This is a genomic window from Massilibacillus massiliensis, assembly GCF_900086705.1.
Lineage (GTDB): Bacteria > Bacillota > Negativicutes > FLKF01 > FLKF01 > Massilibacillus > Massilibacillus massiliensis.
The window spans coordinates 923909-981579 of the sequence record NZ_LT575483.1 but is presented as its reverse complement, the minus strand read 5'-3'; the positions used below and the strand labels follow the sequence as shown (position 1 = coordinate 981579).

Annotated in this window: 56 protein-coding genes, 2 tRNA genes and 1 riboswitch (1 of these 59 cut by a window edge); of the genes, 51 read left to right on the top strand and 7 right to left on the bottom strand. The window is 38.7% G+C overall.

Annotated elements, in window-relative coordinates:
- Positions 1-319 precede the first annotated feature (319 nt).
- Positions 320-628, top strand: a complete 309-nt coding sequence (locus BN6559_RS05020) for a hypothetical protein (protein WP_110953719.1) — start codon at positions 320-322, stop codon at positions 626-628.
- Between the two features lie 80 nt (positions 629-708).
- Here the strand turns inward: BN6559_RS05020 and BN6559_RS05015 are convergent, their stop codons facing one another.
- On the bottom strand, positions 709-1950 hold the full coding sequence (locus tag BN6559_RS05015) for an ArsB/NhaD family transporter (RefSeq protein WP_110953718.1): 1242 nt from the start codon (positions 1948-1950) through the stop codon (positions 709-711).
- 257 nt (positions 1951-2207) lie between these two features.
- Here BN6559_RS05015 and BN6559_RS05010 point away from each other — a divergent pair, with 257 nt between their 5' ends.
- The 8 genes from BN6559_RS05010 to BN6559_RS04975 all read left to right on the top strand — a co-directional run bounded on the left by BN6559_RS05010 (position 2208) and on the right by BN6559_RS04975 (position 10382).
- The gene (locus BN6559_RS05010; protein WP_110953717.1) at positions 2208-3032 is read left to right on the top strand and encodes a MetQ/NlpA family ABC transporter substrate-binding protein; all 825 of its coding nucleotides are present in this window, start codon (positions 2208-2210) and stop codon (positions 3030-3032) included.
- A 65-nt stretch (positions 3033-3097) separates the two neighbouring features.
- The gene (gene menC / locus BN6559_RS05005; RefSeq protein ID WP_110953716.1) at positions 3098-4210 is read left to right on the top strand and encodes an o-succinylbenzoate synthase; all 1113 of its coding nucleotides are present in this window, start codon (positions 3098-3100) and stop codon (positions 4208-4210) included.
- Between the two features lie 105 nt (positions 4211-4315).
- Positions 4316-5470, top strand: a complete 1155-nt coding sequence (locus BN6559_RS05000) for a M20 family metallopeptidase (RefSeq protein ID WP_110953715.1) — start codon at positions 4316-4318, stop codon at positions 5468-5470.
- A gap of 266 nt (positions 5471-5736) precedes the next feature.
- Complete coding sequence (locus BN6559_RS04995) at positions 5737-6273, top strand: hotdog family protein (RefSeq protein ID WP_110953714.1); 537 nt, start codon at positions 5737-5739, stop codon at positions 6271-6273.
- Between the two features lie 20 nt (positions 6274-6293).
- The gene (locus BN6559_RS04990) at positions 6294-6827 is read left to right on the top strand and encodes a biotin transporter BioY (RefSeq protein ID WP_110953713.1); all 534 of its coding nucleotides are present in this window, start codon (positions 6294-6296) and stop codon (positions 6825-6827) included.
- A 5-nt stretch (positions 6828-6832) separates the two neighbouring features.
- Entirely contained in the window at positions 6833-7975 is a 1143-nt protein-coding gene (locus tag BN6559_RS04985) for a thiolase family protein (RefSeq protein WP_110953712.1), read from the top strand.
- Positions 7975-9330 (top strand): AMP-binding protein, encoded by a 1356-nt coding sequence (locus BN6559_RS04980; RefSeq protein WP_110953711.1) that lies wholly within the window; start codon positions 7975-7977, stop codon positions 9328-9330. Before BN6559_RS04985 ends, BN6559_RS04980 begins: the two co-directional genes overlap by 1 nt.
- A gap of 254 nt (positions 9331-9584) precedes the next feature.
- Positions 9585-10382 carry a M48 family metallopeptidase gene (locus tag BN6559_RS04975; RefSeq protein ID WP_110953710.1) on the top strand — a complete coding sequence of 266 codons (798 nt, stop codon included), beginning with the start codon at positions 9585-9587 and terminating at the stop codon, positions 10380-10382.
- A 202-nt stretch (positions 10383-10584) separates the two neighbouring features.
- Here BN6559_RS04975 and BN6559_RS04970 read toward each other — a convergent pair whose 3' ends face one another.
- Both BN6559_RS04970 and gltS read right to left on the bottom strand, forming a co-directional pair.
- Positions 10585-10884: a hypothetical protein gene (locus BN6559_RS04970; RefSeq protein WP_110953709.1), complete on the bottom strand. Its 300-nt coding sequence runs from the start codon at positions 10882-10884 to the stop codon at positions 10585-10587.
- Between the two features lie 175 nt (positions 10885-11059).
- Positions 11060-12289, bottom strand: coding sequence for a sodium/glutamate symporter (gltS, locus tag BN6559_RS04965; RefSeq protein WP_110953708.1), 1230 nt, complete (start codon positions 12287-12289; stop codon positions 11060-11062).
- 297 nt (positions 12290-12586) lie between these two features.
- Here gltS and BN6559_RS04960 point away from each other — a divergent pair, with 297 nt between their 5' ends.
- From BN6559_RS04960 to BN6559_RS04865, 20 genes are all read left to right on the top strand, one after another.
- Positions 12587-13522 (top strand): LysR family transcriptional regulator, encoded by a 936-nt coding sequence (locus BN6559_RS04960; protein WP_110953707.1) that lies wholly within the window; start codon positions 12587-12589, stop codon positions 13520-13522.
- A 302-nt stretch (positions 13523-13824) separates the two neighbouring features.
- Positions 13825-14064 (top strand): DUF1858 domain-containing protein, encoded by a 240-nt coding sequence (locus BN6559_RS04955; RefSeq protein WP_110953706.1) that lies wholly within the window; start codon positions 13825-13827, stop codon positions 14062-14064.
- Entirely contained in the window at positions 14061-15260 is a 1200-nt protein-coding gene (locus BN6559_RS04950) for a DUF438 domain-containing protein (RefSeq protein ID WP_110953705.1), read from the top strand. The genes BN6559_RS04955 and BN6559_RS04950 overlap by 4 nt, the downstream gene beginning before the upstream one ends.
- Before the next feature lie 34 nt (positions 15261-15294).
- Complete coding sequence (locus BN6559_RS04945) at positions 15295-15645, top strand: cupin domain-containing protein (protein WP_110953704.1); 351 nt, start codon at positions 15295-15297, stop codon at positions 15643-15645.
- Between the two features lie 189 nt (positions 15646-15834).
- On the top strand, positions 15835-16245 hold the full coding sequence (locus tag BN6559_RS04940; RefSeq protein WP_110953703.1) for a hemerythrin domain-containing protein: 411 nt from the start codon (positions 15835-15837) through the stop codon (positions 16243-16245).
- Positions 16246-16322: 77 nt separating this feature from the next.
- Positions 16323-16637: a nitrous oxide-stimulated promoter family protein gene (locus tag BN6559_RS04935; protein ID WP_199883751.1), complete on the top strand. Its 315-nt coding sequence runs from the start codon at positions 16323-16325 to the stop codon at positions 16635-16637.
- 74 nt (positions 16638-16711) lie between these two features.
- The gene (locus BN6559_RS04930; RefSeq protein ID WP_110953702.1) at positions 16712-17485 is read left to right on the top strand and encodes a transposase; all 774 of its coding nucleotides are present in this window, start codon (positions 16712-16714) and stop codon (positions 17483-17485) included.
- Between the two features lie 11 nt (positions 17486-17496).
- On the top strand, positions 17497-19302 hold the full coding sequence (locus BN6559_RS04925; protein WP_199883750.1) for a MutS family DNA mismatch repair protein: 1806 nt from the start codon (positions 17497-17499) through the stop codon (positions 19300-19302).
- A 12-nt stretch (positions 19303-19314) separates the two neighbouring features.
- Positions 19315-20850, top strand: coding sequence for a bifunctional metallophosphatase/5'-nucleotidase (locus tag BN6559_RS04920; RefSeq protein ID WP_110953701.1), 1536 nt, complete (start codon positions 19315-19317; stop codon positions 20848-20850).
- Positions 20851-20882: 32 nt separating this feature from the next.
- Positions 20883-21275, top strand: coding sequence for an SMU1112c/YaeR family gloxylase I-like metalloprotein (gene gloA2 / locus BN6559_RS04915; protein WP_234407810.1), 393 nt, complete (start codon positions 20883-20885; stop codon positions 21273-21275).
- Positions 21276-21473: 198 nt separating this feature from the next.
- The gene (locus BN6559_RS04910; RefSeq protein WP_110953699.1) at positions 21474-22346 is read left to right on the top strand and encodes a MurR/RpiR family transcriptional regulator; all 873 of its coding nucleotides are present in this window, start codon (positions 21474-21476) and stop codon (positions 22344-22346) included.
- A 338-nt stretch (positions 22347-22684) separates the two neighbouring features.
- On the top strand, positions 22685-24049 hold the full coding sequence (gene dcuC / locus BN6559_RS04905) for a C4-dicarboxylate transporter DcuC (protein WP_110953698.1): 1365 nt from the start codon (positions 22685-22687) through the stop codon (positions 24047-24049).
- A 19-nt stretch (positions 24050-24068) separates the two neighbouring features.
- The gene (locus BN6559_RS04900; protein WP_110953697.1) at positions 24069-25214 is read left to right on the top strand and encodes a M20 family metallopeptidase; all 1146 of its coding nucleotides are present in this window, start codon (positions 24069-24071) and stop codon (positions 25212-25214) included.
- Between the two features lie 323 nt (positions 25215-25537).
- A complete protein-coding gene (locus BN6559_RS04895; protein ID WP_110953696.1) occupies positions 25538-27580 on the top strand; it encodes an OPT family oligopeptide transporter in 2043 nt (680 codons plus the stop codon).
- A 334-nt stretch (positions 27581-27914) separates the two neighbouring features.
- Positions 27915-29714, top strand: coding sequence for a BglG family transcription antiterminator (locus tag BN6559_RS04890; protein ID WP_110953695.1), 1800 nt, complete (start codon positions 27915-27917; stop codon positions 29712-29714).
- Between the two features lie 20 nt (positions 29715-29734).
- Positions 29735-30205, top strand: coding sequence for a PTS sugar transporter subunit IIA (locus tag BN6559_RS04885; protein ID WP_110956272.1), 471 nt, complete (start codon positions 29735-29737; stop codon positions 30203-30205).
- 2 nt (positions 30206-30207) lie between these two features.
- Positions 30208-30519 (top strand): PTS fructose transporter subunit IIB, encoded by a 312-nt coding sequence (locus tag BN6559_RS04880; protein WP_110953694.1) that lies wholly within the window; start codon positions 30208-30210, stop codon positions 30517-30519.
- Positions 30520-30547: 28 nt separating this feature from the next.
- On the top strand, positions 30548-31630 hold the full coding sequence (locus BN6559_RS04875) for a PTS fructose transporter subunit IIC (RefSeq protein WP_110953693.1): 1083 nt from the start codon (positions 30548-30550) through the stop codon (positions 31628-31630).
- 21 nt (positions 31631-31651) lie between these two features.
- Entirely contained in the window at positions 31652-32503 is an 852-nt protein-coding gene (locus tag BN6559_RS04870; RefSeq protein WP_110953692.1) for a class II fructose-bisphosphate aldolase, read from the top strand.
- 17 nt (positions 32504-32520) lie between these two features.
- Positions 32521-33387: a ketose-bisphosphate aldolase gene (locus BN6559_RS04865; RefSeq protein ID WP_110953691.1), complete on the top strand. Its 867-nt coding sequence runs from the start codon at positions 32521-32523 to the stop codon at positions 33385-33387.
- A gap of 125 nt (positions 33388-33512) precedes the next feature.
- On the opposite strand, the gene BN6559_RS04860 is transcribed toward BN6559_RS04865, so the two are convergent.
- The 3 genes from BN6559_RS04860 to BN6559_RS04850 form a co-directional block, all read right to left on the bottom strand.
- A complete protein-coding gene (locus tag BN6559_RS04860) occupies positions 33513-34319 on the bottom strand; it encodes an undecaprenyl-diphosphate phosphatase (protein ID WP_234407894.1) in 807 nt (268 codons plus the stop codon).
- 344 nt (positions 34320-34663) lie between these two features.
- Positions 34664-35263 (bottom strand): nitroreductase family protein, encoded by a 600-nt coding sequence (locus BN6559_RS04855; protein ID WP_110953689.1) that lies wholly within the window; start codon positions 35261-35263, stop codon positions 34664-34666.
- Between the two features lie 42 nt (positions 35264-35305).
- The gene (locus BN6559_RS04850) at positions 35306-35755 is read right to left on the bottom strand and encodes a DoxX family protein (RefSeq protein ID WP_110953688.1); all 450 of its coding nucleotides are present in this window, start codon (positions 35753-35755) and stop codon (positions 35306-35308) included.
- Between the two features lie 182 nt (positions 35756-35937).
- Between BN6559_RS04850 and BN6559_RS04845 the strand changes: the two genes are divergently transcribed.
- The 6 genes from BN6559_RS04845 (at position 35938) to BN6559_RS04820 (ending at position 40405) form a co-directional block, all read left to right on the top strand.
- Positions 35938-36336 carry a winged helix-turn-helix transcriptional regulator gene (locus BN6559_RS04845; protein ID WP_324609400.1) on the top strand — a complete coding sequence of 133 codons (399 nt, stop codon included), beginning with the start codon at positions 35938-35940 and terminating at the stop codon, positions 36334-36336.
- Positions 36337-36498: 162 nt separating this feature from the next.
- On the top strand, positions 36499-37746 hold the full coding sequence (locus BN6559_RS04840; RefSeq protein ID WP_110953686.1) for an ROK family transcriptional regulator: 1248 nt from the start codon (positions 36499-36501) through the stop codon (positions 37744-37746).
- A 270-nt stretch (positions 37747-38016) separates the two neighbouring features.
- The gene (locus BN6559_RS04835; protein ID WP_110953685.1) at positions 38017-39372 is read left to right on the top strand and encodes a glycoside-pentoside-hexuronide (GPH):cation symporter; all 1356 of its coding nucleotides are present in this window, start codon (positions 38017-38019) and stop codon (positions 39370-39372) included.
- Between the two features lie 219 nt (positions 39373-39591).
- Positions 39592-40155, top strand: a complete 564-nt coding sequence (locus tag BN6559_RS04830; protein ID WP_110953684.1) for an HD domain-containing protein — start codon at positions 39592-39594, stop codon at positions 40153-40155.
- A 79-nt stretch (positions 40156-40234) separates the two neighbouring features.
- Positions 40235-40308, top strand: a tRNA-Gly gene (locus BN6559_RS04825).
- An 8-nt stretch (positions 40309-40316) separates the two neighbouring features.
- Positions 40317-40405: transfer RNA gene (locus BN6559_RS04820), tRNA-Leu, on the top strand.
- 202 nt (positions 40406-40607) lie between these two features.
- Here the strand turns inward: BN6559_RS04820 and BN6559_RS04815 are convergent.
- A complete protein-coding gene (locus tag BN6559_RS04815) occupies positions 40608-42002 on the bottom strand; it encodes an FMN-binding glutamate synthase family protein (RefSeq protein WP_110953683.1) in 1395 nt (464 codons plus the stop codon).
- Positions 42003-42393: 391 nt separating this feature from the next.
- On the opposite strand from BN6559_RS04815, the gene BN6559_RS04810 reads away from it, so the two are divergent.
- From BN6559_RS04810 to BN6559_RS04740, 16 genes are all read left to right on the top strand, one after another.
- On the top strand, positions 42394-42741 hold the full coding sequence (locus BN6559_RS04810; protein ID WP_199883748.1) for a GntR family transcriptional regulator: 348 nt from the start codon (positions 42394-42396) through the stop codon (positions 42739-42741).
- A gap of 13 nt (positions 42742-42754) precedes the next feature.
- Positions 42755-43678 (top strand): slipin family protein, encoded by a 924-nt coding sequence (locus tag BN6559_RS04805; protein ID WP_110953681.1) that lies wholly within the window; start codon positions 42755-42757, stop codon positions 43676-43678.
- A gap of 21 nt (positions 43679-43699) precedes the next feature.
- Positions 43700-46000: a thiosulfate reductase PhsA gene (gene phsA / locus BN6559_RS04800; protein WP_199883747.1), complete on the top strand. Its 2301-nt coding sequence runs from the start codon at positions 43700-43702 to the stop codon at positions 45998-46000.
- Between the two features lie 23 nt (positions 46001-46023).
- Positions 46024-46596 (top strand): 4Fe-4S dicluster domain-containing protein, encoded by a 573-nt coding sequence (locus BN6559_RS04795; protein ID WP_110953679.1) that lies wholly within the window; start codon positions 46024-46026, stop codon positions 46594-46596.
- Positions 46596-47573, top strand: a complete 978-nt coding sequence (gene nrfD / locus BN6559_RS04790) for an NrfD/PsrC family molybdoenzyme membrane anchor subunit (protein ID WP_110953678.1) — start codon at positions 46596-46598, stop codon at positions 47571-47573. The genes BN6559_RS04795 and nrfD overlap by 1 nt, the downstream gene beginning before the upstream one ends.
- A gap of 50 nt (positions 47574-47623) precedes the next feature.
- On the top strand, positions 47624-48631 hold the full coding sequence (locus BN6559_RS04785; protein ID WP_110953677.1) for a 4Fe-4S dicluster domain-containing protein: 1008 nt from the start codon (positions 47624-47626) through the stop codon (positions 48629-48631).
- Positions 48632-48742: 111 nt separating this feature from the next.
- Positions 48743-48880, top strand: a riboswitch (molybdenum cofactor riboswitch).
- Positions 48881-48968: 88 nt separating this feature from the next.
- Positions 48969-49994, top strand: coding sequence for a molybdopterin-binding protein (locus tag BN6559_RS04780; protein ID WP_110953676.1), 1026 nt, complete (start codon positions 48969-48971; stop codon positions 49992-49994).
- A gap of 7 nt (positions 49995-50001) precedes the next feature.
- Complete coding sequence (locus BN6559_RS04775; RefSeq protein ID WP_110953675.1) at positions 50002-51207, top strand: molybdopterin molybdotransferase MoeA; 1206 nt, start codon at positions 50002-50004, stop codon at positions 51205-51207.
- Between the two features lie 11 nt (positions 51208-51218).
- Entirely contained in the window at positions 51219-51731 is a 513-nt protein-coding gene (gene moaC, locus BN6559_RS04770; protein WP_110953674.1) for a cyclic pyranopterin monophosphate synthase MoaC, read from the top strand.
- Positions 51724-52701: a GTP 3',8-cyclase MoaA gene (gene moaA / locus BN6559_RS04765; RefSeq protein WP_110953673.1), complete on the top strand. Its 978-nt coding sequence runs from the start codon at positions 51724-51726 to the stop codon at positions 52699-52701. Before moaC ends, moaA begins: the two co-directional genes overlap by 8 nt.
- Before the next feature lie 12 nt (positions 52702-52713).
- Entirely contained in the window at positions 52714-53145 is a 432-nt protein-coding gene (locus tag BN6559_RS19190) for an MOSC domain-containing protein (protein WP_199883746.1), read from the top strand.
- A 12-nt stretch (positions 53146-53157) separates the two neighbouring features.
- Positions 53158-53643, top strand: a complete 486-nt coding sequence (locus tag BN6559_RS19185) for a MogA/MoaB family molybdenum cofactor biosynthesis protein (RefSeq protein ID WP_199883745.1) — start codon at positions 53158-53160, stop codon at positions 53641-53643.
- A 103-nt stretch (positions 53644-53746) separates the two neighbouring features.
- Entirely contained in the window at positions 53747-55786 is a 2040-nt protein-coding gene (locus BN6559_RS19180) for a methyl-accepting chemotaxis protein (RefSeq protein ID WP_199883744.1), read from the top strand.
- A gap of 217 nt (positions 55787-56003) precedes the next feature.
- A complete protein-coding gene (locus BN6559_RS04750; RefSeq protein ID WP_110953672.1) occupies positions 56004-56243 on the top strand; it encodes a hypothetical protein in 240 nt (79 codons plus the stop codon).
- Between the two features lie 197 nt (positions 56244-56440).
- Complete coding sequence (locus BN6559_RS04745; protein WP_199883742.1) at positions 56441-57616, top strand: metallophosphoesterase; 1176 nt, start codon at positions 56441-56443, stop codon at positions 57614-57616.
- Between the two features lie 16 nt (positions 57617-57632).
- Positions 57633-57671, top strand: the start of a protein-coding gene (locus BN6559_RS04740; RefSeq protein ID WP_110953670.1) for a YbaK/EbsC family protein. It continues 438 nt past the right edge of the window; the window shows 39 of its 477 coding nt (coding positions 1-39); its start codon is at positions 57633-57635; its stop codon lies off the right edge, out of view.

Sequence of the window (57671 nt, the reverse complement as noted above, 5' to 3'; positions counted from 1 at the left end):
GAGCTTAACGTCAGCATGCAATAAAAGACGAAGCAGCGCGTGTGTAGGTTGGATAAACCCTCGCATGCGCTTTTTTAATTTCCCCTGAAACAAACTGCATGTTGGTTTCTTCTATCTGCGTGTCAGCAGTTAGAAGAAACCGCCTGCAGAATGAGGATGGGGGAATATAAATTGGGATCAGTAAACGGCAGTCATAAACTGGACCTAAAGATGCACACTGGCATGTGGCGGGACGGCATTCTCGCCGCATGCAACGGAAAAAATCGGCTCTATTCATATGGAATGAAATATAGTTTCCGAAGTTATAGGGAACTTATTAATGTATAAAACCTATAGGACGACGAAAGATACGATTATCGCCGCAGAGATTGAAACGGAAGATAGAACCTTTCAATTGCTGGCAGATTTGGATGGCGGGGAATATTTGCTTGTAAAACGAGAGCAAGAAACTGCAATCTACCATCTTTCGCCTGCCGGCTGTGTCAGAGAAATTGTAGACGATGTTTTATTCGAAGAATATAGAGCGATTACCTATGCAAAATTAGACAAGGAACTATTAGCGCAGGGAATTAAACCGAAAAAGTTTAATTTTTTAAAGAAATACTGGAGTTATGGGAAAGAAAATTAAAAAAATTTAAAAATAAAAAGGCTGATTGTCACAAAGTGAATTGTGGTGATCAGTCTTTTTTTACATGTGAATTGTTTCAATTAAATAAATGAAGCGGCTTGGAGTAGATGAAGCCAGAGTAAGCAGAGAAGCGATAAAAGAAGCGTAAGCGGAAATCCGATACGGAAATATTCTCTCGCATTGATTTGCACATGGTGTTTTTTGGCGATTTCAACAACGATGAGATTGGCGATGGAACCAAAAATGGTAAGGTTGCCAGCGAAGGTCGTAAACAAGGCGAGTGCTTGCCATTTGAGCGAGGCATCCTCCGGTTGGATGTAATATTGGAGTAACAGAACGGCAGGCACATTGCTGACGATATTGGATAGAAAAACGCTAATGAAGGCAAAAAAATTCAGATTCTGCATGAATGCTTCCGGCAGGTATGTATTCAACTTTGTCAGCAAACCGCTGGCTTCAATACCACCGACAATGATAAAGAGTCCGATAAAAATAATCAGCAGGTTGAAATCAATGCTGGTATAAATCTTGTTGGGCTTTACTCGCCGCGTAATCAGTAAAAAGGCTGCCCCTAAACTGGACAGAATCGCAATGTCAAATCCGGCGATATAAAAAAGGAGAACAAGTGCTAAAGTTGCGAGTGTTTTTATGGTCAAATACGGATGAAAGTAAATCTCATTTTGCGTGAAATTCTCCAATGTTCCGGTTAATTCAGATTTATATTTGTGGCAGATTAAGATGTAGATCAGTACTAAACCTACAACAGAAATCAAGCTAGCTGTTTTTAAATACGTAAAAAATGAAAGCTTTGATAGACTGCCGATGAGGATATTTTGCGGATTTCCTAGAAAAGTCAGTGCGCTGCCGACATTGGACGCCATTGCAAGACCCAATAAGTGTGGAATAGGCGGACAGCCTGCTTTGTTGCAAATAAATAACACCACAGGCGTGAAGAGTAAGCAGACAATATCATTAATTGCAAAAGCCGAGACAAATCCGCTGATAAAAATCACCGTACCAAGCAAGGCCTTGCGCGAGTGGACGTTCTGTAAAATAATTTGTCCGGTTTGCTCAAAAAAACCGGCTGTTTTGAGGTTCGCAACAATGACCATCATGGAGAATAAAATCACGATCGTGCGATGATCGATAGCCTTGATTGCCTGATCAAAAGATAAAATGCCAAATCCCATCATGGCAGCTGCACCGATAATCGCAGCTCCAGCACGGTCAACTCGAAATACAGGACTTTTTCCTATTGTAAAAACAATCAGCACAATGCCGAATAGGACGGCATTGATAATTTCAGCGTATAGTTGTGTCAATATCAATCACCTTGTATTCTATAAAATGCAGTATTCATTATTATAACAAAAGTAATTCCGGTGTGCTATACTTCTGGCGGTAAAGAAATGCTGGTGCAATATTTGTTTTAAGTTTGCAAAAAGACGGAATGGTTTACAAACTTACAAAAAAATGAGTCCAACCATAAAAAGATGCTTGACATAAAACAAAATAAATCTTATGATAATAAAACATACAATATATATATGAAATAAAGGTTATAGAGGGAGATCATAGGATGAACACGAGAAAAATTATTTTATCGGCACTTATTTTACTTACGATGGCAGTTGCATTTGTAGGTTGTGGAAATGAAAAACAAGAAACAACTGCACCAAAAGAGAAGGAAGAGATTGTGGTTGGCGTTACGCCGGGCGCTAACGGTGAAATTATGGATTTCTTCCAGAAAGAAGCGGAAAAACAGGGCTTAAAAATCAAGGTAGTTGAATTTAGCGATTATATTACGCCAAATGAAGCTTTAAATAATGGAGAGATTGATATCAATGCGTTTCAGCACAAACCATTTATGGATAATGCAGTGAAGGAAAGAGGCTACAAAATTACCGATATTGGCAAAACAATTATTGCACCGATGGCATTATATTCACACAAAATTAAATCTTTGAATGAAATTCAAGAAGGCGATAAAGTAGCGATTCCAAATGATACGACCAATGGCGGCAGAGCTCTGTTGTTACTGCAAGAGGCAAACCTAATTAAACTAAAAGAAAATTCCGGGATTACCCCATCGATCATCGATATTGTGGAAAATCCGAAAAATTTGCAGATTATCGAACTGGAAGCGGCGCAGATCCCTCGTTCATTGAGCGATATGACTTTTGCCGCAGTGAATATGAATTATGCAGTAAATGCGAAACTCGATCCTAAAAAAGAGGCGATTTTGGTTGAATCGAAAGAATCTGCCTATGTAAACGTATTGGCAGTAAGAGAAGCGGATAAAGACAATCCTCAATTAAAAAAATTCGTTGAGTTATATAAAAGCGAAGCAGTGCACAACTTTATTTTAGAGCATTTCAAAGGTTCGGTTATACCGGTATTTTAATCATACTGTAACGTGATAAGGTATTGCATGAAAACGAAATAAAATAAAAATATCGAGGCTATAGCATGAAGATTAAAAAGATTGTATTACGTAAGATGGAAATGCCATTAAAAACAGCGTTTGAAACGAGTTTTGCAGCGATGAAGACGAAACGATTTCTGGTGATCGAGGTGCATACGAAAGAGCATATTGGGTATGGGGATTGTTCTGCATTGGCGGCTCCGTGGTATAGTGAAGAAACAACAGAATCGGCTTGGCATATCATTGATACCTTTTTGATCCCTGCGCTTTTCAGCACGGATGAAATTTCCCATCCGGAAAACATGCAAGCTGCGTTTGCCTGGATTCGTCGTAATCGTATGGCGAAAGCTGCTGTGGACTGTGCACTGTGGGATTTATATGCGAAGGAACAAAACATTTCACTTGCGAAAGCGTTAGGTGGAACCAGAGAAAAAATTGAAACGGGCGTCAGCTTGGGCATTCAAAAAAATCCTGAAGCACTGCTTCGCGTGGTAGATCAATATATGCATGAGGGCTATCGGCGTATAAAAGTTAAAATTAAGCCGGGCAAAGATCTAGCGTATTTATCAGCTGTTCGCAGAGAGTTTGGCGATATTATGTTAATGGCGGATGCCAATTCCGCTTATACCTTAGAAGATATTGAGATTTTTAAAGAAATCGATAAGCTCAATCTACTCATGATTGAACAGCCGCTGGCAAGCGATGATATCATCGATCATGCAAAATTGCAGCAAGCTTTAAATACAAGGATTTGCTTGGATGAGAGTATCCATTCTGTAGAAGATGCGCGCAAAGCAATTGAGCTTGGCAGTATGAAGACGATTAACATTAAAGTGGCACGTGTTGGCGGCTTGACAGAAGCAAAGAAAATACATGATTTGTGTCAGGCAAATGGAATTCCGGTGTGGTGCGGCGGCATGCTGGACACCGGAATTGGTCGTGCGCATAATATTGCAATCGCTTCATTGCCAAATTACGAGTTCCCGGGCGATGTTCCGGCATCCGATCGTTATTATGAACATGACTTTATGTCGCCATCCGTATGGATTGATCAGCAGGCAATGATCAAAGTACCTGAACAAGCAGGGCTTGGATTTACGCCTGTTGAGGAAGTCGTAGAACGGTTCACTTTAGAGAAAAAAGAATTTGTTCGCTGACAATAATGCAGATGGCGTGAAGAGGCTGTCTGCATTTTGTCTTGCGTATACATGCGGTTTGCTTCAGCGCGATTGGATAAAAATGACACAAAGGGAGCGTGATAGATGATGAAGGAACGAGCTTTTGCTTTTATCGACCAACATAGAGAAGATATGATAACCTTATGGCGCGATTTCGTCAATCATGACAGCGGCAATGGTGACAAAGCAGGGATTGATCTGCTGCAGGCAAAGATCAAAGAATTTTTAGAAGCGTTAGGCGCAGAGGTTAGGATTGTAGAGTTTGCAAAAGCCGGAAACATGCTGATCGCTGAAATAGGAGCCGAAAGAGAAAAAGCGCCGATTCTATTTTTGGGGCATATCGATACTGTGTTTAAACAAGGTGAAGCAAAGAAAAGACCTTTTACCATAAAGGAAGGAAAGGCATATGGGCCGGGTGTACTTGACATGAAGGGCGGTGTAGTTGCTTCTTTATATGCGGCTTGGGCACTGCAATCCGTCGATTTTTCGCATCGTCCGATTAAGATTCTCTTAGCCGGTGATGAAGAAAACGGGCATCAAAACTCCGAGGCTGCGGCAGTGATCGTGCAAGAGGCAGCCGGTGCAAGCGCGGTTTTCAATTGTGAAACCGGTTTTGAGGATGATGCCCTTGTCATAGGGCGAAAAGGGGTTGCGAATTTTACCATGGAAACCTTTGGCGTAGCGGCGCATGTAGGCAATCAGCCCGAGGCTGGGCGCAGTGCGATTGTGGAAATTGCGCATAAACTGCTGGAAATAGAAAAGCTTACGAATCGGCAGACGGGAATCTCCTTTAATGTGGGTGTGATCGAGGGCGGTATGGTTTCCAATGCGACACCGGACTATGCAAAAATAAAGATTGATATACGTTTTACAAAAGAAACGGATATTTCTATATTTCGCGGTCAGTTGCAAGAAATTGCAGGCCGAACTTATGTACAGGGAACGACGACGAAACTTACAGCAGGTGTTTGCTTTAAACCGATGGAAACAACGGCAGGCGTAGAAAAGTTATTTTCTTTGGTGCAAGAAACCGCGCAGGAGAATCACTTGGGCAAACTGTATGCGAAAACGGTTGGCGGTGCGTCGGATTCAGCCTACACTGTACTGAGCGGAGCACCTACTGTTTGTGCAATGGGGGTCAAAGGCGGGCGAAATCACAGCAAAGAAGAATTTGCAATTGTAGATTCTTTATTTGAACGCGCTAAATTACTGATCGCATCGGTGTTAAAATTGGCATGACCATTTGTGAAAGCGTAGGAACAGATTTGGCTTTTACTTGATATTTATTGTATTGATACAGCAAAATAAAATCGGCTGATGATCATGAGAGAAGTGTGATCGTCAGCCGATTTGTAGCTTAAAAGCCGATTTGATGAGAGGAAACGGCTAAATTATTGCGCAGATGGTAAGCGTATGTATTCATCGTTAACTGAATAAATACATATTGGTTGACGAATGTTTTTTGAATAGATATAATGGAAATTGAGTAGGAGAAAGGAAGTTCTATGATACAACTTGCAAAAGCTTTTTCACAATTGAAAGATGAAAAATATCATAATAGTTATATTGCGAAAGTAAACTATCAGCGGTATGCCGAAAATCGGACAACGGTTCCGCAGGTCGCGGTTGAAAAGGAGACGAGTCGTTTTCAGGTGCTTTCAGCTGCAGTATATGATGCGAAGCAGCAATTGATCGCGAAGTTGAGCATGACTCTTTTTCTGCATGTCACAATTCAAAGTTTAGATGAAAAGAGCGGTGTTCCCGACAAGGCAGTGGCGTGGAAGACTTTTCATAAACGAGAGATCTATGACTTTTCTCAAAGGGTTGGTGATATCAATACGATTCATTTGACGGAAAGACCGGTTGTACAGGGTTTATTGATTTTAGAAACGATCGCTCAATATTTCACTGCGTTTCGCGAGATAGAAATTAAATTTATGAAGCCGATCTATGCCGAAGATCCTGTATATCTTGAAAGTACGGAAACCGGCATGATTGGCTATAGCGACAATGCAAAAGTATTTCAAGCGATTATAAAATAAAAAGTAGGAGACGAAGTAGAGTGCATACGAGAGTTTTAACAAAAATAGCGATATGCGTAGCGTTATTAAGTGTTTCTGCGTATATTTCAATACCCTTGCCGTTTACCGCTGCGATGCTTACGGCATTGACAATTGTAGTAAATCTGATTGCCTTTGTTTTATCACCAAAGCAAGCCTTTATTACGCTTGCCGTGTACATATTATTGGGCGTCGTTGGCGTTCCCGTTTTTGTCGGCGGGGTGTCCGGCCCGGGTAAATTATTTGGCCCGACGGGCGGTTTTATTTTTGGCTATCTCGCAGCGGTGCCGTTGATGAGTTTATGTAAGGGGAAAACCAATAGTTTTAAACGATATATGGCAGTTGATGTTTTTATCGGCATGCCTATTATTTATCTTGGTGGAATGCTATCTATGTGCCTTGTACAAGATTTAGATATTTTTTCCACGCTCATCGTTGCAGTGTTCCCTTTTATTGTCGGCGATCTTGTCAAATCTGGAATTGCTGCGTATTTAGGTGTTAAATTAAATAGAGTTTTCTCAACTGAAAAAGGATGAGTCAAATGGAAAATGTTTATATTTTGGGCGGACTCCGCAGTCATATTGGTTTAAAAAATGGCATGTTTAAGCATGTGCTGCCGGAAGATTTAGGCGCATCTTTAGTAAAAGTGCTGATAGAAAAATATCAGTTAGAAAAGATAGATCAAATTATTTGCGGCAATGCTGTTGGGACAGGTGGAAACATCACTCGCTTAATGGCATTGAAAGCAGGCATCAGCGAAGAAGTTCCTGCATTTACGATTGATATGCAATGTTCTTCGGCTGGAATGAGCATAGATGTTGCTTTTGCAAAAATTCGCAGCGGGCAATGTGATGTAGTAATTGCGGGCGGTTTTGAGAGCAGCTCGTTGCAGCCATGCAGAATCTATGCAAAAGATGACGCCCGGTATGTTGCCGAAAATCCCGGCTATATGGTGGCACAATTCTCGCCTGAAGAAAATAACGAACTTGTTATGCTGCATGGTGCGGAGCGCGTGGCACAAAGAGAAAAGATGACGAAAGCGGAATTGGATTTTTGGACTTTGGAAAGTCATCGACGTGCAAATGCAGCGCGGGAAAATGCTAGACTCAGCGACGTCATTGTTCCTTTGTATGGCAGTTGTAAAGATGAAGGAATCCGGCCACGGATGCAGCAAAAATTGCTGGATCGCCTGCCGGCGCTCTTAGGGGCAGGATCACTGACTACAGCAGGAAATTCTTGTTTGACCAATGATGGTGCGGCGTTTGTAATACTTTGTTCCGAGACGTTTTTACACCAGAATGCAAGACAGCCGATGGCCCAAATCGTCCAAAGTTGTGCCATCGGAACGAATCCATTCTATAGTCCGGCAGGCGCAATGCGCGCGGTGGATAAATTGTTGGAGCTTGCTGGATTGACCTATGCTGATATTGCAAATGTTGAGCTCAATGAAGCCTTTGCTGTGATTGATGTTTTGTTTGCACGTAAATATCCGAAGCTTGTTGATTGTTATAATATATTTGGTGGTGCGTTGGCATATGGACATCCGTATGGTGCATCCGGTGCAATTATTGCTTTGCACTTATTAAAAGCGCTCGCGTATACACAGGGACTTTATGGTGTAGCGGCAATTGCAGGCGCAGGTGGGGTAGGTTCGGCAATTTTATTGAAAAGGGTGAAAGCGTAATGCATTATTTTACCTTATTAGAAACCATGGCGCGTAAACATAAAGATAAACTATTTCTGTGTGTGAATCAGCAAAACTATTCTTATGAAATGATATATTCTGCAGCGCGGCGTTTAGGCGAGAACATTGCGGCAAGGCATGCCGTTATTCTGATTTACTCAGATTGTCTGTTATTTCAGCTTGTTGCTTTCTTTGCGGTTCTAAAATCGGGGAATGTACCGATTATTTCACACTATGATTTGCCGCAGACTGCGTTAAAAAAACTTGTCCTGAAAAATCAGATCCGCTATATATTGTCTGACCAAGGACTCGCATTGGACTTCATTGTTGATACGCAAAACGTGCAGGATGCTTTTTTATCGACGACTTCAATTGATAAAGAAATGCAGGTGGCACCTGAAATTTGCATCGGTGTACTAAGTTCGGGATCAACGGATGTTCCTAAAGTGCTATTTCGTACCTATGAAAGTTGGGCGGATTTTTTCCCTGTGCAGAATCGAATTTTCCAATTGAATGCTGCAACTGTTCTATTTCTGCATGGCAGTTTTAGCTTTACGGGAAATCTCAATGCGGTACTTTCCGTTTTATATGAGGGCGGCTTGGTACTTGTAACGAATGTATTTCAGTGTAAAACGTGGCTGAAGACGATACAAGAATATCAGGTAACAGCGATTTATCTTGTGCCGGCAAAATTGAGGACCTTTCAGAAGTGCATTCATGAGCCGATCAAAAGTGTGACTATGATTTTTACAGGTTCACAGCTATTGTTTTCCAAGGTTGCAAAGTCGTTGAAAGAGATCTTTGTCCATGCGAATATCATTTTGTATTATGGAGCCAGTGAACTCAATTATATTACTTATATAGAATATGAAGCGTTATTAAACAATCCCTTGAGTGTTGGTAAACCTTTTCCCGGTGTCACTGTATCCATTCAGGATGGCTGCATTTACGTCGATACACCCTATCATATCTGGGGAATTGAGATGCCATACACAGTTGAGGACAAAGGTTATTTTTCTGAAGATCAGCAGTTGATTTTTTTAGGAAGACAGACGCAGATGATTAATAAGGGCGGTTTTAAGATAAGCTGCGTTAAGGTAGAAGAAGAAATCAAGAAAATACCGGGTATCCATAATGTTGCGGTGATCGCCTATGATGATGCCAAAAAGGGCAGCGAAATGGCGGCATTTGTTGTTTCTGATGCCGATCTAGATAAGGACTACATTCGTTCCGAGATAAAAGCAAATCTTATGAAATTGGAAATTCCTAAGAAATTTATTTTCTTGGATGCAATACCGCTTAATGATTCAGGGAAATTTGATCTGCAAAAATTAAAATCATTCGTAGAAAAGTAAATCATGTAATTTTATGGAGAACAAATTGACAGTACAGTATAAAAGCAATAAAAACAGGCTGATCGCCACGGAGAAATCGTGTTGATCAGCCTGTTTTTATTGTTAAAATAATAGACAAGAGTTTAAGAATGATATTTAAAGCCTTAAAATATTGCATAATATTCGCTTTTTTTACAAAACAATGCAAATTATGGTATAATTCTATTGTTTTGTAAAAAAGGAATTGTTTAAATATTAAACTGGAGGTATTAGGTATGGAGTCTTTAATAAATTCAAAGGAGAAATTTTACTTTATATTATCGTTGGTGATTAGTATTGTACTATATCTTTTGATGGTAGTTTCTATTGTTGGAATCATATATTTATTGATTGGTATTATGATAAGTTTTATTGTACATGGATTATTTATTGGAAATTTAAGAGGGAATGGGATTAAAATATCAGAAACGCAATTTCCGGAAGTTTATCATCTGTCCAAAGAAATTGCAAATAAAATGGGGATGGATGCAGCACCGGATATTTATATTATTCAATCCAATGGTATGTTGAATGCCTTTGCAACGAAGTTTTTAGGTAGATCGTTTGTAGTTTTATATTCAGATATTTTCGAACTGGCTTACAAACAAGGTGAAGCGGAACTCGCTTTTATCATTTGTCATGAGTTTGCGCATCTCAAAAGAAAACATGTAAGCCGGCGAACGATTCTATTACCGTCGATGGTTATTCCGTTCTTATCACAATCTTATTCCAGAGCTTGTGAGTATACTTGCGATAGTTTTGCGGCGCATTACCAGCCAAATGGTGCGGAAAATGGTTTGCTTATTTTGGCAGTTGGCAAGCAATTGTATCAAAAAGTTAACATTCAAGAATACATAAATCAAAGACAAAAAAATAGCGGTTTTTGGGTGAGACTTTCTGAGTTATTGTCTACGCATCCTGATTTGCCAAAACGAATCCAGAATATTCAAAGGCATATTAAAGGGAAAATGACACTAGAGTCTAATTCTGTAGACTCAAATACATCTTCATCTGCCTCGTCTCTAAGTTCATGATGAATTTACACAGGATCTAAGGGAATGTCAAATTTGAGAAGTTTACTTGTATAGCTATTTCTCAAATGAGTGCTTCAGATCAAGAAGATAGTTGGATATGATATTGGAATCCATATAAAAATTTCTCGATAAAATAGAAATACGTAATCAAAATCCAACAGGCTGATCGCCACGGAGAAATCGTGTTGATCAGCCTGTTTTTTTAGTATTCTTTTGTCTCATATGCTGCACTAATCGCCTCTTGCATCATTGGAAGGGTAGCATTTTCTGTCCATAAGTTAAAATAGCATGGATAGACGGTTTTGCAGTGTTCACATTCTAGATATTGTTTAGATTCTTTCTGCGTGCGGTTATCGTACATATAAGGAAGCAGTTCCTTCGTGTTATGAATTCCGGGTGCATTTTCATCGATTTGATAAGAATATTCATAGGTGGCTTGATATTTTAACGTAAAATGACTTCCATTACAAACTGGGCAGATGATCCGGTTTTCTTGCGACATAGTTTCACCTCTATTTTGAGCATTAGCTAGAATCCTTGGCTTTGTAAAAGTATGACTTTTATTATGTCCATAAAATAACAGGTACATGCTTATCATTTGGAAATGTAACTAGTGGTATAGCTGCTACATAAAAATGACGTGAAGTTCATCTTCACGTCATTTTTACTCTATATTATTACCGGAACATGGATGCCATGCCGGTAATAATTAATGCGTTGGCAAAGTCAATCAGAAAGGCACCTACCAAGGAGACAATCATGATTGCTCTAGGTGCGGACCCGTATTTTTCTCCTAAAGATGCCATATTTACTAAGGCATTTGGTGTAGCACCTAACCCGAAGCCAACCATCCCTACAGATACTTGTGCAGCGAAGTAGTTGCGTCCCATGATGAAGAAAACAACGAACCAGCAGAATAACGCCATTAAAATAATTTGACCAATTAAGATAATGAGCAAAGGAATTGCCAGATGAATGAGTTCCCATAATTTAAGCCCGTTAATTGCCATTGTCAAATATACAGCCAATGAAATATCTGAAATGATTTCAAGAGCGCCGACATTGATTTGATAAGTCTTTGAGATATCACCGAAATTTCGGAATGCAGCTGCGACGAGCATGGCACCAATATAACTTGGCAGTGTAATACCTGCTTTCGTTAAATAGAAACTTAAGATGGAGCCTAGACCCATTGCAACGAGTACGAATCCCAATGTTTTTAATAAACCATCTCCATTGGTTCTGACTTCTTCGCCCTCTATATGCACATGATCGGTTGCTAAATCTGTGACACCCGTTTGTGCAGGTGTAGAGATCTTATATTTTTTGATTAACGATTCTCCTAATGGACCACCCATCAGACTACCTGCGACCATACCAAAGGTTGCGCATGCGATTGCAGCGGTGGTAGCACCAGTCACGCCCCACTCTTCAAAAAGAGGACCAAAAGCACCGCCGGTTCCGAGACCACCCATCAACGTTACAGCACCACTGATGATACCGAAGAGTGGATCTATGCCAGTTGCTTTAGCGAGCGCTATACCAAGCGCATTTTGGAGGAGTGCCAGTATGATTGCTAATACAAAGAAAATAATTAATGGCATTCCGCCTTTTTTTATGAGCGTGACACTTGCACCCATACCGACTGTACAGAAAAACATAATCATAAGAGCAGTTTGCATCGAAGTGTCTAAATCAAATCCTACAATTCCCTGTGTGCGAAGAAAAGTGGATAAACCAGCAAAAATTAGACCACCTATGACGGGTGCTGGAATACTAAGACGCGTTAATATTGGAATTTTGCGGCGAATCAATGCCCCAAGAAAGTACATAACGATAGCTAAGGCAACAGATTGAATCATGTTAAGTTTGTAAATTAAAAGACCGTTTACGATACTAGATTCCATAGTATATCTCCTTTTCATTTTAGTTTCATTTCTGGGTCTAGTATACTAGGAAATCTACACTTGAAAGATTGCGGAGCCTTTTTTGAAGGAGCAGCAAGCTACCTTTATTATCACCAGTATAATCCAAAAATAATACATAAATATTAGCTGTAACAATTTTGTTATGCGTGTAGTTTATTGTTTACACATTTACAAAACTGTATCAGCCTTGATACTATTATAGTTTTACGTTACAATAGAATCAAATACATATATTAATATAAATGATATAACTAAATGGTTATAAGAAGGTGTGTCATGTTTAGAGGGAAAGAATATATTTATGAAGTATATAAGGAACAAAGTTTTTCTAAAGCCGCACAAAATCTCTATATTAGTCAGCCTGCGTTAAGTGCTTCTATTAAAAAAATCGAAAAGCGGCTTGGTTTTGCTATTTTTGATAGGAGCAGTAATCCTGTGCATTTAACGGATGCCGGTACTGAATATGTAAAATCTATAGAAAAAATTATGGATATAGAAAATCGATTTGAAAATTATCTTAGTCATTTAAATCAATTAAAGACTGGACGGCTTTCACTGGGAGCAAGTAATGTATTTGCTTCTTTTATCTTGCCTGAAATCATCACGAAATTTACAGACAAATATCCTCTAGTTAAAGTAAATTTAATAGAGGCAAATAGTAATCAGTTGGAAGAAGAGTTATTTTCGGGTACATTGGATTTTATATTTGATAATAATCCTCGCAATGAACTCATCTATGAAGAGCATTTTTTTTATCGGGAATGTTTAATTTTGACTGTACCGCAAAAATTTTCTTCGAATCGACTTGCGCGTGAATATCAACTATCAATTCATGATATTCGGAAAGGTGTACATTTAAAACCAGAAATAAAACCTGTACCACTAACTTTATTTGCACAAGAACCCTGTATTTTTTTAAGAACAGGGAATGATACACGAATTCGTGCGGATAAAATTTTTCAAGAATGCGGGATAACACCTAAAGTTGCATTAGAGCTCGATCAACTGGCGACTGCTTATAATGTAGCTAGCTCCGGCATGGGAATTACAATTATCAGCGATGTTCTAGCGCAAAAAACAAACTACGCAAATATGCTGTACTATAAAATTGGCAGCACGTATGCGTTTCGCGATGTTTTTTTCTACAATAAATTGAATAAATACATTACCAAAGCTATGGAGGAGTTTATTAAAATAGCTAAAGTGTTGTAGGTGAACAAGGTTTGCTATAAAAGGGACATCGCATTAAAAATGCGGTGTCCTTGTCATTTGCGTACTCGCCCTTTTCCGGGAAAATACTTCCGAAGGATGAAAAGATACTTTCTTTGTGCTCTAGATCACAGAGATTGATTCTCAAGTGCAGTATAATGAGGATAACAGAAAGCAATCTATGAAAAGAAAGTCGTTTTGAAATGCAGTTACTAAAGTGTCTGTAAAAACTACGGAACTTGTATTGCTATAGTGGGAAGCGTGTATTTGTTACTTGGATATTATGTGATAGAAGGAGGAAGAACATGGAGAAGAAAGTGCTTGATTTGAAACAAACTGTTTATACGTTATGCAGCGCAAACCCGGAAATTATTTCGATCTTAGAAAAGATTGGTTTTTCAGAGATCGCCAAACCTGGAATGCTGTCAACTGTGGGGAGATTTATGACGATTCCGAAAGGAGCTGCAATGAAAGGCATACAGATGGAAGATGTGAGACAAGCTTTTCTTGCGCATGGATATATGGTAAAGGAGGGAGACAAATGAGTGCCGAGATTAATAATAGAGAATATCGTCAACACGTTTTAAAAGAATTACTGTCACAATTGCATGATGGAAAAGATGTTGAAGAAATTAAGGCCAAATTTATTGCTGTATTTGGCAACGTATCCGCTGATGAGATTGCACGGGCAGAGCAAGCTATAATGGATCAAGGTGTGCCTGTTACGGAAGTGCAGCGCCTTTGTGATATCCATGCAGCGGCCTTTGAAGGCTTGATCGCAGAAAGTCATCACAATAATTTTTTGCAGATACCCGGACATCCGGTGCATACGCTTAAACGAGAGAATGAAGCAATTGCAAAACTCGCGGGGGAATTGCAAGTACAAATCAATCGAATACCAGATGGAGATGCAGAAAAAATTTTAGAAGAAGGTTTGATCAAATTAGCGGAAATTGATCGTCACTATGTTAAAAAGGAAAATTTATTTTTCCCTTATATGGAACAGCATGGTATAACGGCACCGCCTAAAGTTATGTGGGGGAAACATGACGAAATCCGTGATCTGTTAAAGGAAATCAAGACGAAGATTCAAACGGACGGTGCAGATTCATTGAAAGGGCAGATCAAGGAACTTTTAGACAAAGTAATTGAAATGATCTTTAAAGAAGAAAATATACTTGTTCCGATGCTGTTGGAGAATTTTACGCAGGATGAATGGAAAGTCATTGCAGATGAGAGTTTTGATTTGGGACATTGTTTAATTGACGAAGTGCCCGTATGGAATCCAACCATAGAAAAGAATCCACAGTTACCGATACAAGAACGAACTATGGCAAATGGGGTTACATTACCGACAGGCGTACTTAAAATGGAAGAGCTTGTAGGTATGTTAAATAATTTGCCCGTTGATATTACCTTTGTGGATAAAGACGATACGGTTAAATATTTTTCACAAGGTGCAGAGCGTGTTTTCCCTAGAACAAAAGCGATTATTGGTCGTAAAGTATCTAATTGCCATCCTCCGGCGAGTGTTCATATCGTAGAAAAGCTAATAGAAGATTTTAAAGCGGGACGGAAAAATAGAGAGGATTTTTGGATACATATGGGGGAAAAATATATTTTAATCTGTTATTTTGCTGTAAGAAATGAAACCGGTGCGTATTTGGGCGTTTTAGAAGTAACACAAAATATCCAACCGATTCAGATGATCGAGGGTGAAAAACGATTGGCAACAGATTGATAAGAAAGAAATTTAGAGAGGAAGGTAATAAATCATGAGTACAAAATATTTAAAAAATATCGAGGCAGAAAAGGTAGTGGAGCTTTCTAACTTAGTGGAATATCAGCAAGGGCAGGTTGTAAGCCGTACATTAGTGCAAAATGCAGCAGTGAGTGTGACGTTGTTTGCCTTTGATGAAAATGAGGAAATCAGTTCTCATACTTCTGGGGGAGATGCGATGCTGACTGTTCTAGAAGGAGCCGCTCACATTACAATCGGAGGCCAAGAATATTCTGTAGATGCAGGAAAAACCATTGTAATGCCAGCAGGTGTTCCGCATGCTGTACTGGCGGATGGAAAGTTTAAGATGTTATTAACCGTGGTGTTCCCGAAACCATCTATTTAAAATTTAAATCCTCGGTTGGTGTGACCAAGCTAGAACCGCTAGGCCGTCAAAAAGTGAAAAGAACGCATGTGAGTTCTTGTGCTAGTTGGCAGCCTGGCGTGTACTAGTTTTTTTCTTTTATAATAAGGGCTCTTGTCAAAACTTGCTTTGCTCGCAAAGTTTGTTTTCTAAAAATTGGAGGAGATATTTATGCGTAATCTAGATATGTTAAAAAAACAACATAGTGAGATCTTAGAATTGGTTAAAAAGATTGAAACACTTACACGACAGGATGTAAAAGATGTTGCGAAAGAAATCGCTTTCCATATCAATGCATTATCAGGTAAATTAAAAGTGCATTTAATGTCTGAAGATAAATTTTTATACCCCGATTTAATGAAAAACCAAAATGAAATCGTGCGAAATACTGCGCAAAAGTTCAATGAAGAAATGGGTGGCCTTGCGGATACTTTAAATACGTTTGTTCAGCAATACAATACATATTCTAAAATTCTTCAAAATGAAAACAGTTTTAAATCAGAAAGCAAAACGATCTTTCGTGTGATTATGGATAGGATGCACCGTGAAGATCATAACCTATATCTTTTAATTGAAAAATGAGACCGCGTGCGCAATACGATTGCGGTTTTTTACAATGTAAGATGTAATAAAAAAGAAGATGTATAGGAGAATGTGCTGTGAATAAAATCAAGTTGGAACAAATAGCGATACAGAAAATGCTGCGAATCTATTGTAAAAATAAACATGGACAGAAAGAGGGACTATGTGAAGCATGCACGGCGTTATTGGCAGAAGTAAACAAACGTCTGCCCAATTGTCGTTTTGGTGATAAAAAACCAGCCTGCGGAAGCTGCCGAATCAATTGCTACCGCGGTGATAAATTTAAAGAAATTACGCAAATTATGCGTTATGCAGGTCCACGCATGCTACTATATCATCCGATTTTAACCATACAGCATTTAATCGATGTAAGATTTCGCAACAAACGCTAGTAGTGGACAAGGGGACGGTGGTTGTGTCTTGTGAATTGGAAATAAAAGTGATATGATAATTCTGAGGTGTTGATATGGTGAGAATTGCTCGAGTGAAAAGTGATAGCGGAATCTATCATGTAATGATCAGAGGGATCGATAAGCAGACCATATTGGAAGATGAAGAAGATCATCAAAAATTTTTAGATATATTAAAAGAATGTAAGGTATTAAGCGGTTATAAACTATATGGATATTGCTTGATGGGAAATCATATACACATATTGTTGAAAGAAGAAGAAGAAAATTTAGAAAAAATCTTCAAGAGAATAGGTGCCAGATATGTGTACTATTACAATTCGAAATATAAAAGAAGTGGACATTTATTTCAAGATCGATTCAGAAGTGAGCCAGTCGAGGATGATAACTATTTACTAGCAGTGTTGAGCTACATTCACAACAATCCGGTTAAAGCTGGCTTAAGTCAAACGGCTGACCAGTACCGATGGAGCAGTTATCATTCATATTTTCAAGTGAATGATTTCATTGATGCAGCGTTCATTTTAGAGATGATAGATCGGGAAACTTTTATTGGTCTGCATCAACAGCAAGATGAGGAGACCATTTTAGACGTAAAAGAAGAACGTTTTAAAATGACGGATGAAGAGGCAAAAATAGTGATCGAAGAAATCAGCGGTTTAAAGAATAGAAGCGATTTTTTAACGCTAAGTACTTTAGAGCGAAATGCATGTATTAGAAACATAAAGAAATGTGGTTTATCTATTCGGCAAATCGCTAGGGTGACTGGCTGGAGTAAGGGAATTGTTGAAAAAGTCAGCAAGACAGAACCACCGTCCCTTTGTCGATGAGAGGAGTGTATATGAGTTTTAGGGTAAGAGATGAGTTATTGGCGGATATAAGTAAATATTCGGAAATGGGGAGAAAGCAAAAAAAGAGAGCAGATAGAATCAGTAATGTGAGGCTGTTGATCATCGTGTTTGGACTTGGGCTGACCTTATGGTTCTGGAAAATTGATCAGTCTCTTTATAGTACCTGGACGTTGCTGCTAACTTTTTTGACGTTTGGTTTCTTTGTGAAGAAACATCAAACTATATTATGGAAGTTAAGACGAATTGAGTGCTTTCTTGCTATAAATCAAAAAAACTTAGCTAGAGTGGATGGCAGCTGGGTGCAGTTTAAGGACGATGGAAAAGAATTTATGAATGCAGACCATCCTTTTGTCAACGATCTAGATATCTTTGGTCCCAAATCTTTGTTTCAGTGGTTGAATATTACGAATACGTTTTATGGAAGACGGATTTTGCGTAAAGTGCTGGAGGAACCTGAAACTGATATTGAAAAAATCCTTGTACGACAAAATATGGTGCAGGAATTCGTAAATAAGAAAACATTTGTTGAGAAATTACAATGCGAGGGAATGCTGGCAAAGGGCAGTGAAAATGATCCGGAAGCATTGCTGAACTATGCAAGCAGTTCGAAGACATTATTTCAGCATAAATGGATAAAAACAGGACTTCGGTTTGTTGCCGGCATCACGATGCTGTCGATCATAGCGAGTTTTTTTCAGGTTGCGATTCCTCTTTATGTACCGATACTGCTCATATTGTTCCAAGCATGTATTACATTGCTCGGGTTTACTAGAATTTCTTCTATATTAAATATGTTGCAGCAATTTAAAAAGCAAATTAAAGCCTATGAAAAAATGATAAGTATAATTGAAGAGACAGAATTTGACGATATAAATTTGCTTACGATAAAACAGACGTTGATCTTGAATAAAAATTCTGCTTCAGCAGTTATGAAACAATTGGATCATATTACGGAAGCGGCTGATATGCGTTATAATTTTGTCAGTTATATTCTTTTAAATTTTTTACTCCTTTGGGATTATCATTGTGTTTTCGCTTTAGAAAAATGGAAGAAGGAATATGGAAGTCAAATCGAGCAGTGGTTTTATACAATTGGCGATATAGAGGCACTTTCAAGTTTATCCGTGATTGCTCGGTTGAATCCGCAGTGGAACTATCCATCATTTACAGAGAAAGAAATCACTTTTTCCGGACAAACCTTGGGACATCCTTTAATTCAGGAAGAACGACGGGTTTGCAATGATATTGAGATGAATCAAGAAATATGTATCATTACCGGTTCAAATATGTCAGGAAAAACCACAATGTTACGAACCGTTGGAATCAATCTTGTGCTGGCTTATGCTGGTGCGCCAATTTGCGGAAGGGCGTTAAAATGTTCAATTATGGATATTTTTACTTCCATGCGAATTCAGGATGATTTAGGCAACGGAATATCGACGTTCTATGCAGAATTGTTGAGGATAAAAATGATCATAGATCGTTTAGATGAGCGGCGTAAAATGATTTTTTTAATCGATGAAATATTTAGGGGAACAAATTCAAATGACAGAATCACGGGTGCAATGCAGGTTTTGAAAAATCTCAATAAGTCGTGGGTTTTGGGACTTATTTCTACACACGATTTTGAACTATGTGCATTAGCAGATGATCCTCATTTACAAATTACAAATTATCATTTTACTGAAAGCTATGTAAACGATAAGATCCTTTTCGATTATAAAATGCGCCCTGGGCGATGTAATACTACAAATGCGAAGTATTTAATGAAAATGGTAGGAATTGATTTGAAATAAAAAGCAGGTGAAATGATGCGGTGTAAAAAGTTTTTATTGCATACGATTGTTATGTGTATGATTTTGTTTATAGGGGTACCTTCGGTTAGAGCGGCGGATTTACAGGAGCTTGTAATTCTTTCGGTTAATGATTTTCATGGGAATTTGATGGAACATGACGATGTGCCAGGATTAGCAAAATTGGCGGCAGTGCTAAAAAATGAGAAAAAGCAAGCGGAAGGTAAAGCGGTATTATTAAGTGCCGGTGATATGATGCAGGGAAGCGTGGAGTCGAATCTCACGTTAGGAGCTCCTGTGATTGCTGCAATGAATGCATTGGAATTTGATGCTATGGCGCTTGGCAATCACGAATTTGACTGGGGCATAGAAACACTGCAAAAACGCAATTCGGGGGCACTTTTTCCATTTCTAGCGGCAAATATGGTGGATGAAAAAGGGATGCTTGCATCTCATGTGAAACCGTATACGATTGTGCGTCGTAATGGGTTAAAGCTAGGAATCATCGGGTTGACGACGCCGCAGACCAAAACCATAGCGAATCCAAAATTTATGGAAGGCATCACGTTTACAGATGGTGCACAGACCGTCAATAAACTTGTTCCGGCATTGAAAGCAAAAGGAGCAGACATGATTGTTGTTTTGGCGCATATGGGCTCAGTTTCGGCAGAAGATGGAACTCAAAACGGTGAAATCATTGAACTGGCAAAACAGGTAACAGGTGTTGATCTGATTGTCAGCGGGCATACGCATCAGCTTGTAAATACAAAAGTCAATGGAATTCCGATTGTACAGGCAGGGAAAAATGGCATTGCTTATAGTAAAGTAAAAATAACATACGATAAAAAAGCAAAGCAAGTAGTTTCTGTTATGCCCGAAATCATGCAAATAGATAAGGATAAAGTGGAGGCAGATTTGGAGTTTGCCAATTACATAGAGTATATTGATACTAGAGTGAGTCATTTGAAAAATGAAAAGGTCGGTGAAGCAGCGGTGGATTTATGGCATAATCGCTATGCGGAATCTTTGCTTGGACAATATGTCACTGACGTAATGCGCAAGCACGAACAGGTTGATTTTGCCGTAGTCAATGGTGGCGGTTTGCGTCATGAAATCGCGAAAGGTTTTGTCACAAAGGGCGATTTGTATGCAGCTATTCCTTTTGATAATGTTGTCGTTAAGACATCGATTACAGGACGAGAAATGAGAGATTTGCTGGAATACGGATTAGGCAATAATGGATATGGGCTTTTGCAATTTTCTGGTGTATCAGTCACTTTTGACGGCAGTCAGGCCGAAGGCAGCCGAGTCACGCAAATTTTGTTACCGGATGGAAGGCGCATTGATCCTGATACAGCGTATACGATAGCAACCATTGATTTCGTTGCGGCAGGCGGAGATGGTTTTACCGTATTTAAAGGTAAACAAATTGTCAGTGAAGGAATTTTACTGCGTGATATCTTGCAAGACAGTTTTTCAGGTGACGAAGTGATCCGTGATAACTTAGATGACCGACTGATTGTTCTGCAGACAGACCTTTTGGCTGGGTAATGATGTTAAGCTTTCACAAGACATAGGGGAAAGTGGGGATTGTTCTGCTTAATTTACAACACATGCATCATATTGCAATCATCGTATCTGATTATGAGAAATCAAAACATTTTTATGTTGGACTATTAGGGTTTAAGATTATTCGAGAGAATTATCGTCCAGATCGTGAAGATTATAAATTGGATTTGAAATTTGGTGAGAGTGAATTAGAGATCTTCTGTATGAAAAATCCGCCGAAACGACCCACTCCAGAGGCATGTGGTCTTAGGCATTTAGCTTTTAAAGTGGAGTGTATTGAAGCGGTTATTGCCGAGTTAAATGCGAAAGGGATTGATACGGAACCCCTTCGCATGGATGCATTTACGCAGAGGAAAATGACATTTTTTAAAGATCCTGATGGATTACCATTGGAACTACATGAATAAAATATTTTGCCGTTAATAGCTGAAATGCAGTGTTTTAGAAAGACGTTGTTTTTTATTGACGGTATGCAATTATAATGTAAGCTCAGTTGGATTTTGTTGCGCCCAGTGACGAGAAAAGATGAATTTTGATCGCATTTTTTTAAGTAAACTTGTGGTATAATAAAGGAAAATTTGTAAAAGAACAGGTTGAAGTTATAGATGGAAAAGTCAAATATTTTAGATAAACTAAAAGAACAGGAAGGTTTGCTAACGAAAAGTCAAAAAATTATCAGTCAATATTTAATAGAACATTATGAAGAAGTTGCTATGATGTCGGCTGTAGAATTTGGTGAAAAGGTAAATGTAAGTGATGCAACGATTAGCCGATTTGTACGTTCTATAGGTTTTGCTAATTTTTATGAATTTAAGAATTACTTGCGTGAACAAATTAAAAATTTTGATTCGCCTTATAAACGTGTTGTGAAATTACCAGATCTTGCAGTAGAAGAGGATGCGTATGCAGCGACAAAAGAGCTTTTGATTAAAATCGGAACAAAAGATTTGCAAAATTTAACGCATTTGATGGAAAAGCTAGATATTCTTTTGTTAGAGCGTGCTGTACATGCGATTCATCATGCAAGAACAATTTACTTGATGGGGCTTGGATCAAGTTCTACCTTGATTGATTTTTTTATATTGCATTTGCGGCGTATGGGGTTTCGCGTGATTCCTGTGTCAGAGGGCGGGAATTATAACTTAGAGAAAATGATTGGTATGGATGCTACAGATTTATTAATTGCAACAACATTTCCTCGATATTCAAAGGCTACGTATGATGCAATCGTCTATGCGAAAAAAAAGCAGGCAACGGTGTTGACGATTATGGATAGTAACTTTTCTGCAATTAGTAGTTATAGTGATATTGTAATACCCTTAGAAACGGATAACATTACATTCTTTAACTCTTTAGTAGTGCCAATGGCATTGGGAAATTGGATTATTATGATGCTTTTTGCCAAGGATAAAGAACGAATTCAAGAAAATGTGCGGGAAAATACAAATAATACGGTTTTGTTAAATACAAAAATATAGGATATTTAAAAATGGCGTTTTTTCGTTGTTTTCTAAGTTACCAACATAAAGATAGTATATGTTTACAGTCTGAATGGAGTTTCGCAATAAAAGCGGAAACTCCATTTTTTGATTTTTAAAATAACGATAAAGGAATTTTTTACGTGGTGGTAGGTTCATTAAAAACTTTATAAATAGACGCTAGTAGAGAAATTTTATAGTTTGTTTTTTAATTGTATATTGTATACATAAATAAAAATGAAGGAATTTCTACAAATGAAGACGAAAATGTCGGAATGTGCAAATAAAACACACAAATGAAAGGTAAAAATCTACAAAAGAAGGAAAGGGAGAGCGAAATGTTAGGTATTATCATTGGTCTTATTGTAACAGTTGTTGTTGGGTACCTTGTTGTGAAGAAAAAGAAGGCCCAGACAGTTCTGGTGATTGGAGGTTTATTTTTAATGGCTGTTGCTGCCATGATGGGACATCCGCTGTTGGATGCCAAGAAAACGACTGGTTTTATTATTTTCGATATGTTTAAGTATATTGAAAATATCATGAGCACAAGAACGGCAGCCTTAGGATTATTAATTATGGCTGTTGGTGGATATGCGCGTTATATGGACGCGATTGGAGCGAGTAAAGTATTGGTAAGGTTAGCAATACATCCACTCAGCTATTTTAAGTCGCCGTATTTGGTATTGGCGTTAAGTTATGTTCTTGGACAGATTCTACATTTTTTCTTGCCAAGTGCAGCTGGGCTGAGTGTATTATTGATGGCAACCATGTTCCCTGTCTTGATTAGCTTGGGGGTCAGCAGATTATCGGCAGCAGCGGTAATTGGAACAACCGCTTGTCTTGATTTAGGGCCTGCATCAGGGAATTCAGTATTGGCAGCGAAAAATGCTGGATTAGAAGTTGCGACATATTTTACAAATTATCAAATTCCAGTAGCAATTCCGGCTATTTTGACAGTTGCTATTTTACATTTTTTTGTACAAAAATATTTTGATAAAAGAGAAGGTCATTTGATAAAACCATTAACGGTGACGGCAAATAAAGCAGAGGATAGTGAGGAAATTCCGCCAATGATCTATGCGTGTCTGCCGATCATTCCTTTAATTTTAATTTTGGTATTTAGTGATTTGTGCATACCGTCGATCAAAATGACAGTGGTAACAGCTATGTTGATTTCAATGGCTGTATCTATGGTCTTTGAGTTTGTTCGTACGCGAGATATGCAAAAAGTGTTTGGGAGTATACAAGTGTTTTTTGATGGAATGGGCAAACAATTTGCGACAGTTGTTACGTTGATTGTTGCAGGCGAAACCTTTGCATATGGATTAACTAAAATTGGTGCAATTGAAGGTTTAATTCATCTTGCACAGGACGCTGGATTTGGGATTGTTGGGATGACGATTGTTATGTCTTTGATTATTATGCTTTCTGCTATTGTCATGGGATCTGCAAATGCTCCGTTTTTTGCTTTTGCGGCTTTAGCGCCTATTGTAGCAGCAAAAATGCAAGTTATGCCTGTATTGATGTTGCTTCCGATGCAGCTTACGGCTGGAATTGCGCGCAGTGTTTCACCAATTACAGCTGCGATTGTTGCGGTTGCAGGTATTGCAGAGGTATCTTCGGTGGATATTGTAAAACGTACAGCGATTCCAATGGCAGGTGCTTTTATCGTGATGATGATTAGCACATTCTGCTTATTATAATGAGAGAAGAGGGAGTCATATGAAATTTTGTTTAGAAACTTACTTGAAAGAATTAGAATATTTAGTAAATACAGATAGTGCAACACGTTGTCCAGGTGGGACAGCAAAGATTGCAGCATTCTTTGCTGAAAAGTTTGAAGCACTTGGATGGCATGTAACGTATCATCGCTTGCATGATGAAGTGGGGCCTTGCCTTGAAATTTGCAATAAGATCAGTGATCATTATGATATCTTATGTTTAGGACATATGGATACGGCTTTGCCAATCGGTGCACCTGAAAAACGTCCATTTTCTATTGATGAAGATGGGATTGCACATGGTCCGGGCGTCGGCGATATGAAGTCTTGTCTTTTATCTATGTATTATACCTTAGCAGATTTGCAGGAAGAAGGATATTTGGATCATGCAGCAGTTTGTTTGTCTTTGAATAGTGATGAGGAAATAAGTTCAATTTATTCGCGTCCATTGTTAGAAAAACTAGCAAAAAAATCTTCTTACAGCGTTGTGATTGAATCTGCGCGTAAAGATGGCAGTTTGGTAAATCAGCGCCGTGGCGTAGGTCGATATACGTTAAAAGCAAGTGGGGTTGCAGCGCATTCCGGTGTGAATCCGCAAGATGGAAGCAGTGCAATTCATGAATTGGCAAATTGGATTGTTGAGTTGCATAAATTAAATGATTTAGAGCATGGAACTTCGATTAATGTAGGCGTTATTCGCGGCGGCGTTGGCCCTAACACGGTCGCTGCAGAAGCAGAAGGTCTAATGGATCTACGTTTTTCAGACGAAAAAGTCCCAGAGATTTTAGAAAATAAGATGAAAGAAATGCAGCAAAATCCTTTCACTAAAGGCGGGGCAAAAATAGAAGTACTTGGTGGAGTTACACGGCCGCCAATGAATCCAACAGCCGATACTTTATCCTTATGTGATGAAATCGTCAAATTATCAGAGCGTATTCAGGTTCCGATTCATTGGACTTCAACAGGTGGCGGTGCGGATGGAAGTTTCACTGCAATGCATGGTGTACCAACGATTGATGGTGTAGGTCCGGTTGCCGGGAATGCGCATAGTGAACGGGAGTATATGGTTGTTGATTCCATTGAACCACGCTATCGATTATCTAAAGAAATCATTCGTCATATTTTACAGAGAAAAGTTAAGGGATAAGAATTTTCAATTGCTTAAAAATATCTATGATGAAATAAAAATATAGGTTTAAATTAGCATCCATTCCATAGAATTGTAAGTGTGAAAACTGGATTCTATTGACAGTATATTCTATATACTATAAGATGGAAATGCTAACGATAGATCATCCGCTCGGAAAAGAGTAGGAAAAAGTTAAATGAAATGAAGCCTTATTGTTAGAGAAATTAAACAATAAGGCTTCATTTTGTTTAAGGATGATTCTTGCTTTAAGTTTGTGGCATGATTTAAAGGAGCAGCAGAATAGTATAGTAGTGGGACAAAAAAATAAAAGGAGAGTACATATGAAACAGGTTGATTTTACGAGTCACGAAATTCATTTGCCGGAGCTTACGCTTCGAGGAATGTTGCTCGGTATGTTAATTACGGTTGTTTTTACGGCATCGAATGTTTATTTAGGGCTAAAAGTGGGGCTTACATTCTCTTCATCGATTCCGGCCGCGGTAATTTCTATGGCCATATTAAAGATGTTTAAAGATTCTAATGTTTTAGAGAATAATATGGTACAAACGCAGGCATCAGCAGCAGGAACGCTTTCAGCAGTTATATTTATTATTCCAGGCTTGCTGATGATTGGCTATTGGCAGGGGTTCCCTTTTTGGCAAACTTTAATGGTCTGTGCATGCGGTGGTAGTCTTGGGGTTTTATTTACAATTCCACTCCGTCGTGCAATGATCGTTGACAGTGATTTACCTTATCCGGAGGGGTTGGCAGCTGCTGAAATATTAAAGGTAGGTAGTGGCAGCGGTGCTAAAAGTGAAAACAATGGGATTAAAGACATTATGGCCGGTGGAATTGTTGCAGCATTTATCAGCTTATGTTCAAATGGATTTATGATTTTATCGTCAGGTGTTAGCTATTGGTTCTCATTTGGGAAAATAACGTCTCAATTGCCGATTGGTTTTTCCTCGGCCCTGCTTGGTGCAGGCTATTTGATTGGTATTGGCAGCGGGATTGCGATGCTTGTAGGACTTGGATTGTCGTGGGGTGTCTTTGTTCCGTACCTCACTTCGCTATTAACTCCTGAAGCTGGGCAGAGTGCGAGTGCTTTTGCTTCAAGTGTTTGGGCACAAAAAGTGCGGTTAATGGGGGCAGGCGCGATTGGTATTGCTGCGATATGGACATTGATTACGCTAATGAAGCCTATCTTGGATGGTATGCGTATCTCTATTCAGGCAATGCGTCGGGTGGAAGCTGGGAAAGATCTGCATCGTATGGATACGGATTTATCTCCGAAAGCAACTGCGGTGATTTTTGGCGTCATTGTAATTGGATTGATTGGTACTTTTTATTCTTTCATCGTCGATGCAAATCTGCCAGCGGCAAGTAGTTGGTTGTTTGTTCTTACAGGTGTTATTGTCGCAATTTGCATGGGATTTTTTGTAGCTGCGGCGTGTGGCTATATGGCGGGGTTAATTGGAACGTCTGCTAGTCCGATTTCGGGAATTGGTATCTTAGGAATTATCATGTCTTCTCTTGTCGTATTAGGTGTCGGAACGGCTGTAAGCGTATTTGACACGCAAACAGGAGTCAAATTTGTTACGGCCTTAGCAATTTTTATGACAAGTGTAATTGTCAGCATCTCTGCGATTTCAAATGATAATATGCAAGATTTGAAAACGGGATATCTTGTTGGTGCAACGCCATGGAAACAGCAGGTTGCTTTATTGCTGGGCAGTATTATCGGAGCTTTTGCGATTGCCCCAGTCTTGAACTTATTATATCAAGCGTATGGGTTTGCCGGCGCGATGCCGCGGGTAGGCATGGATGAGGCGCAAGCTTTGTCAGCACCGCAGGCTACTTTGATGACGACGATTGCACAAGGAATTTTTAGTCATAATTTGGATTGGAATTATATTATGATTGGAATTGGCGTTGGGGTGATCATTATTATTGCGGATGTGTTGTTAAAGAAGAATTCGGCAAAGTATTGCTTGCCGCCATTAGCTGTAGGTTTGGGGATTTATTTGCCGCCTACTTTGGTAATGCCGCTGATCATGGGCGCCGTTGTGAGTTATTTTGTGCATCGGTATTTACATGAAAAAGCTTCAAGGAAAAAGGTCAAAAATGTCAATGAGGCTGTGGAAAATGTCAATCGACATGGTGTTCTTTTCGCTTCAGGTCTCATTGTTGGGGAAAGTTTAATGGGTGTTATCATTGCGATGATTATTGTTTTTTCTGTTACTGGAGGTGGCAGTGATGCACCGCTGGCGATCGTAGGCAAAGAGTTTGGTGCTACGGCGGAATGGCTTGGGTTGCTAGCTTTTATCGCAATGATTGCAATACTTGTGTATCGTGTGATTGGTACGAAGTTTCAAGAAGATTGATCATGGGTGTACTTTGAAAACGAGATGAACTAGAGTAAAAACTTCTCTAATTTTGTGCTGTAGCAGCATGAAAGGAAAATATAAATTTTATATTGGCATCTGTCTTTTGATTGAAAAACTGGCTCCGCTTTTTAGCAGAGCCAGTTTTCTATTAGAGTAGGAATGTTTGCGATGTGTTAAGGTTTTTCATCGATGGTATTCTAAGCGTGGATATGTGGTTGTGGAAACTTTTGTATACTAAAATGTGCTTAGTATTGTGGTAAAGTTTTGGTATTTTTGGAGCCAGCAAAACATGGTATGCTGAATTTGTAAATGAAAACGGGAGGAAATTCAAATGAAAGATTTACAACAACGACAAAAACAAATTTTGCAGCATTTGTTGAAGATAGAGGATTTTGAACCTGTTAAAAAATTTGCCACTGTCCTACAGTGTTCAACGAAGACAGTGAGGAATGATTTAAATACCTTGGAAGAATATGGGGTGGAACTGGAAAAAGTAGCTGGAAGAGGGGTTCGTATTGCACCAACAAAGAAACGAAGTGCAGAAATTTTTTTACAAGAACCAATTTGTTTGCAGGACTTATCTATAGAACATCGACGGATGAAAATTTTATTTGATTTGCTTGAAGGGATGCGAGATAAAATATCAATTCAATGGTTATCGAATAAATATTTTGTTAGCAAAACATCCATCGTGAATGATTTAAAAGTGATTGAAGAAAAACTTGCAGCGTATCATTTATATCTTAAGAAGGATACACAGGGAACACAATTAGTCGGATCTGAGTTAGAGATACGCAAAGCGATGGTTGATATGTTAAATATACTGATTAGTTCGAAAAGTCCGACATTTCAGTTGGAGCATCTCAGAATCAATAGAGAAACTTTATTGGAATTGGAAGATCACTTTGGTAAATATAGTGTGGAGCAAGTAAAGAAAATCCTTGAAGAGGCGGAAGTAGATTTACATTATAAAATAACGGAACCTTATTATATTAATCTTGTCACCCATCTATTAATCTTAATTCATAGAACGAAAAACGGAAAATCAATTTATGCAGAGTTAAAAGAGCAAGAGCAAAGTTGCGATCCATTATTTTATAAAGTGTCCGAAGGTATCGCCGCTAGATTAGAGCAGATCTTTGCAATTCAGATTAATCAAGAAGAAGTTTTTTATATTTATCGGTATTTGATGTCTTCCGGTGGCGTCAGTGTACAGGATTTTGGTGCAGAAAGATCACATCTGATTGATGAGAATTTACATGAAATAGCTACGGAAATGATTCGTTTAAGTTCTCAAATTTTCTCACTGAAATTTACGTTTAGTCAATCTTTATATCATGATTTGATCCTTCATTTAAAACCCATGATGAATCGTCTTGCATATAAAATTGAAATAAAAAATCCATTGTTAGATGAAATAAAAGATGAATTTCCTGAATTGATGATTTTACTAAAATTAGTTGTATTAAAAATAAGATTGAACTATAAGCTGCCGCCGATTCGTGAGGATGAAATTAGTTATATTGCAGTTTATTTTCAGGCAGCTATAGAAGAAGCAATAAGTAAAAAACGCGTGATGATTGTTTGTTCTACAGGCGTTGGAACGTCACATTTGTTAGAGAAACGCGTGAAAAATCATTTTCCGGAGTGGGATATTGTAGAAGTTATTTCAGCAAAGCAATTAGAAGCAACAAGAGCGCTAGATCATATTGATTTAATCATATCAACGGTTAAGCTTAATGTTTCTTTACGTAAGCCAATTGCTTATGTGAGTGCATTATTTAATAAAGCAGACGAGAAGAGAATTCGAGCATCTCTTGTGAAAGAAAGTCAGAATTTTGTATTGGAAGAAAAACCGTCAGTGTTTCTAGAAAATCCAATAAATGCAGCGGCGCTTGCGCAAGATATCGCACAGGCAAAATGCCTGGACTGTATTGTACTGCATGATGCATTAACGTTATGTATCTATGAAAAGAAAGATTGGGAAAGTGCAGAAAGCAATCATCATATTGCAATGCATGTGCAAGGCGGAGATCGTGTAAATTTGATTGTTTTTATTAGAAATAATGAAGCGTTATCTGAAACTATATTAAAAGAAATTTATTTCTTTTTAACCCGTGAGATGGGATGAAAATGAAGGGAGACGGCAAAATGGATATATCAAAAATTCTTGATGAACAACGAATTTATTTGGATTTAGATGTAGCAAATAAAGAAGAAGCTATAGAGGCATTGGCAGATATGTTAGTGAAATCTGAGGTTTTATCTTCGAAGGAGGGATTTATCAAAGATGTGTATTTGAGAGAAGCAGAAGGAAAAACGGGGATTGGCGGTGGAATTGCAATTCCACACGGTAAATCAAAGAGTGTATTGAAAACCTCGTTGGCGATTGGGAGAACGAAGCAACCGATTCCATGGGAGTCTTTAGATGATGATCCGGTACGATGCATTATCTTGTTTGCAGTAAGAGATGTGGATAGTACAACAGTACATATAAAGTTGTTGGGAGAGATCGCCGGTAAATTAGCAGACGAAGAAATTGTTGAAAAATTGTTAACGAGTAGAAAACCCCAAGAGATTATTTCTATTTTCAGTCAAGAGAATGAAAATTTGGAGGGATGAGTATGAAAATCGTAGGTATTGCAGCTTGTACATCGGGGATTGCACATACGTATATTGCCAAAGAAAAGTTGATAAAAGCCGGAAAAGCATTAAATCATACAATTCATATTGAAACGCAGGGGACGATAGGGACTGAAGATGAACTAACGGCGAAAGATATCGAGGAGGCAGATGTGGTCATTATTGCATCAGATATAAAAGTTGGCGGCAGAGAACGTTTTCAGGGGAAAAGAATTGTAGATATCCCAACACATATTGCAATTAAATCTCCCAAAGCGCTCTTAAATAAAATTCAAGAGGATTTAGGAATTTAAAGATTCAAATTTGATGGAGGTTGTAAGTATGTTGAAAAGTTTGGAATTGAAAAGGCATGCTATGACTGGAATATCTTATATGATTCCCTTGGTAGTAGCAGCCGGGCTGTTGATTGCAATTGGTAATATCGCTGGCGGAAATCCGGCACTGATTTCTGATTATAAGAGCTCTTATTCTTTGTGGGAGGCAGCTGTTACTTTAGGGGTATATGGTATGGGCTTGATTCCGGCGGTTATGTCTGCTGCGATTGCCTACTCCATTGCCGATCGACCGGGGATTGCGCCAGGTTTATTAATGGGGATGATTGCCAATGCAATGGGTGCTGGATTTTTTGGTGGAATGTTGGGTGGTTATCTATCTGGGTGGTGCGTTAATTTTCTGAAACGTAAGATAAAAGTCCCGATTTGGGCACAGGGATTAATGCCAATGATGATTCTTCCGCTATTAGCATCCATTATTGTAGGTTTTATTATGTTTTTTGTTATTGGCGGGCCAATTGCAGCAGTGTCTTTTGCTTTGACTGATATGCTGGTGAATATGCAAGGGGGTTCAAAAGCAGTATTCGGAGCAATTATGGGAGCCATGGCGGCCTTTGATTTTGGTGGCCCGGTAAATAAAGTGGCTTCGCTATTTGCCGACGGATTGTTAATGAATGGTGTATACGGTCCGGAAGCGGTTAAAATTTGTGCATCAATGATTCCGCCGTTTGGTGTAGCCTTATCTTGGGTTATTAAAAAATCAAGATACAGCAAAAGTGAAGCGGACAATATTAAAATTGCCTTTCCGATGGGGATCTGTATGATCACAGAAGGCGTCATTCCAATTGCCGCCGTTGATCCGCTACGCGTGATTTTTTCTTGTTCGTTTGGTGCTGCAGTCGGTGGTAGTCTGATCATGTTGTTTGATGTTGGTTCACCCGTTCCATCCGGTGGCATGTTCATTGTACCGGCAATGCAAAATCCAATTGGATTCTTAATTGCATTAGGTGTTGGAAGTGTCGTTACTGCGTTGTTACTTGTTGCTTTGAAAAAGGATGCTGTGGAAAAAGAATTTGAAAACGAGGACGAATTGGAAGAGGCGGTTGATTTATCAGGCATTCATATTAAATAATCAAGGAAGGAGATCGATTCTATGTACGTTTCTATGAGGGATATGCTGCATAAAGCCAATATAGACCATTATGCAGTGATGGCGATCAATTGTTTTAATTTGGAGACTGTGCGAACTGTAATACGTGCCGCTGAAGCAGAGCATGCACCCATTATTATCAATCTTTTTCAAGATCATTTGCTTTATCATTGTGATAGTGCGATCATTACACCGATTGTTAAGATTTTAGCTGGCAGAACCGATATTCAGGTTGCGTTAAATTTTGATCATGGGCAGGAGGTTTTATTTTTAAAAAAAGCAATTGATGATGGCTTTTCTTCGGTGATGGTAGATGCTTCTAGATTTGGCTTAGAGGGGAATATTGCGATGACAAAGGAGATCGTCGATTATGCGCATCCCAAAGGGGTAAGTGTGGAAGGAGAAATTGGCTGTATTGGTCTTACGGAAGGTGCTTCCTTTACCAAAGATTCAATGTATACGAATCCAATCGAAGCCGCTAAATTTGCAAAAGCAACAGGAATTGATGCCTTGGCAATTTCGATTGGTTCTTCCCATGGGAATTATCCAGGGGACATGATTCCGGAATTTGATTTTGAACGGCTGAGCCAAATTAAAAAGTTAACGCAGATGCCGTTGGTGCTTCACGGCGGCTCTGGTTCTGGTGAAAAAAATATTATAGAAGCAATTCAACATGGTATCAATAAAATCAATGTTGGTTGTGATTTTATGAATGCAAATGTGCATGCTTTGAAAGATAAATTGCAACAAGAACCGCATATTAATTATTACGATTTAGTTGATTATGTGGAAAAAGAAAGTATTGAGATTGTAAGACATTATATTAGATTATCCGGCTCTAAAAATAAGAATTAGAAGGAGAGTTAAAAAAAATGTTAATGAATATGAAAGAGTTACTAACTGTTGCACAAAAAAACAAGTTTGCTGTACCTGCTTTTAATACGAGCAGCAACATGATCTTAAAAGGCGTTATGGAAGCCTGCAAAGAACAACAGGCACCTGTTATTATCGCGATTCATCCCGACGAATTATCCTTTGTGGAAGATAGCTTCATTGCAAGTGTGCGTGAGGAAATCATAAAAAGTCAGATACCTGGCGTGATTCACTTAGATCATGGTGGAAGTTTTGAGCAAATTATGCGGGCGATTCGCTGTGGTTTTACATCCGTTATGATCGATGCATCTTTATTGTCATTTGAAGAAAATATCGCTATCACGAAAAAGGTCATTGAAGCGGCGCATCCGGTGCGGGTATCAGTGGAAGCAGAGTTAGGAACAATAGGAACCACTGGAAACGGCGGAGAGGCAGGAGCGGATCAAATCATTTATACCAATCCGGAGGCAGTTAAAGAATTTGTTGAGAAGACGGATGTCGATACCTTGGCAATTGCGATTGGTACATCGCATGGGATTTATCCCAAAGATATGAAACCAAAGTTAAGATTGGATTTATTGCAAGAAATAAGAGGTATTGTGGATATCCCACTCGTACTTCATGGCGGGTCAGCGAATGAGGATAAGGAAATCTCTGAAGCGGTAAGACTCGGGATCTCTAAAATTAATATTTCAAGTGATATTAAGGATGCATTTTATAAAAAATGTCGAGAAATTTTACTGCAAGATTCCGATATACGGGAACCGAATGCGATCTATCCGCCATGTATTGCAGCGATGAAAGAGGTTATCTATGCAAAGATTGCGTTATTTAACGATGCGGATAAAGTAAAATATTATAAATAGATAAGTGAACATAAAATTGTTTTTTAGTAATGGCTAGATACGAAGACAAAAGGAGCTATCGCATTTGTTGCGATAGCTCCTTTTTCTTATCGATATTTTTCGAGATTTAGATCATCAAGAATCGCTTATGATAAGAGAAAATATCCAAGAACGATAATACCAAGTATGATACGGTAGTAACCAAAAGCTTTGAAATCGCTGGTTTTAATGTAAGCCATCAAGAATTTAATGGTGATAACGGATACAATATATGCCGATAGTAAGCCGACAATAAGAATTTGTATTTCATCTGCCGTATAGTTAAAACCAAATTTCACGACTTTTAATAAACTTGCGCCAAACATAACCGGTACGGCTAAAAAGAAAGAGAATTCTGCGGCAACTTCCCGTGAGCAGCCAATCAACATTGCACCTAGAATTGTTGCTCCAGAGCGTGACGTACCAGGAATCAGTGCCAATACTTGAAAGCAGCCAATTCCGATTGCTTTTGTAAAACTGAGGTTATGTAGTTTTGTTACTTGCGGGCGTATATTTTTATTACGATTTTCCAAGATGATAAATAAAATTCCATAAATAATTAATGTAATGGCTACGGTTTGGTAATTATAAAACAGTGCATCTAGGAGGTCGTCAAATGGCAGGCCAATTGCTGCTGCCGGAATGACTGCTACAATGACTTTCATCCATAATGAAATTACTTCTTGTTTAATGTAAATACCACGTTTAAAGGCAATTGGACAAAGTTTATCCCAGTAGAGTGTAACAACAGCCATAATTGCACCTAACTGAATGACGACAAGAAACATTTCTTTAAATGCTGGTGTGATGCTTAACTTAATAAATTCATCCACCAGAATCATATGACCGGTACTGCTGATTGGCAACCATTCTGTTATACCTTCAACAATCCCGAGAATTATTACTTTTAACATTTCTAACACGAATATAACAACTCCTTAATATCCAAAAATGACATATAAAGAGATTCTACTCCATGTTTTATAAATATGCAATACAAACTTAAGATAAAGAAATATTTTATGATCCTATAAACGCAGGAGAAAAGTAGAGAGAATCTGTTCGTTTATTGATAGGTTTTACAATGTGTTTTACGATTATTACATTTTATCGTAAAACATAGAAAATGAAATAAGAAAAGAACGCAGACGTCAAGGGCTTTTTAAGAGACTGCAGGACGAAACATACATAAAATATCCTCACCAATAAAATAAGGTTTCATTTTATTGGTGAGGATATTTATTACTTCAGAATGAATTTATCTAAAAATTTTAACACGTTCTTTAATCGCAACTTTATCAAGTGGTGCCGGTTTTTCTAATGGATTGCCAAATGGCATTTGCGCGATTAATTTCCAAGTAGCTGGAACCTGGAAGGTTGCTTTTATTTCATCGTCAATGATTGGATTATAATGTTGTAAATTAACGCCTAATCCCAGATCAGCTAATGCTGTCCAAATTGCAAATTGCAGCATTCCATTTGATTGGTTTGCCCAGATTGGAAAATTCTCACTGTAGGCTGCAAATTTTTCAGCAAAACCATTTGTTACGGAAGTATCATCAAAATATAAAATTGTACCGTAACCGTTGGCAAAGCCATTAACTTTAGCTTCTGTTGCAGCGAAGTGCTCAGCCGGAACGATTTTTCTAAGCGTTTCCATGACGATACTCCATACTTTATCATGGTGCTGACCGAAAAGTACAAGAACGCGTGTACTTTGGCTATTAAAAGCCGAAGGTACGCTTTCTGTTAATGTTTCAATGCTTTGAATAATCGTTTCCTGTGAAATTGTAACATTTTTATCAATTGGATAAATGGTACGTCTATTTAATACTGCTTCTTCAAAATTTCTCATCATTTATACACCTCTTCGTATTTTTTTATTTTTATTATTATTATTTCAATGATTCTTATCATTGAGGAAGCCTAATTTTGCATCTAAACTGTATTTTCCAGGACCGATAAAAACTGCGGCGAGAAAAGCTGCACCATCTTCTAATGATTGTGAGGCTTTAAAAAGTCCTTTACCAGCAATCATTTGCGTTCCAAAAGCAACGATCATATTGCTGAATAGGAAGAAACTTGCAATGCGGTAAAAGAAACCTAAAACAAAGCAAATACCACCGACGAACTCACTTAATCCAGATAAAAAGCCAAACATCGCTGGCGCAAAAGTGATTCCCACAACGCTTAATGATTTTCCTAGATTCGTCCATGTTTCAATGCCGCCTGTTATTTTAGGATAGCCATGCCAGATAAACATTCCGCCTAAAATAATACGAAAAATCAAAAGTGCGTAATCTCTTTTCTGATAAAGAAAGAAGTTTAGATCTTTAATTATGTGATTCATAAAAACTTTCCTTTCTAAATTCGTATTTAGATATCTTATGTATTATATATAGTATAATACGTTTTATGTAAAATAATAACTTTTATTATTTAGTAAAAGATTATCATTTTCACATTTATGTGGCAAGTAGGCACTTATTTGTTATATAGTATAGAAAAAGATACTATTGGATGAGGAGAAATATGATGAATTATTTGAAAAATTCTACAGAGCTTGTTTGTAGCAAGGATTGTGATAAGCATAATGTTTGCCCGATGGTATTGGTGCAAAATATTTTATCTGGCAAAAGAAAAATTTTGATTCTATGGCATTTAAGTCAAGGTATATTGAGATTTTGTGAGTTGAAGCAATATTTACCCAATGTTACGCAGAAAATGTTAACGATGCAATTAAGAGCACTGGAAAAAGATAAGTTAATTTATCGAAAAGTTTATCCGGTAGTTCCGCCTAAAGTCGAATATGGGTTAACCGAAGTTGGGAAAAAGATTATTCCGATTCTCGAGATGATGCATCAATTTGGCGAATGGTATTTGGAAGAAGAATTGACAGAAAAGCAAGTCAGTGCTGATACAGAAGAATAAACGAACCAATGAAAAATTTTTTTAGAGATTTGTTCCAGTTTACTATTTAAAACTTACGAATAAAAGATATAATTATATAGTATAAAACAAAAACGGTTTGCACTCTATGTTTCAAAACTTTTAATATTTATTGTTTAGTATAGTAGGAAAGGTGAAACAAATATGCGCAGTTCAGGAAATAGTAAAACAATAAAACGAATGAATCAAATGGCGATTCTTAATGTAATCAAAGATAATGAACTCATCTCAAGACAACAGATTGCTGAGCATACTGGATTGACAGCAGCCGCTGTTACAGGAATTGTTCGTGATCTTATTGCGATTGGATTTGTAAAAGAAGTAGGGCTAGGGGAATCACAGGGAGGACGCCGTCCCGTACATCTGAAATTTAATGGAAAAGCTGGCTATGTATTGGGTGTAGAGGTTACGAGTGATGAAATTACACTGGCGGTGGCTGATTTTGAAAATATTCCCCGTGAAATTAAATCATTTTCTATTGATATGAAGGATCCTGATACCGCGATTGCTGCCTTGAAAAAACAGCTAGGGGCAGTCTTTGCGAGTAAGGAAAATCAGAAAAAGAATTTTCTTAGTATCGCAATCGCGTTTCCTGCCATTGTGCAGTCTGATACTGGCGTAGTGAAGCGTGCTGTGAACCTTGGTGAAAAATGGAATGGATATCCGCTTAAGCATTCCCTTGAAGAAGCATTTCATATTCCGGTTTTCATTGATACAAATTCTAAAGTGGCGGCGTTGGGGGAAAAATGGTTTGGCGGAGGAGTGCATTGCAAAAATCTCATTTATGTTAATCTTGGTGAGGGGATTAGTGCAGGCATTCTTATGAATGATGTAATTGTACAAGGTGCACAAGGGTATGCCGGACAAATCGGGCATACGGTTCTTATGCCTGATGGACCATTATGTAATTGCGGTAATCGTGGCTGTTTGGAAGCGATTTGTGGAATTCCTGCATTATTGAGAAGAGTAGAAACTGAGATCTCAACCATTTCAGAAAGTGATATTTTAAAGAGAAAGTTTATACAAGCGGATAAAAATCTTAAAATAAATGACATTTTGGAAGCCGCTGATTTGGAAGATTCCTATGCTAGAAATTTATTACGTGAGACGGCACAGCATGTGGCTGTAGTAACAGCAAGTATGATCAATATCTGCAATCCGGATAAAGTTTTTCTTGGCGGAAAATTGGCAATAAAATCTCCTTTTTTCATTAAAGAACTGCGTAGTTTTTTAAATTCACATGTTTTCCCTGAAATTGGACAAACCACACAAGTCATGATTTCTAATTTAGGTGCCAATTCGGGTGTGATAGGTGCGTGTGCCTTGGCGTTAACCAATTTGCTAAGATCGCCGAACTCTAAAATGATTTCTGTTATGGGGAAAGAGCAATAAAATTAGGGTGAATACAAAAAAGTTAGATTGTATACATCTAGCTTTTCTTTTTATTAGGAGGAAATTTGAGGTTTTTATAGAATAATCTATCAGGTAAATAAGTTAATTAAATTAATTAAGTAATTGGGCTTGGAGGTGGGATTTTTAGAAGTGTAATGTTCCAAATTGGAGAAGCATATCGTACCAAAATAATCAGAATAATCATAACAGTACAAGAATTTATTTTTAAATCAAAATCGATATTAGAAAAAACCAGGAGGCTAATGTTTGATGTGTACTGAAGAAAAAAGGTTGACGTTAAAGGAAAAGTTTTCTTATGGTCTAGGGGATTTTGGTAATGGTTTTATGTTTGATATGGGGCAAATTTATTTACTTAAGTTTTATACAGATGTGTTTGGGATACCTGCGGCTGCTGCGGGGAGTATTTTTTTAATAACAAAGATTTTTGATGCTTTTATGGATCCTATTGCCGGCGCTGTGATTGATGGAAGACCGGATGACGCTGAAAAGGGGAAATTCAGAAAAGTTATGTTTCTCAGCAGTATTGTATTAGGCGTTTTATCTATTTTTGTGTTTTTATCTCCAGAGATGTCGACCACATCTAAAATTATTTTTGGCTATCTAACTTATATGGCGTGGGGGGTTGGCTATTCTTTCACGAATGTACCTTACGGGGCACTTGGTGCCGCAATGACACAAAATCCGCTGGATCGTGCTTCATTGGCTTCCTGGCGGCAAGCTGGTTCATTAGGCGCTTTGCTTATTACGAGTGTTATTGTTGTTCCATTGATTAAGCAGTTTGATAATCCACAGATTGCTTGGCCATCTGTAGTAGCGCTTACATCTTGCATCGGAGTGATTGCTTTTTATTTTTGTTATAAAAATTGTAAAGAAGTTGTGGTTGCGAAAAAAATAAGTGCGGATAAACAATTTTCATTTAAGGCCATGGCACGGGCTGTATATACCAATAAGCCACTTCTAATCTTGATTTTTATGACCTTATTTACGATTTCTGCTTACAATATAAAATCCGCAATGCTAATTTATTATTGTCAATATAATCTTGGCGATATTAGTTTTATGCCTTATATTAGTTTCATCACAATTGGTTGTTCATGTCTTGGAATTACTTTGATTCCTAGGCTAGCAAAACGTTTTGGTAAAAAGAATACGGCTTTAATTGGTTTTGCAATTAGTACAATTGCAGATTTAATTAATTTTATGATTCCTGGAGATCTGATTACTTTTACAATTTTAGCAAGTATTGCTTTCGTTGGAATCAGTATTCCGAATGGAATTACTTGGGCATTTGTATCTGATGCAATTGACTATGGCGAATGGAAAACAGGTGAAAGACGAGAAGGTATTACTTTTTCATTCTTCAATTTTTCTCGTAAAATTGCCCAATCTTTATCGGGTTTTGCTTCGGGAATAGGGCTTTCTTTAGTTGGCTATATTCCGAATGCACAGCAGTCAGGTACAGCCTTATTAGGGATAAAAGGATTATTGTTATTATATCCGGCGGTTACGATTTTTTGTGCGGCTTTAGTTATTAAGTTTTTGTATGATTTAAGTGATGACAGACATGGCCAGATTATAACAGAAATTCATACTAGGGCGATGTAGAGAAGTCCAGCAAATAAATATAAGCATGAAAAAATCACGTCTGTTTAATTCATGTATCAATTAAGCAGACGTGATTTTTATGATTTCTTACGAGTGTTCATCAAGGTGTAATAAAAAAGAGGTATTTGGATATAGTATATTTTATTGCAAAATTTTTGATAAAAGTTGCAAATAAATATGATATAATAAGTTTTTATTAACTTGATTGAGGTGACGATTTTGAAAGAAAAGTTTTTGAGTTTATTACGTTCTACGAATCGCGATGGCATAGAAAATTTTATAAACTATTTAGAAAACCAAACAGATTTTTTTACAGCACCTGCGAGTACGAAGTATCATGGTGCGTATGAAGGCGGTTTGCTGGAACATAGTCTTGATGTATACGATCATATGAGTAAACTTTGTCATATGTATGAATTGGATGATATCAGTGAAGCAAGTGTTATCATTACTTCTTTACTGCATGATATATGTAAGGTGAATTTTTACAAAATTGATTATCGTAACAGAAAAAATGAAAAAGGCGTTTGGGAACAAGTTGCTTTTTATCGAATTGATGATACAGTTCCGTTGGGGCACGGAGAAAAATCAGTGATTATGCTGCAGCAATTTATTGCGCTGACTTTGGATGAAATCATGGCGATACGCTGGCATATGGGAAGTTTTTCAGGATCAGATTATACGACAACACAATCTTTATCCAAAGCAATGGAACAACATAGAATTGTAACATTACTCCATATGGCCGATCTTGCAGCCGGTTATTTGGATAATCGAAGATAATTTATTTATATTTCTGCATTTTTTATATTTACAAGCTGCGATTTTTATGTTAACATATACAAGCAATTAAGTATTGCATGCGGGTGTAGCTCAATGGTAGAGCCCTAGCCTTCCAAGCTAGTCACGAGGGTTCGATTCCCTTCACCCGCTCCATTTATAATGCCGGGGTGGCGGAACTGGCAGACGCACGGGACTTAAAATCCCGCGGATAGAAATATCCGTACCGGTTCGATTCCGGTCCTCGGCACCATGTACCTTAAAATGTAATAAATCTGAGTTGCAAGCGCGTGCGTTTGTTGGTTATGATTTAGCGAATATAAAAAAGAAACTCCTGAATTTTCAGGAGTTTCTTTTTTATTTACAGAACTTTTGATACAGCGGCAGTGTGAATGATTGAATACTTGCTATGCAGTTTATCTATTGTGTTGGCGGTGTGAGGCATCGTCAGTTTATTATCTTAAAAATGAGGTTCGTTTGACCCCTGCCGCTTTTGCACTGAAGCTGTCTAAGGCAACGAGATCATTAGAACTTAGTTCTTTTAAGGAGGCTTTGCCCAATGCACGCATTGCTTCTTGCATTTCCAAAATCATGGAAGTAAAGGTATTTGTTACGCTGACTGCTGACTGTTCTATGTTTAGCTGTGTTTTCGTTGAAGAATTATAATAAACCAATGTAGTTGGCGGTTCCCACGGAAGTATTTTTTCGATTTGATTATGTGTCAGTGCAAATAGAGGGACAGTGCCGAGGTAAATGGCGTCTGCGCCTAAGGCTAAGGCTTTCAGACATTGGCCCGGTGTAAAATAACCGCCAGCGGCAATTAAGCTGATAGGTCTATCGCCTAAGTAATGTTTTGCACGTGTTAAAGCAATTAACCCCGGTATACCAAAGTCATCTTGCTTAATTGGCGGTGTTCCATGAGAGCCGCCTTCAGCGCCGCCGATTACGATTGCATCAAAGCCTAGTTCCACAGCAAAAGCCAATTCCTTTTCGATTCGGTCTGTTGCCATAAGTTTTAATGCAATTGGGATTCCGTTGGCTCGCTGACGTAAGTTTTGCATAAATGCCGGCCAATCTTCTTTTTTTTCAACACCTGGTGGTGCCGGTAGAGAGACTGCATTCTCATTTGGTCTTAATCCCGAAAGTACTTGCGCTTTACCGGCAAAGTCTGCTGCTTCGATGGTCGTTGTGCCTAGATCCGCACCTTGTCCCATTTTGACTTCCAACATAGCAGCCGATTGAATTTGTTCGTTGGTTCTCGCACCCCACGACCATTGACAAATTTGTAAAACAAATTTGCCAGCTTCTGCTGCCTCTGCGGGCAGAAAAGGACCTTCGCCAGAACAAGTGGCTGTATGTAATCGTTTTGATGCTTTGGCTAAGGCTGTCTTAGCTTCCTCGCTTAAGGATAAGCCATAGGCCATGCCGCCAATCATTAGGGGGATTTTTATCGTCATAGGCTTTTGTACATTTGGACCTATGGTTACAGACATATCAATCGGTGTATCAAATGGAAGTGAAAGTTTTGTAAGCTGGCGCGGATTGAACATTAAGTTATCATAGCCCGGAAAATGTTTAACGGAACCAAGGGGGCGATTGATGATTTTTCCTTCTTCTGCACGCAGGCTTAATTCTAAAAAATTTAGAATAGAAAAACGTTTAAAAGAGGGCAGTATTTCGATTATATTTTTCGTATAGGTTTCTGTAAGTAAAAGATTTAAGGCATGATTGGTTATTTTTTTTGTTGCAAACCGAAAAATAGGTTTTGCCAAAACCAGTAAAGTAAGTATTAAAATTGTTAAAAAAGATGTCAATATCAAAATCCAGTTAAGATAAGCTGTTATTTTCATAATGTTTCCTTTGTTTTTTTAGTAGTATATGCGATTTATGAAGAAATAAACCAATAGGATGCAGTTTTTGTATTCGTGTAAAAAACGAACAAAGGAAGTTATCAACAAAAGTTTGTGCAAATTTATGTAGCTTTGTTGATAAGTGATAGGATGGGAATAAATTTGGCTGGTTTCATAGAGTTTACAGATAAAAATATGCACAGTACAAAAAAATCCATCAATTAGATTTATTTATTGCGATCATAAATTGTAATAAGATTATAATATTGTACTAATACATTAATACAATGTTATAATCTTTACAGATAATTCTACATAATCATGTGTATTTATAGATGATTCGCGCTCAAAGGAAGTGGTTTTACTGATTAAGATAGATACAAAGAGTGGTGTGCCAGTATACATTCAGCTAAAAGAAGGGCTAAAGCTGCTAATTCTTACAGGCGTATATGTACAAGGTGCAAAATTGCCAACTGTTCGACAAATGGCCGTGGATTTAAGGGTGAACAGTAATACGGTGGCACGGTCGTATTCAGAATTAGAGCGAGAGGGAATCATTTCAACCCAGCAAGGGCGAGGAACTTTTGTATGTGCAATTCCAACGGGGGTTGAGAATGATGAAAAAGAGAAAGAACTTGATAAAATTTTGGAGGAGTTTATCAAGACGACATTATCTTTAGGATTTACTGAAGCGTACATTATAGAAAGATTAACAAATAAAATCAAAGATAGAAAATAGAGGTGCTAGAGATATGGAGAGTTTTTCAAATAAGCAGAATATAAAAATTTCGACCAAGAAATCAAATACGCCAAAAACCTTTTTGCCATTTGTTATATTTTTGGCAGTTTTTGCCGGCTTTTTCCGTTACGCATATGTACAAGATGAGTGCTTATGGATTGTTGCCGGATTTATTTTGGCGGTTATTGCTTCACAATCATTGAAAGTTGCACAGCAATGGGAAAAAGCCGTGGTTTTAAGACTGGGAAAATTTCACCGGTTAGCAGGCCCAGGCTTGTTTTTTACAATTCCGTTAATTGATACAGTTCCATATTGGATTGACCAGCGGATTCATGCGAGTGCATTTAACGCAGAGCAGACGTTGACAAAGGATAATGTACCAGTCGATGTGGATGCGATCTTATTTTGGGTTGTATGGGATGCTGAAAAAGCAGCATTAGAAGTCGCTGATTATTTGGAGGCTGTTTCATGGGCAGCACAAACAGCCCTTAGAGATGTGATTGGAAAGACGATGTTATCGGATATGCTGGCTGGAAGAGAAAATATTGATATACATTTACAGAACATGATTGATCAAAGAACTGAAGCTTGGGGCATCGCTGTACAATCGGTGGAAATTCGTGATGTTATTATTCCAGAAGCGCTGCAAGATGCTATGTCACGAGAAGCGCAGGCAGAACGTGAACGAAGAGCGAGAATTATTCTTGCTTCGGCAGAATGTGAAATTGCTGAAAATTTTGTGAATGCTGCAAAAATTTATGAGGAAAATGATATCGCGGTTAAATTAAAATCTATGAGTTTACTCTATGAAAGTGTAAAAGAAAGAGGGGGAATTGTGCTTGTTCCGAATGATATGTCGGACTACACGAGTTTAGCAACAACGATGGGAATTCAAAAAATAAAGGATAAGGCTTCAAAAGTTGCTAAATCGGAATAAAGTGGAGGGAGAGTTTTGAAAATGAAAAAGAATATTTCGCGCAGGACTTTTTTGAAGTTATCTGGGGCGACTGCCGTAACGGTAGCAATGGCGAGCAATTTAGAAAAAAACGTTTTGTTTGCAGCGGATGAAAGCAAACAAGGGGAGAGAAAAAAGATCCGTACATATTGTGAAATGTGTACGACACGTTGTCCAATGGAAGTCAGCGTAAAAGATGGTAAGGTTGATTTCATTGCCGGTAATCCGGAATGGTCTTCTACAGGGGGAACGCTTTGTGCCCGCGGTGCCGCAGCTTTATCTCAAACCTATGATCAGGAACGGGTAAAAAAACCATTGATTCGTCAAGGTGAGCGTGGCGAAAATAAGTGGAAAGAAGTTTCCTGGGAGGAAGCGTATGATTATATAGCAGAAAAAATGACGGAAATAAAAGAGAAGTATGGTCCGGAGTCGATGGCATTTTCGTGTCGTGGCGGGATTCATAAAAAATATATGGATACGTTTGCAAATGCATATGGTTCACCCAATACTTTTACACATGAATCGACTTGTCCGTTTGGACGAACTGTTGCCAGAGATATTGTTTTTGGTACGAATTCAGTCAATGTTGATTATGGTAATGTAAAATATTTAATCACATTAGGCCGAAATCTTTTTGAAGGGATCAATGTTTCACAAGCGCGTTCACTGATGAATGCACTTAGAAAAGGTGCGAAACTGATTTCAATTGATCCTAGATTTTCGGTGACTTCCGCGAAGGCAACGGAATGGCATCCGATAAAACCTGGAACTGATTTGGCGTTTATTTTGGCACTGACACACGTAATCATTCGCGATAGATTGTATGATAAAGCATTCGTGGATACATTTACAGTTGGGTTTGATGCAATTCAAGCTTCTGTTGAAACAACCACGCCGGAATGGGCAGAAAAAGAAACGGGAATAGCGGCAAAAGATATTGAACGTATTGCGAAAGAATTTGCAGCTGCCAGCCCGCAAGCAGCACTTGACTGGGGGTGGCGCACAGGCACTACACCGGAAGAATTTGAATTTAGAAGAGCTGCGATTAACGTAAATCTGCTGATCGGCAATTGTGAAGTCCCAGGGGGGATATTCTTTGGCAAGAATGCTGCAATGATAAATAAATTGGTTGGCAGTGAAGTGGTTCCGACCATTAAATCGCCAAAACTTCCTAAATTTCCAAAGATGAAACAGCGAGTAGATGGTGCAGGTGTCAAGGGGCATCAAAACTATTTTATACCGAAAGGTGATGGCGTAGTTCACTATTTGCCGGAAGCGATTTTAACGGAAAAACCATATCCAATCAAAGGTTGGTTTGTCTATCGGAATAATCCGATGATCAGTCAATCGAATACCAATCGAGTCAGAGAATCTTTACTAAAATTGGACTTGCTCGTTGTCTCTGATTTGTATATTACAGATACAGCACATTTTGCAGATGTTGTTTTACCGGAAAGTACATTCTTAGAGCGCGATGAAGGCTTTAATGATGCCTCTGGCGGAGCACCGAAATATACATTGCGTCAGAAGACGGTGGAGCCAGTATATGATACGAAGCCGAATTGGCAGATTTTCAAAGAACTTGCTGAAAAAATGGGCTTGGGTGCATATTTCCCATGGAAAGACATCGAAGAAATGAGACGCATACAAATGGGCGGACGCAAAGATTTAGTAGAAAAGGCAAAAGAAAAAGGTTTTCTTGATTTTGGGGTGCCTTCTGTATATTTACGTGATCCAAAATCGGTGGCAGCTTTTGTGAAAAAATTTCCGGCAGCGGCATCTAAAGTGAATGAGCAGGGCATCATTCCGAGTCCACTATTAAGCTTAAAAACACCAAGTAAAAAGATGGAGATGGCTTCTAGCGAAGTGGAAGAATTATTCCCGGGGCGTGAGGTGCCAAAATATCGTGAAGTGAAGCTAAAAGAGGATGACCAGCTGTATTTTATTCAGGGAAAAGTTGCCGTACACACGAATGCGCATACGCATAATGTGCCTTGGCTGAATGAATTGATGCCGGAAAATAGACTGTGGATGCATCCGGAGACTGCGGGAAAACGTGGTTTACAGAATGGGGATAAGGTTGAGATTTCTTCGGAGTTTGGTAAACAGCCTGCGACGATTTTGGTGAGTCAGGGAATTCGTCCGGATTCTGCGTTCACGTATTTTGGATTTGGCAGAGTGGCACCGGAAATGAAACGTGCACATAAAAAAGGAACGAATTCTAATATTATGTTGCCTACAGCATTTGCACCAGTTTGTGCGATGTCCTTGCATACGGCAGGTATTGATATAAAGAAAATTTAGTGTAGTTGGAGGGGAGAAGAAAGATGGCAAATAAACGATATGGAATGCTATATGACAGCAATGCTTGTATTGGGTGCCAAGCATGTTCAATTGCCTGTCGGGCTGAAAATAAAGTGCACGATGACGTGCATAGACTGCAAGTGAGAATTGAAGGACCAAAAGGAGAATTTCCCAATTTACGTATGGACTTTCACCGTCAATCCTGTGTGATGTGCGATGATGCACCATGTGTACCTGTGTGTCCTACCGGGGCTTCTTATACAAATGAAGAAGGCATTAACATGGTAGATGAAGAAAAATGTGTCGGCTGCGGCTATTGTATTGCTGCCTGTCCGTACCAATCACGTTATCTGGATCCTAAAACCGGTGCTGTGGATAAGTGTACGTTTTGTTATGAAAACAGGGTGCAGCAAGGGGAGAAGCCTGCTTGTGTATCCATGTGTCCGACGGGAGCACTTGTCTTTGGTGATTTAAATGATCAAAATAGTGCGATCTGTAAAGCGATCAAGCAACAATTCACCGTAAAATATAAGGAATCCTTGCATACCAATCCGAAGCTCATTGTGATTCCAAATCGGCACGGAGGTGAAAAATAATGGATCAAATTTGGGGAAGTATGGCACAGTATACCAAAATTATTTGGGGTTGGGAGATTGCTGTGTATCTATTTTTAGCCGGACTTAGTGCGGGTGCTTTGATATCAGCGATTTTAGTAAAATGGCGCTCGAATTTAAGTCAAGGTTATGATGGGATTATGAAAGCTGGCGCAGTGATTGCTTTGCCGGCGATTAGTTTAGGTCTGGCTTTGTTAATTGTAGATTTGGGTAAACCGCTTAGTTTTTGGCTTTTGATGCTGCATTTTAATTTAAACTCTGTAATGTCAATTGGTGTTATTTTATTAAGCATATATTCTCTTTTCATGACGATTTTTGGTGTTGTTATCTTTAAAAAAGAACTTTTGGAGTATTCTTTAACAGCATGGGCGGTAAAACCTTTTCTTTTTATTGTTGAATGGTTTGAAAAGGCTGGCAGATGGTTTGACTGGATTATGGTGGTGCTTGCATTGGGGATTGCGGCTTATACCGGGTTTTTATTGTCGGCGTTGGTGGCGAAACCTTTGCTCAATGTGCCTTTGCTTCCAGTATTGTTCTTGGTGTCTGGTATTTCTTCCGGTGTAGCAGCTTGCATTGCGTTAAGTGTTACGGTATTTAAAGAATCTGTACGAGAAAGCAATTTAAAATATTTGCTTTCATTGGATACGAAATTAATACCAACCGAGTTATTCATTTTGTTTGTCATGTTTACCGGATTGTTTAACATGGGCGGACAGTATGCAGTTGTTGGGCATCAGGCATTAACGATCGGCATTTGGGCAAAAGTGTTTTGGTTTGGCATTATTGGCGTTGGCTTAATTGGGCCGTTGCTTGTGATTGCATTTTCGTTACATCATTATGAACAAAGCGAAAGTGCACCAGTTCCAGTGGGGACATTGTTAGTGAATTCTGTATTGGTACTGACTGGTGTTATGTTGCTGCGGTTTTATATGCTATATGCGGGACAAATTTTTTATTAAGCAAATGGGCAGTCTAGTAGAGTCGTCATTTATAAATGAAGGTGTAAGATATGGGCGTAGATGAAATGCTGGTCAGACAATCTTCCTGTGTAAATCAGCGGATGCGGGATATGCATTGTACAAAATGCCAAGAGATTTGTCCACATGAGGCAATTGAGATAAATCCGTCTGGACAGATTTTAATTCAGCAAAATTGTACAGCGTGCGGTTTGTGTTTCAGTAAATGTCCTGCGCAAGTTTTTTCATGGAAAGAGCAGCAGCGGTATCCTTTAAAAATGAAAAAGGGAACACTGGAAATTTTCTGCAATCAAATCAAATGTGATGGCTATATCGCTTGTTTGGCTAAGCTTGATCCATATGAACTTGCTTATTTAGCAATCCAAGCAGAAGTGATCCTCTGTTTTGATCAAGCGGAATGTGGTCAGTGTAATGCAAATGCAGTTGTATATGTACAGCGAATGGTGAAACAGGTGAATGCATTTTTGTCCGCAGTGGGTATCAAACAAATTGTTTTCTTAGGAGAACGGAAAAAAGTTGCAGAAAAATTAAATCGACGCGATTTATTAAATTTCTTCTTTACGAAAGCAAAGCAATCGATTGGTGAAGTGCTTCCCGTAACTGCACAAGTTTTAAGTTTTAGGGAATTACTTATAGATGAATTGAAGTGTAAGCTGCCTCAGGTAAAAGGGGGCGCTGCGCCCCTTTTTAAAGGAGCAAAAGTAACCGAGGACTGCAATATGTGTGGTGTTTGCGTTCGGGCTTGTCGGAAGCAAGCGATGCGAATTGTTGAAGATGAAAAAAATCAATGGATGATGCTGCAGCACAAACAGAGTGCTTGTAGTGGCTGCGGGGTTTGTCAACATGTTTGTCCGCAAAAATCCTTAGAAATTTCCGATAAAAATAGCACATTGGAAAATGTTTTTTGTAAAGAATATGTCAGTATCTTGCAAAAACACTTGACGATTTGTGAAAAATGTGGTGCTATTATAAAAGGAATTTATACAATTTGCCGAAAATGCGAACAAAAACGTATAAAAAAATTGCAGTCGATCTATTAATTTTATTCGTGTACGTGTAACATCCATCTGAGTGACTGTTTTTGTTCTATAAAACTTCTAGATTTCAATAGAAATAGGCATTTTCGCATTTGAATAAAGTGATAGTTTATAATTTCATATGTGCTCCGTGCAAAAATGTCTAAGGGCTGATTGCCTAAGGTATTGCGCCTGAATGAAATTTCATTCACAGGGGAATGGGAGAAATTCCATTGCCTTCCTAAGTTGAGAAGGAGATTTGCTTATTTCATAATTTATATGAAAGCTGTTTTCGCGTGCTCAATTGAGGTAGAAAAACAGCTTTTTTCTATGTAATCTGATAAATGAGGAGTTTTATAAAATGAAAAGTATAAAAACAATAGATGCTGTTGGTCATGTGCTATGCCATGATATTACGCAGATTATTAAAGGTGTAACCAAAGATGCACGTTTTCGTAAAGGACATGTTGTAACCCAAGAAGATATTCCGGTTCTTTTATCATTAGGAAAAGATCATCTTTATGTATGGGAGAAGAAGGAAGGTATGCTGCACGAAAATGAGGCAGCTGAGATTTTACGAGAAATCTGTCAGAGTGACCATATGATTGCGTCACCGGTGAAAGAAGGCAAAATTGAGCTGTCGGCAGCTTGTGACGGTGTTTTAAAAATAGATGTAGATAAATTGCATGCAATCAATGCGCTAGATGAAATCACAATCGCGACAAGGCATAATCATACGCCGGTAAAGAAGGGCGATAAACTGGCTGGGATGCGTGTGGTTCCACTGGTAATTGATGAAAAAAAAGTACAGAAGGCAAAAGAGATTGCCGGAGAACAAAGTATTTTTCAATTACTGCCTTATCAGAAGATGAAGGCAGGCGTAGTTACGACAGGGAATGAAGTCTTTTATGGAAGAATTCAAGATACTTTTACACCTGTTCTCATGCAGAAGTTAGAAAGTTATGGTGCTGTCGTACAAGAGCATCGGATTGTTAACGATGATCCAGACAAGATTACGAAGGCGATTGAAGAGCTGATTGCCTGTGGCGTGGATCTGATTCTTTGTACGGGCGGGATGAGTGTGGATCCGGATGATATGACGCCAGCTGCGATAAAAGCAACCGGTGCACAAATGATAACGTATGGTGTGCCTGTTCTGCCTGGTGCGATGTTTTTGCTTGCGTATTATCAAGGTAAGCTGCCGATTATGGGGTTGCCGGGATGCGTAATGTACGCGAAAACAACGATCTTTGATTTGGTTCTGCCACGCGTTATCGCCGGCGAAAAGATAGAAAAGATGGAATTGATGAAACTAGGTCATGGCGGACTCTGCCTTGAATGTCCTGTTTGTACGTATCCAGCTTGCAGCTTTGGCAAGGGGGTCTAGATAAGAGATGGTAGGAATTGACTTAGAAACAGCGATTGATCTTCTTTTAAAGCAAGTAAAGGCACCGCGAGTAACAGAATCGGTTTCTTTATTGGATGGTGTGGGGCGCGTAATTGCTGACGACGTTTGGTCTCCAATTGACAATCCACCTTTTGATCGTTCGCCCTTAGACGGCTATACTTTTATTGCAGAAGCGACTGCCACGGCAACAAAAGAGATGCCTGTTAAATTGGAAATTGTAGGTGAAGTTTGTGCGGGACATGTTTTCGCGGGAAAAGTAGGGACGCGGCAAGCCGTACGCATTATGACTGGCGCGCCGATACCGTTTCCTTGTGATTGTGTAGTACGCCAAGAAGATGTACAGGCAGATGGGGATCAACTTTGGATTACAGAACCGATGCAGCATCACGAAAATTATTGTTTTCAAGGTGAAGACTTTAAAGCAAAGACTTTATTAGTTGCGGCAGGTTCATCTCTTACGGCTGCACATATTGCTACTTTAGCAAGTATTGGGCAGCAAACTGTAACGGTTTATAAAAGAATTAAAGTTGCAATTTGCAGTACGGGTGATGAATTGGTCGATGTGGGAGAAGCATTGGCTACGGGAAAAATTTATAACAGCAATTTATATCTGCTGGCAGCACGATTAAAAGAGCTTGGTGTGGAGCCGATTGTTTTAGGTATGGTTGAAGATTGTGCAGAATCGGTTGCAGCGGTGATTCAGGCACAGGTGCGTGAAGCCGATTTAATTCTGACTACGGGTGGTGTATCCGTAGGCAAGAAGGATATTATGCATGATGTGATTGCGTGTCTGCCGGCGAAACGTTTATTTTGGCGTGTCAACATGAAACCGGGGACACCAATTTTAAGCTATGTATATCAAGGCAAACTTTGTATTGGGTTATCAGGAAATCCATTTGCTGCTTTAGCCACTTTTGAGTTGCTGGTACGTCCGGTCTTGGCAAAGTTAAGCCGCAAGCGTGAAATTGCGTACACGCGTATTCCTGCAATTTTACAGGATGATTTTTTGAAAAAGAGCGCGGGACGGAGATTTATTCGCGCAAAATATGCAGAAGGAAAGGTATATCTTCCTTCTGAAAATCATTCATCGGGGTCTTTGTTTTCAGCGGTCGGTTGCAATGCCTTAATTGATATTCCACCGGGAACGCCGGCAATTATGCGTGGAACAGAAGTCGAAATTATAAAATTGTAGGGAGCATAAGGATGAGTGGATTAACACATTTTGATGGACAGGGTAATGCCGTTATGGTGGATGTGAGTGAGAAAAGTGCGTCGCATAGAGTTGCGATTGCCAAAGGAAAAATTATTGTAAATCAAATGGTATATGATGCAATTTGTGCAGGCAGTGTTAAAAAGGGGGATGTTCTTGGTGTTGCCAGAGTTGCTGGAATTATGGCAGCGAAGAAAACCAGCGATTTAATCCCGATGTGTCATCCACTGCTGATTACCAAATGCAGTGTGGATTTTACGCTGCTTCCGGAAGAATTGGCAGTTGAGGCAGTTGCAACGGTAAAAGTCAATGGTCAAACGGGCGTTGAGATGGAGGCTTTAACTGCAGTAACAGGGGCTTTGCTAACGATTTATGATATGTGTAAAGCCTTGGATAAGACGATGAGAATCGCAAATGTCTGCTTGGTGCAAAAATCCGGCGGTAAAAGCGGTGATTTTCTAAATCACACAATTGATTCATGTAAAGGAAGCGGAAACTATGCTTGACCAATTTGGACGAACAATAGATTATATAAGAATTTCTGTGACGGATCGTTGTAATTTACGCTGCGTGTATTGTATGCCGGCAGAAGGGGTAGAACAATTTAAGTGCAAAGATGTTTTGTCCTATGAAGAAATCATCCGGTTATGCCGTATCTTTGCTTCGCTTGGTATAAAAAAAGTGAAAATTACAGGGGGAGAACCTCTGGTTCGTTTAGATATATGTAAATTAATTGCGGAGATTAAGGCAGTTGAAGGCATTGAGCAGGTCACGATTACGACGAATGGTGTTTTGCTGGCATCTATGGCTGAAGAATTAATTCGTTCTGGTGTTGATGGTATTAATATCAGTTTAGATACGGTGAAAAAAGAAAAGTTTAAAAAACTGACGAGGCGGGATCAATTAGAAAAAGTGATGCAAGGAATTTATCAATTGGTAAAATTGAAGTACGATAAAATAAAAATTAATTGTGTGCCAATTGCCCAAATCAACGGGGATCAGATTGCTTATATTGCATCTTTTGCAAAGGATTATCCGATTGCAGTTCGGTTTATTGAACTTATGCCAATTGGCATGGCAACCGATTATACCGCGATTGATAAAACAATATTACGCGAAACAATTTCTAAAGCCTACGGTAAATTAATTCCTTGGGATGGAAAATTAGGAAATGGTCCGGCAAACTATTTTTCGATTCAAGGATTTAAAGGCAAAATTGGATTTATTGAAGCCGTGCATCATAAATTTTGTGGTCAATGTAATCGTGTACGTTTGACTGCAAATGGATTTTTAAAATTGTGTCTGCAATATGATACAGGAATAGATTTGAGAGAACTGCTGAGAAATCATACCGATGATTTAGTTATAAAAAATAGTATTGAAAAAAATATATTTTCAAAACCACTTGAACATGCTTTTGATTGCGGCACTACTGCAAAGACAGATCAACGCAAGATGTTTCAAGTTGGGGGATAGGAGGACATTTAAATGGGACGCGTTATGGCAGTATGCATGAGTGAAAAAAAAGGAACGAAAAAACGCAATGTTTTTCAGGGCGAATTTCAGGTGAATCATGGATTGGTTGGTGATGCACATGCAGGGAATTGGCATCGTCAGGTGAGTTTATTGTCCTTTGATAAAGTGGAAGCATTTCGGGCAAAAGGTGCGGAAGTTATCCATGGTGATTTTGGTGAAAATCTGGTGGTAGCGGGGATTGATTTTAAAACGCTGCCTGTGGGAACGCGATTAAAATGCAATGATGTGGAAATGGAAGTTACGCAAATCGGCAAAGAATGTCATGCACATTGTGAAATTTATAAGACGATGGGCGATTGTATTATGCCGCGTGAAGGTGTTTTTGTAAAAATCCTTCACGAAGGAACCATCGCTGTAGATGATGCTATGGAAATCGTTGAATAAAGGAGGCACTCTATGTTTCAAGTAGCTGTTATTACTGCAAGTGACAAAGGGTCAAGGGGAGAACGTGAAGACCTGAGCGGAAAGCTGATCTGCGAAATTATGCAAAAGCAAGGGTATGTCACCCATAGTTATACGATATTGCCGGATGAAAAAGAGTTGTTGATTGAAAAAATGCAGGCTTTGTGTGAAGCGCAGGTTGATTTGATTTTAACGACTGGCGGAACAGGATTTTCACCGCGGGATTGTACGCCGGAAGCCACATTGGCTGTAGTAGAGCGGCAAGTACCCGGCATACCGGAAGCAATGCGTTACTTAAGCCTTCAAATCACAAAGCGGGCAATGTTGAGTCGTGCGGTTGCCGGGATTAAAGATAAAACTTTGATTATAAATTTGCCGGGAAGTCCAAAAGCGGTGCGTGAATGTTTGGAATTTATTTTGCCGGAATTGGAACATGGTTTAAAAATCATGTGTGGTCAGACTGGTGAATGTGCCAGATAAAGATTTTTCCTAACAATTGAATAAGTATAAATGGCAAGGCTTTTAATAATGGAGTTTATGAGCAAGTAAAATAATTCCTAAAAATAAGGAGAGGTTTTACGATATGAAGTATTCTATCGGGGAAAGGGATTTTACAGGAATTGCTGGCAAGAGTCTTCAATTTAGAATTATTTTGGGGATTGTGATAAGTCTGTTAATGAGTGCTCTTTTAATCGCGGGGTTTGCGATTTATACCACGCGGGATTATTTGCAAAAAGATGCTTATGAGAATGTGAATGAACGTTACAATGGAATTACACAGTTATTTGATATTTATAAAGTCAACGCGTTAGGGCATGCGAACACGCTTGCAAAACACCCACAGCTTATAGATGCGCTTAAACGACGGGATAGACAAGCTTTGTTTTCGATAACGACGCCTTTAATGAAGGAAGGCCATCTGGATTATATGGTGATTACGGATCCGAAAGGGTATGCGCTGATTCGGACGCATGAGCCAGGTGTCATTCCAAAAGCGGATGATAGTATTGCCAATCAAATGAATGTAGCACAAGCGATCAAAGGGACTCCTTTTGTTGGTATTGAAGAAGGGAAGGTCGTGAAACTTTCTGTGCGCGCTGGCGCACCAATTTATGATGAAGCCGGCGCTCTACTTGGTGTAGTTTCTACGGGCTATGTGATCAGTCAAAATGAGATTGTAGATAGTGCGAAGAAGATGCTGGGTGCTGATTTCACGTTGTATTTAAAAAATGAAAGTGTAGCATCTACGATTACCGATCAAAAAGATAAGAGAAGCGTGGGCATGCTGCTAGAGCAAGCCGATGTTGTGGATACAGTACTTACAAAGGGAACGACGTATTTGGGGCAGAACCAAGTAGAAGGAATAGCGTATACTGTTGCGTATGGTCCTTTGATTGGTGCAAATGGCAAAGTCATTGGTATGGTTGCATCTCAGATACCAACATCGTTTATGGAACAAATAAGTCAAACACTTACCTATCGGACGTTGTTTGTTTCATTACTGGCACTGATCGTAGTGATGTTTGCCGCAACTATTTTTATTCGCCGTCTGTTAAAACCATTGCAAAGTATCTTGGAGAAGATTATGGAGGTTGCAAAGGGAAATCTTACGGTTACTGCACTTGATATAAAAAGCCAAGATGAAATTGGTAGATTGGCTGTTGGGTTTAATACAATGTTACATAATTTACGCGACCTTATGCAGGGGGTTGCAAACTCTTCGGAGCAAGTAGCGGCAGCCTCGGAAGAGTTAACCGCAAGTGCTGAGCAAACTGCGCAGGCAGTTAATCAGGTGGCAGCAGTTATCAGTGATGTTGCTGATGGTGCTCAAACGCAGGCGCAAGCTGTGAATCATACGACATTGGCAGTTGAGCAAATGTCAGCGGGAATTCAGCAAATTGATGCGAATATAAATTTAGTTGCGGGTACGTCGGCAAAATCGACGGGAGCTGCACAAGCGGGCAGCAAAGCGGTGGATGAAGCTGTAAATCAAATGGCGCAGATTGAAAAAACGGTGTTAAAATCTGCGCAAGTCGTAACGCGGCTTGGCGAAAGTTCAAAAGAGATTGGTCAAATTGTAGATGCAATTTCTGGCATTGCAGGACAAACCAATTTATTGGCATTAAATGCTGCCATTGAGGCCGCAAGAGCTGGTGAGCAGGGGCGTGGTTTTGCCGTAGTTGCGGATGAAGTTCGTAAGTTAGCTGAACAGTCACAAGAGGCTGCAAAACAAATTGCCGATTTAATTGCGAAGATTCAAGAAGATACCGATCATGCGGTTGCTGCCATGGAAGACGGAACGAGAGAGGTTCATGTCGGCGCAGATGTGGTACAGCATGCGGGGCAAAGTTTTAAAGAAATAGATCAGTATATTTTGGCAGTATCTAGCCAAATTCAAGAAATTGCAGGTACTGTGAAAGAGCTGGCAAATGGCAGTCAGCAAATTGTAGCATCGGTAAAAAATATTGATCGTATCAGTAAGGATACAACAGGGCAAACACAAACTGTATCTGCTGCTACGGAAGAGCAATCGGCTGCTATGGAAGAAATTGCGTCTTCTGGGCAGGCACTGGCGAAACTGTCCGAAGAATTGATGCAATTTGTTGGTAGATTTAAAATGTAATAGAGAAGTTTTTAAGAAAAGTACTTTGCTGGATCATGTTTATCAGCGGGTACTTTTCTTTATGTCATTCAGTATCAAAGCATCAGTATATGAAGCTAAGCAGGAACTAGGAAAAGTAAAAAAATAGTGTACAAATTTACAATAATGTATTATAATGTAGGTGTCATCACAGTTGAGCTGTAAATTTATCTCACATAGATTGATGGGGGGAGCTTTTATGGCAATAAAAAACATTGAAATGGACCGTAAGGATAGCAGCAGCTATCGCAGTCTTTTGAAAAGGGGAGGTTTCATTTCCGCAAGTTATTTATCAGTCAGTGGTTTTGATGCATGTAGGTTAAAGAAACTTGCCCAGCAAGGCAAGCTAGATGCAGTCCGTTGTGCTATCGGTAATTCGGTTAGATGGTATTATTGTGAGAAACAAGCTGAACTGGCTCATCTACGTGGTGAAGTTTAATCTAAAACAAGTACGTAACATTAAAAAATACACTAAAATTATAGTTCACAATCTAGAATCGACTTTGGTCGATTCTCTTTTTTTGAAATTTTTGATGATAGATTGTTTAAGTTGCTATATAATAAAATATGTAATTCTTTGATGTTTTTTTTTATTTTGAACATAATAAAAATAATGTTATAATGCTGGAGGTCACTGTGAAAGGTCCGTCAATTTATTTTTTATTTAGTATTATGCTAGTTATGATGTTGATTTCTTATTTGTCTATTACATTAGCAATGCGAGTATTTCCATTCTATCGCGAAGTAAAACTTAAAAAGATCTATTGGTGTTTGAATTTTATTGCTTTTATTGGTCTTGTTTTTGGCCGCGGCAGATTTGATATGTACTCGTTTTCGGGCATATTTGTAGAGGTAACTGTGATTTGGTTTATGTCGCAAATTTTTGTACTGTTGTTGCTGCCAGTTTGTTATATCGTAAAGAAAGCTATTTCCAAATTTTTTAGTGATCAAACCGTGGAGGTAGATATGACAAGACGTAGATTGATTAAAGGCATTGCGGTTTCATTACCGCTGGCTTCTGTAGGCATGAGTTCCTATGGAGCACTTTATGGAAGTAGACAGGTAGAAGTATTAAAACACGATATTCTTTTGCAAAATTTGGATCCATCTTTAGAAAATTTTAAAATTGCACAAATCAGCGATGCCCATATTGGTATGTTTTTTTCTGTTCGTAAATTTAGATTGATTTTAGACCGGCTTAAGGCAGAAAACCCAGATGTACTTGTTATTACGGGTGATTTGATTGATGAAGTTGGAGTGATAGAACAGACCGTCGACGTCTTGAATGAATATGCACCGGCATTCCAGAAGGGCATTTATTTTTCATGGGGAAATCATGAGTATTTTAGAAATTTCGCGAAAATTGAACAAGCATTAAATGCGAGTAAAGTTACGATATTGAGAAATCGTAGTGAAGTATTAGTCGAGGCGAAGCGTCCACTTTATCTTCTTGGGGTAGATTACCCGTGGGCGGATGAAGGACAAGCACAAATTCAGAAATGCAAGGATATGACAGAACAGGCAATGGAAGCCGTACCGGCTGATGCAACAAAGGTTTTGTTGAGCCATCATCCCGGGTGTATTGATGCTGCTTACGAGCAGGGGATTGATCTTACTTTAACCGGACATACGCATGGGGGGCAGATTGCAATTTTGGGTCAGTCGTTATTGCCTGTACGATATAAATACATGCGTGGAATGTATAAAACAGAGCAGCAGTATGGGTATGTCAGCACCGGAGCAGGCAGTTGGTTTCCGTTCCGGATAGGATGTCCGGCTGAAGTAGCTATATTTACATTAAAAACAAAATAGAGGGAAGAATGAAGCAATGTCAGTAGAAAAAGTAAAAAACTATTTGAAGCAATGG

Bases quoted from the DNA above. Each gene is read 5' to 3' on its own strand.
- BN6559_RS04900 (WP_110953697.1), top strand. From the start codon at position 24,069: ATGAAATTTTGTTTAGAAACTTACTTGAAAGAATTAGAATATTTAGTA.
- BN6559_RS05010 (WP_110953717.1), top strand. From the start codon at position 2,208: ATGAACACGAGAAAAATTATTTTATCGGCACTTATTTTACTTACGATG.
- BN6559_RS05000 (WP_110953715.1), top strand. From the start codon at position 4,316: ATGATGAAGGAACGAGCTTTTGCTTTTATCGACCAACATAGAGAAGAT.
- BN6559_RS04975 (WP_110953710.1), top strand. From the start codon at position 9,585: ATGGAGTCTTTAATAAATTCAAAGGAGAAATTTTACTTTATATTATCG.
- BN6559_RS04995 (WP_110953714.1), top strand. From the start codon at position 5,737: ATGATACAACTTGCAAAAGCTTTTTCACAATTGAAAGATGAAAAATAT.
- BN6559_RS04875 (WP_110953693.1), top strand. From the start codon at position 30,548: ATGTTGAAAAGTTTGGAATTGAAAAGGCATGCTATGACTGGAATATCT.
- BN6559_RS04885 (WP_110956272.1), top strand. From the start codon at position 29,735: ATGGATATATCAAAAATTCTTGATGAACAACGAATTTATTTGGATTTA.
- BN6559_RS04980 (WP_110953711.1), top strand. From the start codon at position 7,975: ATGCATTATTTTACCTTATTAGAAACCATGGCGCGTAAACATAAAGAT.
- BN6559_RS04835 (WP_110953685.1), top strand. From the start codon at position 38,017: ATGTGTACTGAAGAAAAAAGGTTGACGTTAAAGGAAAAGTTTTCTTAT.
- BN6559_RS04860 (WP_234407894.1), bottom strand. From the start codon at position 34,319: ATGTTAAAAGTAATAATTCTCGGGATTGTTGAAGGTATAACAGAATGG.
- moaA (WP_110953673.1), top strand. From the start codon at position 51,724: ATGCTTGACCAATTTGGACGAACAATAGATTATATAAGAATTTCTGTG.
- BN6559_RS04880 (WP_110953694.1), top strand. From the start codon at position 30,208: ATGAAAATCGTAGGTATTGCAGCTTGTACATCGGGGATTGCACATACG.
- BN6559_RS04750 (WP_110953672.1), top strand. From the start codon at position 56,004: ATGGCAATAAAAAACATTGAAATGGACCGTAAGGATAGCAGCAGCTAT.
- BN6559_RS04785 (WP_110953677.1), top strand. From the start codon at position 47,624: ATGGGCGTAGATGAAATGCTGGTCAGACAATCTTCCTGTGTAAATCAG.
- BN6559_RS04850 (WP_110953688.1), bottom strand. From the start codon at position 35,755: ATGAATCACATAATTAAAGATCTAAACTTCTTTCTTTATCAGAAAAGA.
- phsA (WP_199883747.1), top strand. From the start codon at position 43,700: ATGAAAAAGAATATTTCGCGCAGGACTTTTTTGAAGTTATCTGGGGCG.
- BN6559_RS04940 (WP_110953703.1), top strand. From the start codon at position 15,835: ATGCGTAATCTAGATATGTTAAAAAAACAACATAGTGAGATCTTAGAA.
- BN6559_RS04795 (WP_110953679.1), top strand. From the start codon at position 46,024: ATGGCAAATAAACGATATGGAATGCTATATGACAGCAATGCTTGTATT.
- BN6559_RS04845 (WP_324609400.1), top strand. From the start codon at position 35,938: ATGATGAATTATTTGAAAAATTCTACAGAGCTTGTTTGTAGCAAGGAT.
- dcuC (WP_110953698.1), top strand. From the start codon at position 22,685: ATGTTAGGTATTATCATTGGTCTTATTGTAACAGTTGTTGTTGGGTAC.
- BN6559_RS04925 (WP_199883750.1), top strand. From the start codon at position 17,497: ATGAGTTTTAGGGTAAGAGATGAGTTATTGGCGGATATAAGTAAATAT.
- BN6559_RS19180 (WP_199883744.1), top strand. From the start codon at position 53,747: ATGAAGTATTCTATCGGGGAAAGGGATTTTACAGGAATTGCTGGCAAG.
- BN6559_RS04950 (WP_110953705.1), top strand. From the start codon at position 14,061: ATGAGTGCCGAGATTAATAATAGAGAATATCGTCAACACGTTTTAAAA.
- BN6559_RS04805 (WP_110953681.1), top strand. From the start codon at position 42,755: ATGGAGAGTTTTTCAAATAAGCAGAATATAAAAATTTCGACCAAGAAA.
- BN6559_RS19190 (WP_199883746.1), top strand. From the start codon at position 52,714: ATGGGACGCGTTATGGCAGTATGCATGAGTGAAAAAAAAGGAACGAAA.
- BN6559_RS04955 (WP_110953706.1), top strand. From the start codon at position 13,825: ATGGAGAAGAAAGTGCTTGATTTGAAACAAACTGTTTATACGTTATGC.
- BN6559_RS04920 (WP_110953701.1), top strand. From the start codon at position 19,315: ATGATGCGGTGTAAAAAGTTTTTATTGCATACGATTGTTATGTGTATG.
- moaC (WP_110953674.1), top strand. From the start codon at position 51,219: ATGAGTGGATTAACACATTTTGATGGACAGGGTAATGCCGTTATGGTG.
- BN6559_RS19185 (WP_199883745.1), top strand. From the start codon at position 53,158: ATGTTTCAAGTAGCTGTTATTACTGCAAGTGACAAAGGGTCAAGGGGA.
- BN6559_RS04815 (WP_110953683.1), bottom strand. From the start codon at position 42,002: ATGAAAATAACAGCTTATCTTAACTGGATTTTGATATTGACATCTTTT.
- BN6559_RS04930 (WP_110953702.1), top strand. From the start codon at position 16,712: ATGGTGAGAATTGCTCGAGTGAAAAGTGATAGCGGAATCTATCATGTA.
- BN6559_RS04970 (WP_110953709.1), bottom strand. From the start codon at position 10,884: ATGTCGCAAGAAAACCGGATCATCTGCCCAGTTTGTAATGGAAGTCAT.
- BN6559_RS04910 (WP_110953699.1), top strand. From the start codon at position 21,474: ATGGAAAAGTCAAATATTTTAGATAAACTAAAAGAACAGGAAGGTTTG.
- BN6559_RS04775 (WP_110953675.1), top strand. From the start codon at position 50,002: ATGGTAGGAATTGACTTAGAAACAGCGATTGATCTTCTTTTAAAGCAA.
- BN6559_RS04855 (WP_110953689.1), bottom strand. From the start codon at position 35,263: ATGATGAGAAATTTTGAAGAAGCAGTATTAAATAGACGTACCATTTAT.
- BN6559_RS04780 (WP_110953676.1), top strand. From the start codon at position 48,969: ATGAAAAGTATAAAAACAATAGATGCTGTTGGTCATGTGCTATGCCAT.
- BN6559_RS04895 (WP_110953696.1), top strand. From the start codon at position 25,538: ATGAAACAGGTTGATTTTACGAGTCACGAAATTCATTTGCCGGAGCTT.
- BN6559_RS04945 (WP_110953704.1), top strand. From the start codon at position 15,295: ATGAGTACAAAATATTTAAAAAATATCGAGGCAGAAAAGGTAGTGGAG.
- BN6559_RS04985 (WP_110953712.1), top strand. From the start codon at position 6,833: ATGGAAAATGTTTATATTTTGGGCGGACTCCGCAGTCATATTGGTTTA.
- BN6559_RS04960 (WP_110953707.1), top strand. From the start codon at position 12,587: ATGTTTAGAGGGAAAGAATATATTTATGAAGTATATAAGGAACAAAGT.
- BN6559_RS04870 (WP_110953692.1), top strand. From the start codon at position 31,652: ATGTACGTTTCTATGAGGGATATGCTGCATAAAGCCAATATAGACCAT.
- BN6559_RS04865 (WP_110953691.1), top strand. From the start codon at position 32,521: ATGTTAATGAATATGAAAGAGTTACTAACTGTTGCACAAAAAAACAAG.
- BN6559_RS04890 (WP_110953695.1), top strand. From the start codon at position 27,915: ATGAAAGATTTACAACAACGACAAAAACAAATTTTGCAGCATTTGTTG.
- BN6559_RS04840 (WP_110953686.1), top strand. From the start codon at position 36,499: ATGCGCAGTTCAGGAAATAGTAAAACAATAAAACGAATGAATCAAATG.
- BN6559_RS05020 (WP_110953719.1), top strand. From the start codon at position 320: ATGTATAAAACCTATAGGACGACGAAAGATACGATTATCGCCGCAGAG.
- nrfD (WP_110953678.1), top strand. From the start codon at position 46,596: ATGGATCAAATTTGGGGAAGTATGGCACAGTATACCAAAATTATTTGG.
- menC (WP_110953716.1), top strand. From the start codon at position 3,098: ATGAAGATTAAAAAGATTGTATTACGTAAGATGGAAATGCCATTAAAA.
- gltS (WP_110953708.1), bottom strand. From the start codon at position 12,289: ATGGAATCTAGTATCGTAAACGGTCTTTTAATTTACAAACTTAACATG.